Origin of the sequence: Orrella marina (assembly GCF_003058465.1) — a bacterium.
Classification (GTDB): domain Bacteria; phylum Pseudomonadota; class Gammaproteobacteria; order Burkholderiales; family Burkholderiaceae_B; genus Algicoccus; species Algicoccus marinus.
In genome coordinates this window covers 1,959,366-2,015,872 of the sequence record NZ_CP028901.1, presented here as the reverse complement: position 1 = coordinate 2,015,872, position 56,507 = coordinate 1,959,366, and the positions used below count along the sequence as shown (strand labels likewise).

Genomic DNA, 56,507 nt, shown 5'->3' with positions numbered 1-56,507 from the left:
TGGGTCTGGGCGGTGTGACGGCGATACTTAAAGGCCGCGCAAATTACGTATGCCACTATCACCTCAAGCGAGCTAATGAAGAGCCTGGGGCGTTAACTAGCCGCCAACAGGTTGTCTGGCTCAGACAGATCACTCAGTTTGCTGCGACTTCGGCAAATGGTGACAAATCGGAACTCCAGACAGTGCCAGAAGACGCTGACATCTGGCGTCTTGTTACCTCCACCCGTGAGAACTGTTTAGGACAGCAGGAGTGTCCGTTCATCTCGGATTGCTTTTTGTACAAGGCTCGCCGGGCGGCACAGCAGGCGGATCTGGTCGTAATCAATCATGCTTTGTTCATGGCTGATGCTGCGTTGCGTGATGAAGGTGTTTCGGAGCTTTTGCCTCAATCTGACCTGGTGGTGTTTGACGAGGCGCATCAGCTTCCCGATGTGGCTACGCGGTTTCTGGCACAAACGGTGTCAACTGCCCAGATACAGGATCTGGCGAGGCAGATACAGATTACGGGGCTAGCGCACGCCCGCGAGGCGGTCAAATGGGAGGCCCTTTGTTCCGGTCTTATCCAGAGCTGCAAGGAGTTGCGACTGGTCAGCGAATGGATGGCTGAGAATTCCGGGATGCGGGCTATGCAGCATCAGTTTCTAGCTGACAATGATTGTTTCGACGCCGCTCAGGAGGTGGTCAGCAGTCTAAAAGGCTTGTACAAGCCGCTTGAGACTCAGGAGCAGCGACATCCCGATATTGCTGTGCATCTGAGGACGACCAGTGCCTATCTTGATCTGCTGGATTCATGGTTATCGGGAAAGCAGCCTGTTGCTGCTGTCGCGCCTTCAAATCAGGAATCTGAAGCGCCGGTGAGCGCGACTCAGGCAGAAGCAACAGTCGCGGAGTCTGGTCGCACAGAAATGGTTAGCTGGGTTGAACTAACGCCTGCTCATGTGAGGTTCAGTTCTGCACCACTGTCCATCGCCAAGGCGTTTTCCAGAGAGCGCAAGGCACATCAGGCCTGGGTCTTTTTATCGGCGACACTCTCAGTCAAAGGGGATTTCAGGCATTTTGTTGGACGTCTCGGGCTTCAGGGAGCCGAGACCCTGCGACTTGCCTCGCCTTTCAACTATCCGGAGCAAGCGCTGCTTTGTGTTCCGAGAGGACTGCCAGCGGTCGATCATCCTGAGTTTCATGTTGAATTCGCACGATATCTCTTGCCACTGATTCAGATCAGTGAAGGTGCCTGTCTGATTCTCTGCACAACGCTGCGAGCGATCGACAAGATAGGCGATGAACTCAGCAGGCTATTCGAAGCTCACGGGTTGGACTGGCCTGTGCTCAGGCAAGGGCATCAGCCGCGTTCTGTCCTGCTGGAGCAGTTTCGTGCCCAGTCCCGCTCGGTTTTGATAGGAAGCGCGAGCTTTCGGGAGGGAGTGGATCTGGTCGGAGATCAATTGACTTTAGTGGCCATCGACAAGTTACCGTTTGCTCCACCGGATGATCCAGTGTTGCAGGCAAGGATGCGTGTCTGTCGGGAGCGTAAAGGCAATCCATTTCTCGAATTGCAGGTTCCAGAGGCCGCGATTGCGCTCAAGCAAGGAGCGGGTAGACTCATTCGTAGTGAGCGTGATTGGGGCGTACTGGTGGTTGGGGACCGCCGTCTGGTCGACAAACCATATGGGCGCCAACTGTGGCAGGGATTGCCTCCATTTCGCCGCACCCAGGAGCAAGGTGAAGCCGTTGACTTTATCAGGCAAAGAAAAGCGCCAGGCCTGATCCAGGGGCTTGAACCAGAATCGACTGGCACTGATGAGGATCCGGCCGTGTCATCTGGAACATGAGTTGTACCCCCAGAAGTCAGGCGTTTCAATCGTGACTAGATGTAGCGTAAGGGATTCCAGGGGCTGTATTGCTTGCCTGGCAGACCATTCGCTATCAACGAAGTGTCGGGGAAGTTCTGCAGCAGAACACGTTCTGAATCACCTGCTAACTCGTCCATGCCTAACGCTTTGTACGACATCATCATGATGTAGAGTGCCTGCTCGGAAGCGGGAACCCCTTCAAAATCCGTGATAACAGTCTGGGCCCGGTTGATTGCGGCAACATACGCCTTGCGTTCGAAGTAGAACTTGGCTGTGTGCAGCTGATGCTCTGCCATGGTGTTCACGAGCCAGTTCATGCGGCGGCGCGCATCATCGGCGTACCGGCTGTTCGGATAGCGTGTAATGAGTTCGTTGAATGCTTCGTATGACTGACGCAACGCATCAGGATCCCGCTCTGCAGGATCTTGCTGGGTCATGAAAGAAAGAACAGCACTGGGTGGAGTGAAGAGAATCAACCCACGCAGAAACAGCATGTAATCACTGCCGGGGTGGTTCGGGTACTGTTGCATGAACCTGTTGACAGTGGCTAATGCTGCTTCGGGTTCCCCTTCTTTCCACTGCACATACGCAAGGTTCATCAGTGATTGCTGTGCGTACGGGCCAAAAGGATAGCGTGCTTCAACGGCCATGAAGCGCTGTCCGGCAGTCGTCCAGTTTCCGGCGTTCATTTCAGTACTGCCATCCTGATAAAGCTTCTCGACGGACCATCCCGCGGTCGGATCAAATTCCTCCGTTGTGGAAGCGCAGCCGGCCACTAACAGAATCGCAGCTGAAAGACAGACGGCGCAGAGCAGCCGGGACAGGCGCAAGCCCGCAGATCCAGATAAGACAGAGTCGATGTCACAGTCGAAGTCGAAGTCACGCAGGGATCCCTAGTGTTAGCATTCGGAATGAATTATAGAACCTTAACATTCTATGCACGATAGTTCCCATCCCGAGGATTTATCCGACGAGTTTTCCATCGAGCTCGAAGTGCCCAGCGATGTCCTGGGCGTTCGGCTTGACAAACAGCTGTCCCTGCTTCTGAACGAGCATTCGCGTGCGAGACTGCAGACCTGGATTGAGTCGGGACACGTGCGTGTCAACGGCGTGGTGCAGACACGTTCCAGGTTCCCGGTATCAGGAGGGGATGTCTTGACGGTGACACCTCAGGCTTGCGAACAGGAGAGCGCCTACACACCTCAACCCGTCGAGTTTGAAGTTGTCCAGGAGCAAGAGCAATGGATAGTCGTCAACAAGCCTGCCGGGCTGGTGGTGCATCCGGGCGCAGGGAACTGGAGTCACACGTTACTTAACGGACTGCTTTTCCGGTACCCGGAACTCGCAGGTGTGGCAAGAGCAGGAATCGTGCACCGTCTGGACAAGGACACATCCGGCCTGATGGTGGTCGCCCGGACTGATATTTCGCAGACAAGCCTCGTTCGCCAGTTACAAGCCAGAACGGTGAGTCGCCAGTATCTTGCCATCACCCATGGTCATCTGATTCCTTTAACCGGCAGAGTTGATCGTCCGATTGGCAGAGATGCGAGAGTCGCGGTTCGTATGACCGTGCAACGTCCGATCGCCCCGAAGGAGGCAATCACCGATTATGCGGTCGAGCGCACCGGACAAGCCGATGGCGTTGACGTCAGTCAGGTTCAGTGCGCACTGCATACTGGGCGCACCCACCAGATCAGAGTTCATCTGGCCAGTCTCGGACACCCGCTGGTAGCCGATGTCCTGTATGGCGGTCGGGAACTTGGGACAGCCTGTCGTCAGATGCTTCATGCTCGCAAGCTGTCGTTTGAGGATCCGGTCAGCCAGCAGAAACAGAGTTTCGAGTCGCCATTGCCTGCGGATATGGAGCGTTTCCTGGGTCAGGCACACTGGAAGGCGACTTGATACGGCAGTCTTGATGTACTGAATTGCAAGCCGCGATCTGTTCATGGTCGAGCTTGTTGTATTGCCCGAAGGAGATTCATCTGAAACCTGTTCAAGCGAGCATTCAAACAACACCCCTTGCTGCATCCCTGGTGCCAGCACAAGACAACCGGATTATCTGGGCGACTGGTCTTGGGTCAGGTGTTCGTGCTTTGACGACTACCCGATTCGGCGGACACAGCCGTCCGCCATTTGACTCTCTGAATCTTGGTATTCACGTAGGTGATGATCCTGCGGCAGTTCAGTCCAATCGACTGAGCCTGGCTGGTGTGCTGCCCGCGAATCCGGTCTGGTTGAACCAGGTGCATGGGGTCGACGTGCTGCAGGCGGATCGTGTGCAGTCTGATCAGGAACCAGTGACGGCTGACGCGGCTGTTACTACACGCACTCGACAGGTGCTAGCCATCTTGACCGCCGACTGCATGCCCGTTGTCCTGGCGGACACCCGGAACCGGATCCTCGGTGTTGCTCACGCAGGGTGGCGGGGACTTGCAAGAGGTGTCCTCGCACATACTGTTCAGGAGATGGCAATGCGAACCGATGGTCAATCAAGAATCCATGCATGGATCGGTCCGGGCATTGGCCCTGATGCGTTCCAGATCGGACCAGAAGTGCGAGAAACGTTTCTCGAGATCGACGGCCGGCTTGAAAAATTTTTTCGCAGGGACAGTTCGCAACAAGGCAAGTGGCTGGCAGACCTGCCAGGCATTGCACGCTGGCAGTTGCTGCAACTGGGTGCATGCGATGTTCAATGGTGCGGTCTTTGTACGATGGGCGATCCAGATAATCGCTTCTTCAGTTACCGTCGTGATGGACAGACAGGGAGAATTGCCACGCTGGCATGGATTGAGACATGACTGTGTCATGTTCAACCCTTAATGTCACATTGGGTAAATACCGTTGACAAGATCGGGCGGATAGATCAGATTAAGGGTATCTGAATTTATGTTGCATTTTGGGGGTGCTGTGACGAACAACTTTTGCAAACTATGGGGACACGCGCCAGAGTTCGACCAACATATGCTCGGGCAGTTGCAGGCTCAGTTTATGGAGAACTGGAAAGCGCTTTCCGAGTCTGCTGCAAATGGGGCGATGCCGCAGATCAAGGACCGCCGATTCAAGTCCGACGCGTGGAAAGAGAGTCCGGCGCACCTCATGATGGCCCACATGTACCTGCTCTCCAGTGATGCCATGAAGCAGATGGTCAAGGCGGCTGCAGTACCAGAAGAGGTCAAGGAGCAGCTCGGTTTCTCTGTCAGCCAGTGGGTGGACGCAATGTCGCCAGCCAATTTTCTGGCGACCAATCCGGAAGCACAGAAGTTACTGCTGGAAACGGGCGGTCAGTCGTTGCACTCCGGTATTCAGAACTTCATGAACGACCTCGCAAAGGGTCGGATTACCCAGACCGACGAGAGCAAGTTTGCTGTCGGCGAGAATCTTGCGATCACTCCCGGATCGATTGTGTATCGCAACGAGTATTTTGAGCTGATCCAGTACAAGCCGCAAACACAGCAGGTTTATCAGCGCCCTTTGCTGATGGTGCCACCGTGCATCAACAAGTACTACATTCTCGACCTTCAACCGGGCAATTCGTTGATCGAGTACATCGTCTCGCAGGGGTTTACCGTGTTCGTGACTTCCTGGCGCAACCCGTTGCCAGAGGACACTGATGGCATCGAGAAAGCGACCTGGGATGACTACGTCGAGGATGGCGTGCTGAACGCGATTGACTTGGTGCGTGAGATCAGTGGTCAGCCAAAGATTAATGTTCTCGGGTTCTGCGTCGGTGGAACCATGTTATCAACTGCCTTGGCCGTTGCAGCCTCACGGCGTCAGAGTCGTGTCGCCTCCCTGACCTTGCTTGCCACTATGCTGGATTTTTGTGACACGGGCACGCTAGGTGTTTTTGCCAACGAGTCGCATGCCAAGATTCGCGAGTCACAGATCGGGCAGGGTGGCTTGATGACTGGCAGAGAGTTATCCACAACATTCTCGTTCCTGCGGCCGAACGAACTAGTCTGGAACTACGTGGTGTCGAACTATCTCAAGGGTGAGACACCCATGCCTTTCGACCTTCTCTACTGGAATAGCGACAGCACCAATTTACCAGGCCCATTCTTTTCCTGGTATTTCCGCCACACCTATCTGGAGAATCGCTTGCGTGAACCCAAGGCATTGACGGTGTGCGGTCAGCCGGTTGATCTTGGCAAGATCAAGGTCCCCGCCTTCGTTCAGGCCTCCAAAGAAGATCACATTGTTCCCTGGAAAACAGCCTACGTTTCTTCTCAGTTGCTCACGGGGGATGTCAGGTTCGTACTGGGTGCGTCGGGTCATATTGCGGGTGTGATCAATCCGGTGTCAAAGAACCGTCGTAGCTACTGGACAAACGATGCACACGACAACAGCGTCGAACCAGATCAATGGTTTGATTCCGCAAGCGAGCACCCTGGTAGCTGGTGGCCGGAGTATGCCAAATGGCTGGCTGAACAAAGTGGCAAGCTGGTTCCTGCCCCGGTTGAACAGGGGAGCGAATCCAGTCCGGTCCTGGAGCCTGCACCAGGTTCTTATGTCAAAGTCAGGGCAGTCTGAAGGGCCAAAACAATGAATCGCCCGGTTGGGTATGAATGAGGAGAGTGAATATGGCCAAGAAAGTGGCGTATGTGACAGGTGGTATGGGCGGAATCGGAACGGCAATCTGCCAGCGATTGGCTAAAGAAGGGATGACAGTGATTGCAGGGTGCGGCCCGAGCCGTGACTACGATCTCTGGCTTGGCGAACAGAAAGAGCTGGGTTTCACTTTCTACGCGTCGGTTGGAAACGTGGCAGATTGGGATTCGACCACTTCTGCATTCAAGAAAGTCATTGATGAGCATGGGCAGGTTGACGTACTGGTCAATAATGCCGGAATCACTCGTGATGGCGTATTCCGCAAGATGAGTCTGGAGGACTGGCGTGCTGTCATGGACACCAACCTCAACAGTCTGTTCAACGTGACCAAACAGGTGATTGACGGGATGGTCGAACGCGGGTTTGGACGAATTATCAATATCAGCTCCGTCAATGGTCAGAAGGGCCAGTTTGGCCAGACCAACTACGCAACAGCAAAAGCAGCCATTCATGGCTTCTCCATGTCTCTGGCCCAGGAGGTTGCCAATAAGGGGGTCACTGTTAACACAGTCTCGCCAGGCTACATTGGTACGGAGATGGTTCGCGCCATCCGCCCGGATGTGCTGGAGAAAATTGTGGCAACAATCCCGGTCAAGCGACTTGGAACGCCAGAGGAAATCGGCTCTATCGTTGCCTGGATTGCGTCAGAAGATGCAGGATTTGCAACTGGAGCAGATTTCTCGCTTAACGGCGGCTTGCATATGGGGTAGTCTAGAAGGGATGACTCGCTGCGGCGAGTCATCCGGCTACTCAGACACTCAGGAAGGCACCATGGCAGAAAAAGCAGTGAATCAGACGCGACTTATCAAGAAATACCCTAACCGTCGTCTTTATGATACCCAGACCAGTACTTACATTACTCTGGTCGATGTGAAGCAGCTGGTGCTCGATGATGAGGACTTCAAGGTTGTTGATGCAAAAAGTGGCGATGACCTGACCCGCAGCATCCTTCTGCAAATTATCCTGGAGGAGGAAAGTGGCGGCGTGCCCATGTTTTCATCTGCCATGTTGTCGCAGATTATCCGTTTTTACGGACACGCGATGCAGGGGATCATGGGAGCGTACCTTGAGAAGAATATTCAGGCATTCAAGGAGGTTCAGGACCGCATGAGTGAACAGACCAAAGGGTTGTACGGTCAGCAGTTTGGTCCCGAGGCCTGGGCTCAATTCATGAACATGCAGTCGCCCGTGCTGCAAAACATGATGAACAACTACGTCGAGCAGAGTAAATCCATGTTTGTCCAGATGCAGGACCAGATGCAGGATCAGACGCGAGCAATGTTCGGAACGTTTCCGTTTAACCCCGCAGCCAAACCGCAAGATGGTCAGGACGGCAAGGATAAATGATGTTCGGACCCGATAAAGGGCGCATTGAAGGCGGTTACGCCGGGAATCGGGGCTTTTTTTCTGTCATTTCATCGGTTGCTTGATCAGAGATTTCGTACTTACGATCCAGTAGCCTGATTTATCGCAAAAACAGAGCAGGGTCGACGCGGGAGTCATTCAGACTGACGTTCCAGTGAAGATGAGGTCCGGTCACCCGTCCCGTTGCCCCTACCTTGCCGATCACATCGGATCGTCTGACTTTGTCGCCAGGCAGTTTCTCTATCTCGGACAGATGGCAGAACATGCTGATCAAACCCATGCCGTGATCAACAAACACGGTCAGACCATTGAAGAAATAATCGCCAATCAGAATCACGGTGCCGTCTGCAGGTGCCCTGACGGATGTGCCCGTCGGTGCCGCTATGTCTAGTCCAGAGTGTGGGTTGCGAGGCTCCCCGTTAAAAAAACGCTGTAAGCCGAATGGGCTCGACCGTCTGCCAGGTGAGGGGGGGTCAAACAGCAGATTCGAGGGTTGATGAGGTGAGTAGGATCGATATGCATCAATCTGCATTTCAAGTTCTTGCTCGATTCGCTTCAGTGTCTGCGCTGGGGGGCTGACATACTTTCTGTCTTTGAGCTTGATATGTTGCTCAGGATACTTCTTTTGTCGAACCTGAAAGGTTTTCTGACTCGTCAATCCGTCTGCAGACGAAACCGTCACTTCGTGTGTACCGGGGGCCGTAGCAAGTGAAATCCCGACAACGGCCCACCATTGATCTGTTTGTGCGGGTTGCAAAACCAGCACAGGTTTGCCTTCGAAGAAAACTTGTGGACGTACGGAGCTTGCGCCGAGATCGATGAGGGCAACACCACCAGGGAATGTTTTGTTGCCAAGATGGGCCAAGTTTGCAGGAATGTTGCTCTTTTGATTCGCTAGTGCGTAGCCCGGGACCAGGGCAAGCGCGCCCAAACCGAGTAGCACTTGCAGACTTGAGCGTCGCGAGTTGTCTGTCTCATGGCTGACAGCGCGTGGAGAGGGGTCTGGGTAACAACTGGCCAGATTGAATGCCTTCGGATTCACAGGTTCACGCATGGTTAGAAATCAAGGTCATATACAAAAGGTCCAGGCTCAAGCAGCAGGCCGTTGCCTTCACGCACGACTGCGTTCATCCCGAAGCAGATGGCATGATCCATTCTTTCCAGTCGCCGGTAATGTGCCAGAACATCTGTAATACGGGGTTCGCGAATCGCGGTGTAGGGGTTGATCTCGGGAATCTGGCATCGAGTACATGGTTTGACCATTTCGAGAAGAATCTGACCACCAGGTCGGTCAAGCCGGATGGTCGACATTGAGTCTTCCTCGTGGGCAGGTACGCCGTCAATGACCAGATTTGGTCGAAAGTGCAGGGCTGAAACGGCTTCGAGGCCGGCCTGTTCCAGTCGCTGGTTCAAGTCGTCCAGGCTGCGCCTGGACAGAATGTTCAAGCCGAAGCCATCCGTGAACGGATGTCGACTTTGTCTTTCACCCGAACCTGTCCAGGTTTCATCGCAGATTCTAGGGTGACGTGGATCAAACTGCACCAGACGAAATTGTTTGCCCGGGACTTGAAGAAAAGCATCAAGCCATTGTGCGGCAGCATCGCCCATGTCCAGTGCGCTGACGGTGTCTCGCCAGACAGTGACTTTGCGAGTGTGAGATATTTCGTCAGCCAGGTCGATCGTGATGGCGGGTTGACTGGGTGCTCTGAGCGTCATGGACTGATCAGTCAGTTCAGGTTCGATCCATACCAGATGCGGAATCTGGCGCTGCGTCTGGAACATGCCGGTCTGGTCTACTATCACCCATCGCCTGTCTGTCTGCAGGCCAAGCTCGGTCAATTGGGCAGTCTGAACAGGCACGGCTGCGCACGATTTGATAGGATAGACAAAAATCTCGGTCAGAATGCTAGTCGGTGCGGTCACGTTGCCGATTCCTTCTTGAGTCGAACGCCTAGGTTAACTTTTTTGTATGCTGCTGTCAGGAGAAGATCATGCCGTCGTTTGATACGGTTTCGGAAGTCGATAAACACGAACTGACCAACGCGGTCGATCAGGCCAATCGTGAGCTTGCAACCCGGTTCGATTTCAAGGGCACACAGGCCAGTTTCGAGTTGAACGAGTATGTCGTCAATCTTGTTGCGTCCAGCGCGTTTCAACTCAAACAGATGATGGATGTGTTGCGCGCTCGCATGAGTGCCCGGTCAATTGATACCCGCTGCCTGGAAATTGCCGATCCCGTTGAAAACATCAGTGGGGCGCGTCAGGCGGTCACAGTCCGCCAGGGAATTGACCAGCCCAACGCAAAAAAACTGATTGCAGCGATCAAAGCGGCAAAGCTTAAGGTTGACACTCAGATCAACGGCGACAAGCTGCGTGTGACGGGCAAGAAGCGCGATGATTTGCAGTCGGCCATGGCGCTGATGAAAACAGTCGACATTGACCGGCCGCTTCAGTTCAACAATTTCCGCGACTGATTGCCTGTCTGCTCACTTTAAAAACAGGTCTGAATGACCTGCGGGAGCACCTCTCCAGTACTGGGGGGGCGCTTTTAATTTTGCACCAAGCCGGGCTGCAGCGTGCCATCCCCAGCGGGGTTCGTACAGTGCCGCGCGCGCAATGGCAATCATATCTGCCTGACCACTCACCAGTGCTTGCTCAGCCTGAAATGGATCGGTGATCAGGCCGACAGCCATCGTCGTAACCCCTGTCTTCTGGCGAATGGTGTGTGCCAGCGACAGTTGATAGCCGGGACCTAGCGGGATCTTCTGCGATGCAGACAGTCCGCCGCTTGAAACATCGATGAAATCGCAACCCAGTTGCTGGAGTCGTTCACAAAGGCTCACGCTTTCATCCAGCGACCATCCACCATCAACCCAGTCACAGGCGGAAATACGCACCCCGACTGTCATGTGAGGTGGCGCTTCGGACCGCACTTCCTTGAATACCTCAAGCACCAGGCGCATTCTGTTTTCCAGACTACCTCCATACTCATCGGTTCGCTTGTTTGATAGAGGGGAGAGAAACTGATGCAACAGATACCCATGCGCAGCATGAATCTCGACACCATCCAGGCCTAATTGGGATGCTCGTCGGGTGCTGGCCTTGAACTCTTCACATACTTGTTTGATGCTAGCGCCGTCCAGTGTCTCTGGTGCTCGGTCGGTGTCGGCAAACGGAAGATTGCTGGCAGAGACTGTCTGCCAGCCTCCCTGTTCAGGATCGAGCTGTCGTCCGGACTCCCAGGGAACTGCACACGAAGCCTTGCGACCGGCGTGTGCAAGCTGGATAAGTAGCTTGGCGTCGCTGTGCTGGCGTGCAAACTGCAACGGTCTGACCAGAGCTTGCTGGGTCTGGTCGTCCCATAGACCAAGGCATCCGGGTGTGATCCGGCCTTCAGGTGATACTGCAGTGGCCTCCAGAATGACGGTGGCAGCGCCCGACATGGCCAGATTGCCGATGTGCATCTGGTGCCAGTCGGTTGCGCGCCCGTGATCGGCAGAGTACTGGCACATGGGTGCGATGACGAGGCGATTGGAAAGTTTAAGCGGTCCGAGTGTCATGTCGGAGAAGAGCTGACTCATGCGAATAGGTCTCCTGTGAGAATGTGAGCCCACACCGTGTTGGGGCTGATCACGCTTTCTCTGCCAAGATAGCACTCGGCGGTATGTCCCGGGTGCGGAACACATCAACAGCGATGCCTGCAAACACGCATTGAAGAAGAAAGATCTGGAGTGCCGTTCATGGTTGCTGTACGCTACGAAGATAGTGCCAGTGTGGCGCTAGATAACCTGATACCGGAGTTACATAATGAAGATGGCACCCATCTTGTCGGCTGGTCTGATCGCTAGTGCAATGGCGTTCAGTTCCGCTGCGATCGCTGAGCAGAAAAAGCAGCCAGTCGCCCAGGTCTCGATCGAAGAAACGCAGTTTGGACTGATTATTGGAGGTAGCGTAGGTGGTGGAAAGTTGACCTACGAAGGTAAAGAATATCCGTTTCAGCTAGGCGGTTTGAGTCTGGGGGCCAACATTGGCGTGTCGAAAATGGCCGCGGTTGGAGAAGTATTCGATATGAAACGGGTTGAGGACTTTCCTGGCACTTACGTCAAGCTTGATGGCAACATTGCACTTGGTGGTGGGGTTGGTGGCATGACACTCAAGAACGAGAACGGAGTAATCATGAATCTCAAGGGCACAACGCAGGGTTTGCAGTTCAATATTGGTGCCAGCGGCGTGACTGTTTACTTCGATAAGAAGTAAGTAGAGAATGAGTAATCGTTACGTAGCCCACGCGTAACCGGTACAGTATGCAGCATTGATTGATTGCCTGTTTTGTGGATTCTCACTCGACAGGTTTGCGGCCAGTGTTGCTCTGGCGGCAAACCTGCCGATAAGCTGATTTTTGCGGGTGCTTTCCGTTAGCAGTCCAGTCTTATTTAGTCAGCTGCCGGGCAGGTGGCTTCTCCGCTTTCCCGAAGTTACCCCCACCTGTTGGATTTCTCCTGGCCTTACACCACACTTGCAACGGCAACACCGTCCATGTTGATGTTCACGCCCGAGATGTAGCTGGCTTTGTCTGAGGCCAGGAAGGCGACTGTATCGGCAATTTCTTCAGGTTCGGCCAGACGACCGAGCGCGATTCTTGCTGTTGCATTTTCGAGTGCAGTGTCCATGTCGATCCCTTCTAGTCGGCAGGTCGCTTCAAGACCTTCCTGTAGTCGTTCTGTGTGGGTAGGACCAGGATTGACACCAACCACACGCACACCTTCACGTCCATAGGCTGAAGCTAGTCCTGCGGTCGCAAGCATCAATGCAGCGTTGGCACTTCCACCGGCAAGGTGAACAGCTGATGCGGTTTTACCCCCCGCGCCAATCACGTTAATGATGACACCTTGTTTGCGCTTGGCCATGCGCTTGACTACCGGGTCGATCATGTTGATGTACGTGAAGAACTTGGCATCCAGTGCGTCGCGCCAGATCTGAGGCGTCAGCTCTGCTGCGGGTGTTCGCTTCGCCGCACCAGCGGAGTTGACCAGCACATCGACGGGGCCAAAGCGCGCCTCGGATTTTTCAAGCGCAGCCATCGACGATTGCGGGTCTCGCAGATCAGCTGAGAAAACTGCGACCCGGCCCTTGCTTTCCGGCATTTCGATAACCATCGCGCGTTGTACGCTCTCAAGCGTGGCAAGGTCTCGTGCGACTAGGGTGACTTGCGCAGATTCGGACAAGAAAGCTTTCGCACATGCCAGTCCGATGCCTTTGCTGCCACCTGTGATGAGGATATGCTTGTCCTTAAGTTTGAGATCCATTGTTGTCTCCTTGATCGTGATCGATTGGTAACTGCTTCACGACACCCTTTTGAATGAGCGCGTCGATTTGCTCTTGAGAGTATCCCAGCGTGCCGAGCAGACTGGCGGAGTCTTGTCCCAGCGAGGGCGGGGAAGCTCTCACTTGCAGTCTGACGCCATCAAGGACCAACGGCAACAACGGCATCCGGGTATTGATTGCCCGGTTGGTTCCGCTTGCATCGGCACCAAGATGTACATCTGCCAGGCCGCCGGTTGCATTCAGATGTGGGTCATCGAACAGATCCACTGGCCGGGTGATGGGTGCATATGGCAATCCCACTGCCTCAAAACGGCGGCTCAACTCTGCAGCGCTGACATCCTTGAAATAGTCTCGCAAAATCGGCATTAGCCAGTCCCGCGCCTGTACACGCTGATTGTTGGTTGTCAACCGGGTGTCTGCCTTGAGGTCATCAAGATGAAACTCGTGACAGAAAATTTCCCACTGCGTGTCACTGACGACCGACAGAAAAATCTGCTCGCCATCCTTGACAGTAAAAACATCGTAAATACCCCAGGCACTGATCCGGTCAGGCATGGGCTGTGGGGCCTTGCCTGTGATGGCTGCCTGCATCATGTGCTGGCCAACCAGGAAGACGTTGTTCTCGAACAACGCACTGGTGACCGAGCGTCCTCGACCTGTCTTGTGTCGTGCCTGCAACGCGGCCAGTACGCCAATTGCTCCAAACATGCCTCCCATGATGTCGTTCACGCTCGTTCCCGCCCGTAATGGCCGCCCGACTGGACCGGTCATGTACGCCAGGCCGCCCATCATCTGAACAACCTCGTCAAGCGCAGTGCGATGCTCATAGGGCCCAGGGAGAAATCCTTTATGTGAAACATAGATCAGGCCCGGGTTGATCGCCTTGAGTGACTGCTCACCAAATCCAAGCTTATCCATTGTTCCAGATTTGAAGTTCTCGCTAAAGACGTCGGCCGTCTTGATCAGGTCCAGAACGATCTCGCGTCCCTCCTGGCTCTTGACGTCGACAGCGATACTTTTCTTGTTGCGATTGAAGAACGCAAAAAATCCGGCGCCCGAACCGATAAGCTTTCGGGTGTTGTCTCCCGTGACAGGTTCAACCTTGATGACTTCTGCACCGAGGTCGGCCAGAATCATCCCGCAGGTGGGTCCCATCACCATATGTGTAAATTCGACTACCCGGATACCTTCCAGTGGGAGGGGTTCTGACATGAATCGCTCCTGTGTCAATTGCAGTAATGTAGAAATTCCGTATGGCAGTTTCACGTCCTGCTATGGACGTGGCAGGATAGGTGAAAATTTGACTGCGAGTGCTCAAGCCAAACCGGCCGTTTTGCGAGTCAATTCTGTGCACGTTTACGGGTCGAGGGCAGTCAGGCGAGTCGAATCACGTGTCGAGCAGCCAACGGCGTAAAAAAGGGTTACAACCTTCTATGATGACATGCGGCGAGCGTCAAGACGACTGTTCCCACGTTCTGACGATGTGGGCGAACAAGGATTGATTAATAAAACACTCGCTGTTTGATGATGCTTAAAGATGATGACAGGTTTGACTTCCATGATTGAAACCAGGCTCGTTAACTATCAGGATCCCGCTGACAGAGAGGCGCTCCTGCATGTTCTTGATATCTACTCTCGTGACCCGATGGGAGCAGGAGAACCGCTAGATGCAGAGGTGAAGAGTCGCCTTTGCGATGATCTGGCGAGGTTTCCCGGTGCAGTGAGTTTTCTGGCGTGGTCAGAAGATGATGCGATAGGACTAATCAACGGTTTCCTGGGCTATTCCACCTTCAAGGCCCGTCCACTGATGAATATTCACGATATTGCTGTGGTGCCAGGGTTCAGGGGATTTGGTGTTGGGCGACAGTTGTTGCAGGCCATGCAAGCTCACGCGGACAGACAGGGCTGTTGTAAATTGACGCTCGAAGTGCTGTCCGGGAACCAGCCAGCCAGACAGGCTTATCTGAAGTTCGGGTTCGAGGACTATACGCTCGATCCGACTGCCGGTACTGCCATGTTCATGCAGAAATGGCTCTGAGGAGACACTGTTTCCCCAGGCGTTGATGCCCTGTGGTTTGTGGAGGGCTTGTCGTCAGAGTCGCCTTCTGGCATATAAGATCCTGAGCCACAGCGTTTGTTCAAGAAACGCGAAACCGACTGGAACTGGTGCAGGTTAGGATAGCTGGTGGTTTTGAGAGTGGCTACGCAAGTCACGACAGGAGAAAGTGGCACGCATGAGTGATCAGGACAAGGGCCGACCTATGTCGGTGGTGATCCGGGAAAGGCTGCAAGGCGCGCGCAAGCGGTTTCACGCCAATGACAATATTTCCGACTTTATTAACCCAGGGGAGCTGGATTTGTTGCTCGACGAAGTCGAAGACAAGATGAAGGGGGTGCTTTCCAGCCTTGTCATCGACACGGACAGCGATCACAACACCCAGGACACGGCGAGAAGAGTAGCCAAAATGTACTTGAAGGAAGTGTTCGGTGGTCGTTATGTGCCACAACCGGCCACGACCGAGTTTCCAAACGTGGAACACCTGAACGAGTTGATGATTGTCGGACCGATCACGGTTCGTAGTGCCTGCAGTCATCACTTCTGCCCTGTGATCGGCTATGTCTGGATTGGCGTTATGCCGAATGAGCACACCAACGTGATCGGACTGTCAAAGTATGTGCGTCTGGCAGAGTGGATCATGAACCGCCCGCAGATTCAGGAAGAGGCCGTGGTCCAGCTTGCGGATCTGATACAGGACAAGACGCAGCCAGACGGCCTGGCCGTTGTCATGAGTGCCACTCACTACTGCATGGCATGGCGCGGAGTGCGCGATATGGGAAGCCGTATGATTAATTCAGTCATGCGTGGCTGCTTCCTTAAAGACGCGAATTTGCGGCGGGAATTTCTCTCGCTGATCCCGAAAGAGGAGCGGTGATGCTGGTTCGATTGTTATATGTCAGCCGGGCAGTAAACGGCAAGGCGACTCAGGACGATATCGAGTCGATCGTAGCGTCAGCAAGGACCTATAACGCTGAAAGCGGAATCACCGGTATTCTGTGCTACGGAGGAGGCATCTACCTTCAGGCGATTGAGGGCGGGCGTCATGAGGTCAACCAGCTTTATAGCCATATTTTGCAGGACTCCAGACACTGCGAAGTAGTGTTGCTGCACTACGAGGAGATTACTGAACGCAGGTTTGGTGGCTGGAACATGGGCAAGGTCAATCTTGCCAAGCTCAACACGTCAGTGGTTCTGAAGTACTCAGAGAAGCCGGTACTGGATCCGTACAGGGTTTCCGGTAAGGTCTCCCTGGCATTGCTGGAGGAGTTGATGCTCACGGCATCAATTGTTGGGCGAACCTGAAACAAGGGGAGGGCGAATCCATGGCAAAAGCTGACAGTGCGACAGTTGACATGAACAATGACCTGTCTACGGACTGGTCCCTGAAAGTTCGTTTACTACTCAATGCAGGGCATGCGATCGATCACATGTTTCTACTGATTTTTGCAGCTGCGGTGGGGGTCATTGCCGTGGACTTTGGCGTGCATCGATGGGAGGACTTGATGCCGTATGGCGTAGGTGCCTTCATCCTGTTCGGCCTTGGGGCCTTACCGGCCGGCAGACTTGGAGACCTGTGGGGGCGACGGCAAATGATGCTGGTGTTCTTTTTCGGGATGTCCGGTGCCACCTTGTTGACCGCCGTTGCCCAGTCACCTTGGCAGATTGCTTTTGCGCTGACGCTCGTCGGTGCGTTTGCATCCATCTACCATCCGGTGGGTATCCCGATGTTGGTACAACGTTCACCCAGGCCCGGCATGGCAATTGGAATCAACGGTCTGGCCGGAAACATGGGTGTCGCGGTTGCGGCGCTTTTCACTGGCTTTATGGTGAAGTGGTTCGGTTGGCGCGCAGCATTTGCTGTTCCGGCGATCATTTCGTTCATATGCGGGGTCCTGTTTTTGCTTGCCTGCCCGAAAGAAACAGAGCCCCCGTCCAAGCGGGTGTCCAAAGCCAAGGTGCAATTGCCCCGCAAGATGCTTGCCAGAGCGTTGCTGGTCATGACCATGGCAGCAGTCTCAGGCAATCTGCTTTACAACTTTACAACCAATGGCAACGGGCAGTTGATGGTCGAGCGGTTCCAGGGTGTAATCGAGGATCCCGCCATGCTAGGCACATTGCTGGCCATTGTTTATGCTGTGGCCGCGTTTGCCCAGGTCATTGTCGGCAGGTTGCTGGACCGGTTTGAAGTTAAACCTTTATTCCTTACGGTTGTGCTGGTTCAGATTCCATTGCTGTTGCTGGTATCAGTCTCGCAAGGCTGGACTATGTACGCAGCTTTGCTTGCCGTGATGATCTTCGTTTTTGGGGCAATTCCATTTATTGATGTCATGATCGTGCGTTACGTTGATGACAGGATACGTTCACGCGTTGCAGGCATGCGCTTTACTGTGTCACTGGGGTTGAGTGCACTGGCGGTATGGATTCTTGGGCCATTTGTTAAAAGTACTGGATTTGACACGCTTTTCATGTTCATGGCACTGATTTCGATCTGTACCGTCGCCACGGTTGCGCTCCTGCCTGGAGAACGAAAAATTCAGAAAATGAACATGGATCAAGGCCAGGTTGACGCAGCATGAATGAGTCATTGAACGGGCTGGATCGGCGCTGGAAGCTCGAGTGCAATCCCGATCGGCTGACGTGTGAGCTTCGTTTCGTATCATTTGCTGAAGCGTTTGCTTTCATGACCCAGGTTGCTTTGCTGGCAGAAAAGCTCGATCACCACCCGGACTGGCGTAATTCCTATTCGCTGGTTGTCATTTCCTTGACGACCCACGACGCTGGTGGGTTAAGTGAGCGAGATTTTGAGTTTGCACGAAACGTTGACCAGATCCTTACCAGATAGCTGAAAGCTCTGGAGGATGATCCAGCGTCCTGAGTCAGTCTGGTCGTTGCAGAATCGCTTTCGGAAATTGCCGATAAAAATACGTAAATTCGCAATCAAGATCGTTGTGTCGGGATGTATTCGTGGGTCCTAAGCTGATCGAGCGAGACATGCTCAAGAGCTCTCTCGTGGGTTGATTCCAGAATGACTGGCGGGGCAACACCGGCTTGTAGCGCCTCTTTCCAGCGCTCAACGCACAGGCACCAGCGATCCCCTGGGTTCAGTCCTCGAAATCGCATCTCGGGTCTTGGCGTCACAAGGTCATTGCCTTGCTCAACCGAAAATGCGAGAAACTCAACCGTGACGCGTGCGCAGACGACGTGAGTGCCATGGTCCTGGGCATCTGTGTTGCAGCAGCCATCTCTGAAATAACCCGCCAACGGATCGTAGGAGCAGGGAATCAGTGCCTCTCCTAAAACATTGCGTCCTTCCTGCATCGTCAAACCTCTACAGCATCATTTGTTTAGCTTCTAAAGAGTGATATTGCAACAATTTTGATGGTTTGTCGCTTCGGGAAGTTCCCGACCCTTGACACTCTTTCATATCAGTCATACACACTTCCTGGCGGTTCCGGCTCGGGTGCGCTTACATCGTTCTGAGCAGTATTTGACCTGATCCCAGTCTCTTTCCCATTTCTTTCTCCAGACAAATGGCCTGTTACAGGTCGGACAGATCTTCTTTGGAAGGTCGGACTTTTTGACGCCATGCATGGAAACTCTCTGGACATCATGAACACTTTTGTATTACCTGAACACTTGCCCACGCATTCCCCTACCTGAGTCGACTGGTTCGCGTGCGAACTTGTTAGGCCCAGGTTCAACCAGAGTTGAACGATCCGCGCGGCGGGACATACTGGAGTGTGAGTTACTTCAGTTGCCTGCGTAACGCCTCAAAGAACAAGGTTGACTGCAGGCGCTCGCTATCAACTTCTGCGCACACACGCTCGGCAATAGCAGGGTCAACTGGTGCCAGAGGATGACCGCTGGCACGAGCATGAATCTCCATCTGACAGGCTCTTTCCAGAAAATAGAGATCTTCATACGCGTAATCCATCCGACTCGAACAGACGACCACGCCATGGTTGCCTAGAAATACGATATCCGCTCCTTGCATGGCAATGGCAATTCGTTCGCCTTCGGCTGCGCCCAGAGCTAGACCGTTGTAGTCGTGGTCTGCGACAAGTCGCCCGTGAAACCGCATGGCATTCTGCGATAAGGTGGTGTCGAGCGATCTGGCCCGGGTCATGGTCAAAGCCGTCGCGTAAGGCATGTGGGTGTGCAGGACGCAGGCTTTCCCTGCGATCTGATGAATCGCCGCATGAATATGCATGGCAGTTGGTTCGACAGGATGGCGGCCAGCCAGTTTTTCTCCTGTCGAGTCGACCATTACGATGTCATCAGTATGAACCTCTTCCCAAAGGAGACCGCGCGGATTGAGCAGAAATCGCCCGCTCTGATCGGGAATTTCGACACTGAAGTGATTGCATACCCCCTCGGACAGTCCGTGATACGCCGCAGCACGCAAGGCCAGAGCGAGATCCTCGCGCAAACGTGTGATATCGGGGGACTCAAAATCCTGTTCATGCGCCGATCGGTCGATTGCCATGGGTGATTCCTCTCGTTTGAAAGATAAACCTGAGCCGGCTGGCGACCACTTCGCGATGCGAGGTGATTCGCCACGCAGATCTCTTGGATCGCTCCCATGATAACCGCCTGGACCGTCGACGTTCGAGCGATTGTGTACGAATGTTTTTGCTGGCAGAGAGCACACTGACTCAGGCTGCCGCAGGTCTGTATTCGTCAGCAGGCACCACGCCCTTTGATCTTTGCAGGGACCAACAGAAAGTGCCACTTGAAAGGTGGCACTTGTTAGCGACGTTGGTGAGAGTCACTTAGCGCAGACTGCTGGCCCTGTTTCGGTAGGCGTGGACCATTTACGAGCATTACGCAGGCCGACTACTTGGCCATGGAGCAGTGCCCCCCAATATCACCTGGCCCGAGCCCGCTGCAATGACTGGGGGCTCGTTTCGCAGATCAGGTTGAGGAGCGTACCACCAGTCCCACGCCAGGAAGCTGGCCAGCACAGTCCAGAACACGAGTTGGCGGATCTTGTGGTTTGACATGAAAGACATTCTGATCCCCTCAAAACTGATAGTGGCGGCGAATTCGTATGCCGAGCATCGTGCCGAGGAACGCCAGAGGAATCCAGATCCAGCCATGCAGGCTGCCAGTTGACACGCCGCTGAGCATCGCACCAATGTTGCATCCGAACGCCAGCCTCGAACTGTAGCCCATGATGAACCCTGCACACAGGCCGATCATCCACTGCTTGCGGGTCAGCGGATTGCTTTCCGCTCCTGTACGTGCCGAGATCCAGAGTGCACCCGCAAGGATTCCTATGTTCGTGATGGATGTCACGTCAAGAAACACGCTCTCGACAAGGCGGGTTGCGTTGCCTTCCTGCCCCAGAACATGTTGCCTGCTGGATCAAACAGGTTTGCTGCGTGGACTGCTTTGGCAGCCCACAAACCAAAGCCATATACGACCCCCACGGCTGGCCGGCAATGATCAGATTCAAAGTAGCGAGCAGGGCCAGGATAAGAGCGCCCCAGATCCACTTTCTATCGAACCACGCGCGGTCCGGTCCGACCCAGAGACGCACAGCAATCAGAGCGAGCAATAGTCCCGCCAGTGTCACCGCCAGGGCTTTCTCTGCACCGAGGATGTCAACCAGTCCGATCGGTTCTGTCTGGCCGAGTTCAAGCCAGCTGCCCAGGTGCACGGAGCCCAGAAAGCTACCGAGTGCGAACAGCGGCAGGATCCCCATATTGAGTGGAATACCCAGCCCCGCCTTGTATAGCGTTCCGGATCCGCATCCGTCTGCGATCTGCATCGAAAGCCCGAAAACGAAAGCGCCAACGAGCAGACTGACGCTGGGCGGACCAAGTGCCGCACCGAGTTCTGTGTAAGTCGAAAGTAACGGGATCGCCAGGGCGGCAGCGACGGCCAGTAGAATAATCTGACCTGTCACACCTCGAGGGTCACGCTTTTCGATGAGTTGACGCCAGCCAGTCGTGAAACCAAAGCGTGCACCGGCCAGGGCCGCACCCATGCCGATACCAATCAAGAACAGGATCGACTGGCGTACTGAGACACTTAGCAGAAGGAACAGAAAAAAGACGGCCATCAAGGCCGCCAAGGGCAAGCGCTTCATCAGATTATGCTCTCCATGAACGCTTTAAAGGGTCTCGAACCAGAGTTTGGTGTCAATCCAGAGTTGCTTGAGACGGCCGGGCGCGTTCTGGACTGGTAATGCCTGATCGGCCTGGGTCCAGTCGACCATGGAACCAGCATAAAGCTTCACGTCGTCGTCGCCCACAAGCTCAGACAGAACGAACCAGTTGGTTGCAGCCCAGTGTCCAGTGTTGCAGAAAGAGACAATCTCCTGGTCCGGTTTGTCCAGTCCGTGCTGTCTTGCCAGTGACACCGCCTGTTCCTGTGAGACAACTTCACTTGTTCCTGGTTTGAACCAAAGTGAGTGCGGAACGTTAACAGCGCCTTCAAGCGTGCCTGCGACTTTTGCTGCAGTGTGACGGGTTTCGCCATTAAAGAAGCCTTCCGGTCGGGCATCAACGAGCAGTGCCCGTACCGAACCGGGCGTGCTAGTGACATCGACAAGTTGGTCGCGAGAGGTAATCAGGGTCTGATCAATCGATGGTTCGAAGCTTGAGGTTGTGACCGAGATCGAACCGGATTGCAGCGGAAGGTTTGCACCCTGCCAGGCCTTGACGCCGCCGTTCAATATGGACAGTTCATCCAGGCCGAGTACTTTGAGTGTCCAGTACACTCGCGCAGCAGCGCCGAAATCCGTATCGTTGGCGCCACTCGAAACGATGATCGCGTGGGTGTCGGGCTCGAGGCCGATTGACTGGACGAGTTTGGTCAGGGCGGTCAATTCCGGCAGCTCGCCGGGATTGGCGGCCGGACCCCGCCATTGTCCGTATGGGGCATTGACTGCACCGGCAATATGTCCTTCATCGTATGATTTCGGATCCCGAATGTCGACAACACGGACGTTGGGTTCAGACAAACTGCTGCTGAGCTCTGCAGGAGAGAGCAGGGGTTGTGCTGCCAGAACGGTGCTGGAAATTGCGATACTTGCGATCGCGGTTAGCAGGTGTTTCATGGTGCTTCCAGAATAGGTAAAAGTAGTGATAACCCGTATTCTGAAGATCTGCTAACCAAATGTGAAATAATAAGTTATGTTTTTTAAATAACTAAAAGTAATAATAAGGCTGTCTGTTCACATAGGGCTGTGAATCTCTTCCGGTTGTGCGGATCAAGGTGCTGTGCGTACACATGACAATCCCCTGGATGCCAGACGCGACAACCAGGGGATCAGACGTGGATCATGAGCGAGACGGTCTTTCCTGCAGACCGTTACGCGCTTGCCTTGAGTTTCAGGCGCCATGCATGTAGTAGTGGCTCGGTGTACCCGCTGGGCTGCTCCAGTCCCTTGAAGACCAGGTCACACGCCGCCTGGTATGCCATCGAGGTCTCGAAGTTGCCGTACATCGGACGATAGTTCGGGTCGCCAGCATTTTGCTGGTCCACAACCTTGGACATGCGTTCAAAGGTTGCTCTTACCTGATTTTCATCTACGATCCCGTGACGCATCCAGTTCGCGACATGCTGGCTGGATATACGCAGTGTTGCGCGATCCTCCATCAGGCCGATGTCATGAATGTCGGGGACCTTGGAGCAACCGATTCCCTGGTCTACCCAGCGTACAACGTAACCCAGAATACCCTGGATGTTGTTGTCGAGTTCTTGCTGCTTGTCTTGCTCACTCCAGCGGGTATCGATTGCCACAGGAATTGTCAGCAGATCGCGAAGAATGGCGGGTTGCTCTGCGTCAGAATCAACGCACTCAAGTTCCTGCTGAACCTTGGAAACATTGACTTCATGGTAGTGCAAGGCGTGCAGGGTCGCGGCAGTCGGACTGGGTACCCACGCAGTGTTCGCACCAGCCTTGGGGTGTGCGATCTTCTGTTTGAGCATCTCAGCCATCAGATCCGGCATGGCCCACATGCCTTTGCCAATCTGGGCTTTACCTCGAAGTCCGCACGACAGGCCAGTGAGAACATTGTTACGCTCGTAGGCTGCAATCCATGATGTCGTCTTCATGTCCGCCTTGCGGATCATCGGGCCCGCAAGCATTGCTGTGTGCATCTCATCACCTGTCCGGTCAAGGAAGCCGGTGTTAATGAAGGCTACGCGGCTTGATGCAGCGGCAATGCAGGCTTTCAGGTTGACGCTGGTACGTCGCTCTTCGTCCATGATGCCGAGCTTGACCGTATCCTGCTTGAGACCGAGCATCTGTTCGACACGGCTAAACAGTTCGGCAGCGAACGCAACTTCTTCGGGACCGTGCATCTTTGGCTTGACGATGTAGATGCTTCCCTGGCGACTGTTGCGCACTTTTTCCCCCGCGTCTGTAACCCCGCCGGTCTTGAGATCGTGGATAGCAATGGCTGTGGTGACAACCGCGTCCATGATGCCTTCCGGTATCTCGCGTAACTCACCGGACGCTGCTTCGTACTGGATGGCAGGATTGGTCATCAGGTGACCGACGTTACGCAGGAACATCAAAGACCTGCCGTGCAGGACGACTTCTTGCCCATCCGGTCCGATGTAACGGCGATCCGGATTCAACGTCCGGGTGACGTTCCTGCCCCCTTTTTCGAAAGTGTCGGTCAGGGTGCCTTTGAGGATGCCCAGCCAGTTGCGATAACCGTTGACCTTGTCCTCGGCATCGACTGCGGCGACGGAGTCTTCAAGGTCGAGAATGGTCGACAGGGCGGCTTCCAGCGTCAGGTCATTGATGCCAGCCGGGTCGGTAGAGCCGATTGCTGCTGTCCGGTCGATTACGATCTCCATGTGAAGTCCGTTGTGAACCAGCAGGATTGCACTTGGTTCGTCGCAAGAACCTTGATATCCGATGAACTGTGCGGGCTCGGCGAGTCTTCCCGGTTCTGCCTGGTTGGCCAATGAGACATTGAGCTTTCCGTCAAGGACGGTATAGGACGTTGCGTCGGCGTGCGAGCCTTGATCAAGAGGGGCGTACTGGTCGAGTATGCGACGCGCGTAGGCGATGACACGGGCACCGCGCCTGGGGTTGTAGCCGCTAGTGCGTTCACAACCGTCATCCTCAGCAATGGCATCAGTGCCGTAGAGTGCGTCATAGAGCGATCCCCAGCGTGCATTCGCAGCATTCAGGGCGTATCGAGCGTTCAGAATGGGAACCACTAACTGAGGGCCTGCCTGCAGAGCGAGTTCTGAGTCTACGTTCAGGGTGGTGGCCTGACAGTTGGCCGGTGTATCGACCAGGTAACCGATCGATCTCAGAAAAGCCTGGTACGCGTCCATGTTCTGGATCGGTCCAGGGTTGGCTGTATGCCACTCATCAAGGCGTGATTGCAGTTCATCACGTTTGGCGAGCAACTGGATGTTGTCGGGAGCGAGGTCAGCCACGATTGCGTCGAATCCTGTCCAAAAGGCGTCGACAGTCACGCCTGTGCCGGGCAGGACTTCTTCATCAATGAAGGATTTTAGTTGGGGAGCGACACGAAGACGGTGCACGCTGATAGCTTGGCTCATGTATGGGACTCCTGATTGAAAACCGGTTGCCGGGTACAACATCAGTTTAGGTTGCATTGCACAAGAATAGTCTACAAATTATGCGCAAATGAGTCATTTCATTTGTGCATATTTGTATCAAATCCGGATCGAAACATCCGTACCATGCATGGCAGAATGCTGGCTGCCCGTCTAAAAGAAGGCAATGACGGGTTCAGGTCCTGGAGGTGGGACGCTTGCGCAGTGTTTTCTTGTAATGATCACACCACTGCGAAATCAGGCACACATCGCATTTGGGCTTTCTGGCGACACAGACATATCGGCCGTGCAGGATCAGCCAGTGATGCGCGTTTAGCCGAAACGCCGGCGGAACATGTTTCTCGAGTGCCTGCTCAACGGCTAGCACTGTTTTTCCAGGGCCTATCCCGGTCCGGTTAGAGACTCTGAAAATATGCGTATCGACCGCTATGGTGGGCTCACCGAATGCTGTGTTGAGCACAACATTCGCGGTCTTGCGCCCCACACCGGGCAATGCCTCCAGTGCCTCACGCGACCGAGGGACTTTTGAGCCGTGTTGCTCGACCAGAATGCGGCATGTTGCGATGACATTGCTTGCCTTGGTGCGAAACAGGCCGATCGTCCGAATGTATGCCGTGAGCCCATCGACGCCGAGCGCCAGCATTTTTTCCGGGGTTCCGTGTTCCCTGAAAAGGTCTCGTGTAGCCAGATTGACCGACTTGTCAGTGGCCTGCGCCGATAGAATGACTGCGATCAGCAGTTGAAACGAATCGGCGTACTCCAGCTCAGTTGTGGGGTTTGGATTGGCTTGGGCAAAGGTTTCAAAAATCCGGACGCGGTTCTCGCGGTTCATGACCTGGCCATCCTTCGTTCCCGTGCCTTTGCCAGTGCAGCCGCGACCACATTTTCCTTGTCCGATTGGCTAGGCCTTGCCAAACGATTTGTTCTGGCCGAGCTTTGCGCATTGGAGTCACGTTTGCGTGCAAGTCTGCTCTGGTGGCGTTCGCGTGCCTGAGCGGCTCTTCGCGGGCCCCACATTAGCGCAGGATCAGAAACAGGAGTCATGGTGATGCAATCAACAGGACAGGGAGCGACACAGAGATCACAGCCAGTGCACCAGTCTGGCAGCACAGTGTGCATACGCTTGTTCGCGCCAATAATCGCATCAACAGGACAGGCTTTGATGCAAAGCGTACAGCCAACGCAATGTTCTTCGTCAATGACAGCCACTGTCAGCGGCCCCGGTTGCCCACATGCGGGATCGATGGGCTTGGGAGCCCGACCGAGTAATGACGCAAGCGCGCGCATACCTGATTCGTCGCCGGGAGGACAGCGGTTGATGTCAGCCTCGCCTCTGGCCAGCGCTTCAGCATAGGGCATACAGCCATCGTAGCCACATTGAGTGCATTGGGTTTGGGGCAGGATGGCATCAATCGTCTGGATCAGGATCTGTTGGTCTGCGTCTGACATGTCAGTCTGGCCCTACCAGTAATTCTCGACGGCGAGATTGCCCGGATTCCCGCGACGGCCAGCCGCAAACCCGCGCTCAGCCAGTAACTTTCTCATCTCGGTCACCATCTCCGGGTTGCCGCAAAGCATGACCCGCCCGCCCTTTGGCTCAAGGCCAACACCTGCAGCAGTTGTGAGGGTGCCATCGAGCAAGGCGGCGGTGATTCGTTTGGCCTGAGCGACTGGCCCCGGCCGTCCCTCAACGGCTGGCCAAGGCTCGCGAGATGTCGCGCACAGGTAAATTAGTCTGCTTCTTGCTGGCGTGTTGATCTTGCTCGCAATCTGCAAAATCTCATCGCGGTAGGCAAGCTCCTGCTGTGTGCGTACCCCGTGAACCAGCACGACTGTTTCAAACCTGTCCCATGTCTGGCTGTCGCGAAGCATGGGAATGTAAGCAGACAAGCCTGTTCCCGTACTGATCAGCCAGAGCACCTGGCCATCCTGGAACCGGTCTAGCGTGAGAAACCCGAAAGGGTTGTTCTCGATCCAGAGAGAGTCCCCCGGTTCGAGTGCTGCCAGGAGCGGGCTGAACTGCCCGTCGGAAACCGTCACACTGAAAAACTCCAGATCAGGGTCTTCAGGGTGTGTCACCATCGAATAAGCACGCCAGAGGGAAGGTTCACCACTTTGCTTGTCTTCGGGGAGACCGATGCGGGCAAACTGTCCGGGCACAAAGTTGAAACCATCTGGGCGTGTCGTGCGGACCGAGCATAAGCCTGGCGATGCCCATCTCCGAACTTCCAGCACGGTCTGGCGTGAGTACTTACTGGTGACGTCACCTGATTGCATGCTTGCGTGAACTCCTTGCGGGACTTGCCGGGGGCGAGTCGTCTGAGTATGCCTGACCCTATCGTTCAAGATGCTTGAGCTTGTCAGGTTTGCCATTCCAGTCGTCAGCGTCTGGGAGAGGTTCCTTGGACCGGCTAATCGTTTTGTAAAGAGGGCTGAGCTCGGCGTTCAACTCAATGAAACGAACCTGGTCGGCAGGTACATCCTCTTCCGCAAAAATCGCGTCAGCGGGGCACTCCGGGATACAGACAGCACAATCAATGCATTCGTCAGGATCAATCACCAGAAAATTAGGACCTTCCTTGAAGCAATCAACAGGGCAAACATCCACACAGTCTGTGAATTTGCATTTGATGCAGTTCTCTGTAACAACGTGAGTCATAGTGATATCTGAGTAGGATTAAAGGCCGGCACCAGGCTGCCGGACTGTTCAGGTTGTCTTACGGCTGATCGTGTCCGGTGCTGGTGAACATCGTCAGGTAAAGGATCATCAGGTTTGCCCGAGCTTTCCTTGTGTCAATCCAGATTCCTGATCACGCATCCAGACCAGAGCCCCTGCATGGATAAACAACGTCATCAGAGTGGTCGATCGTATTCATTATCTGGAACGTGCCAATCCGTGCGCGCCAGCACAGACCGTAGAGTGCGCAATCTCATGTGGACTTCGGCAAGCCACACAGCAATGCAGACTGCCCGCCGTGTGCTGCCTTGGCACGACCAGCCTCATCGCGCGCAACAACAGACTGACTGAAAAACTGGATTTTAACGGATTGCGAATGGGCTCATGCGGGATCACCCTAGAGCCAGCAGTGCTGTGTTAACTTGAGGATATGGGTTTTGCCCGTTTCTCTTTGTTATGCAGGGCCTGTCCCAGTCCCGGTCCTCTGCCGAAATGAGGGGTGCGGGTCCGGCCGCAATCAGGCAGGATGACTATCGATGATTATTCGATCTTTGCTCGACACCGATCTTTACAAGTTCACCATGATGCAGGTGGTATTGCACCATTTTCCGTCAGCCCAGGTGCAGTATCGTTTCTGGTGCAGAACGCCAGACGTGGATTTTGGGCCTTTTATCGACGAGATCGAGCGTGAGATCGATGCGTTGTGCGAGGTGAGACTGCGCGAAGACGAGCTTGATTACTTGAGATCTCTGAGATTCATCAAAAGCGACTTTGTCGATTTTCTGGGACTGTTTCATCTGCCGCGCAAGAGTATTCACGTCAGTCCAGGCGACAAGCCAGGCGAGTTGTCGATCGTGGTCGAAGGGGCCTGGCTGCATACCATTCTGTTCGAGATACCTGTTCTTGCAATTGTCAACGAGGTTTACTTCAGGCACCGAATCCCGGAACCTGACCTGGAGCTCGGCAGGGCCCGCTTGATGGAGAAAGTCGAGATGGTGAAACAGGCATCGGATCTGCCTGCTTTCCGGGTGGCGGAATACGGTACGCGACGTCGCTTCTCTCACGCGTGGCACGATGAGGTGCTGCGAGCGCTCAAGGCCAGAATGGGCCCGAGTCTGGCAGGAACCAGTAACGTATACATGGCCAGGCGACATGGTTTGACCCCGATGGGAACGATGGGGCATGAGTATTTGCAGGCCTGCCAGGCGCTTGGCCCAAGGTTGCGTGACTCCCAGGTCTTTGCACTTGAGGTCTGGGCAAAGGAGTATCGTGGCGATCTCGGAATTGCTCTGTCCGACGTGTACGGACTTGAGGCCTTTCTGAGGGACTTCGACATGTACTTCTGCAAGCTGTTTGATGGTGCTCGTCACGATTCCGGCGATCCGATGGAATGGGGAGAACGGATGATTGAGCACTACCGTGCGAACCGGGTCGACCCACTCTCCAAGACCCTGGTGTTCTCGGACGGTCTGAACTTTTCCAGGGCACTGGAGCTTGCAAGACGCTTTGCCGGACGTATCCAGGTTTCGTTCGGAATAGGGACCAATCTGACGCACGATCTGGGCCATGAGCCACTTCAGGTCGTGATGAAGATGGTTCGCTGCAACGGACAGCCGGTCGCGAAAATTTCTGATGAACCGGCCAAGACCATGTGTGATGATCCGGCCTACCTGTCGTATTTGCGGCACGTGTTCGACTTGCCTTCTGTATGACGGCAAACAGCGAGTGCGCTATCCTAGCAGTTGTTTAACTGCGGTCTATCTGAAGGAAACCATTCATGCAGTCGATTCAACGTATAAATGTCGAGAAACGGCTCTCTGATGTTGCGGTTTATAACGGGGTTGCATACCTTGCTGGCCAGATTCCAGAGGATGCCAGTCTGGATATGACCGGGCAGACCGAACAGGTTCTGTCCATCATTGATCAGTTGCTTGAAGTGGCCGGGACCAACAAGTCGCGGATTCTGATGGCCCAGATCTTTATTTCCAACATGGCTGAATTTGACGCAATGAACAAGGCTTGGGATGCCTGGGTCGATCAGGGCAACGCACCACCTCGTGCGACGGTTGAGGCCAGACTGGCCAACCCGAATTTCAAAGTCGAGATTGTCGTGACAGCCGCTGTGTAAACGAGACGGGGCTCCTCGTTAGAGGCGCTCCTGATGGAGAGTATTTCATGGTCTCGTTTTCTGCTCATTGGCCTGATTCCACGCTGATGCAGGGATGGATGGCCGGATTGCCGGATTCAGCGCGCCCGGTGCTGGAGCAGGCGTGTCAGTGGGTGCGAGACCACTATCGCGAAGATGAAACGCCTGGCGGAGAGAGTTTGCTGGAGCACAGCGCAGAGCTCGTGTTGATTCTGGCTTCACTTCGCTCTGATCTCGAAACAAGGGCAGCGGCCTTGCTGCTGTGCCTGCCGGAGTACAGAGGCAGGGGTCCTGACCCTTTGCATAAGGCGTTTGGAACAGACGTAGGCAAATTGCTGCAGGGTACACATGCACTCCTGCGTCTGGGCAAGGTGGCGCGCGAGATCAACCAGAGCGGGCCGCGTGATCAGGTTGACCAGCGAGAAATGTTGCGCAAGATGCTGCTGGCGATGGCCGCGGACTTGCGCATCGTTCTGATCCGGCTTGCCTCCCGATTGCAGACACTGCGCTGGCATGCGCGCACCAAGACGCCTTGCGATCGCGATCTCGCAGCCGAGACACTCGACTTGTATGCTCCATTGGCTAATCGTCTTGGTGTCTGGCAGATCAAGTGGGAAATGGAAGACCTGGCTTTCCGGTTTCTGGAGCCAGATCGCTACAGGGAAATTGCCGGAAAGCTGGAAGAAAAGCGCGTTGAGCGCGAAGAATTCATTCGAGCCTCTGTTGACAAGCTCAGGAATCTGCTGAATCAGGCCGGAATAGAGGCCACCATTTCGGGGCGTCCCAAGCACATCTACAGCATCTGGAACAAGATGCGTAACAAAGCCATTGATTTCAGCAAGTTGTATGACTTGCGTGCCTTGCGGGTAATCGTGAGCGATGAGAGAGCCTGTTACGCGGTGCTTGGACTGGTCCACGAGCACTGGACCCCCATTGTGGAGGAGTTTGACGATTACATTGCACGGCCCAAGCCGAATGGGTACAGGTCGTTGCACACGGTTATTCAGGACGTACAAGGCAGGGCATTTGAAGTCCAGATCAGGACCAGAGCCATGCACGAGTTTGCAGAGCATGGCATGGCAGCCCACTGGCGTTACAAGGAAGCAGGACCCAAAGGAGGGCAGGTCGCAGCAGCTGATCCTTACTCCAGACAGCTTGCCTGGATGCGCCAGTTGCTGGAATGGCAGACTGAAGCGGACAGTGTCAGGACGTCGCCGGATAAAGACTCCGGGACATTATCAGACCGGATCTATGTACTGTCGCCGCAAGCTCGCGTGATTGAGTTGCCGCGAGGTGCCACGCCTGTGGACTTTGCTTACCATCTGCATACCGATCTTGGGCATCGCTGTCGCGGAGCCAAGGTCGACGGCGTGATGGTGCCTTTGCAAACGCGTCTTGAAACGGGTCAGACGGTGGAAGTTCTGACGACCAAGGCTGGAGGCCCTTCCCGGGACTGGCTCAACCCTCAGCTTGGTTATCTGGCAAGCAATCGCGCCAGGTCCAAAGTACGAGCCTGGTTCAACGCAATCGAGTTGCAGCAACGCATCGTCCAGGGGCATAGTCTGGTCGACAAGGAACTGCAGCGACTGGGCAAGACGGCCGTCAATCAGGAGCAACTCGCGCAGCAACTTGGATTTGCACGCGCTGATGATCTGTATGTTGCTGTGGCAAAGGATGACTTCAGCCTGCGCCATCTCGATGCTGTCTTCAATCCGGCTCAACCCGCCCGGACAGATCACCAGCAGATCATGTTGGCGCAGGCACTGAAGTATCAGGAGAAGGCAGAGTCCGCCGGCTCTGGAGGAACGGGAATACTGGTTGAAGGGGTCAGTTCGTTGCTGACTCAGCTTGCACGTTGCTGCAGGCCGGCCCCACCTGACGAGATCGGCGGGTTTGTGACGCGTGGTCGAGGGGTGTCGGTTCACAGGACTGTCTGTCCGAGCTTCCGGCAGTTAAGTGAGCGACATCCTGAACGGGTGATCGATGTTTCGTGGGGACAGGCAAAGGAAGCGCTGTATCCGGTGGATGTTGTGGTTCACGCTCACGATCGCTCGGCCTTGCTCAGGGATTTGTCTGAGGCGTTTTCCCGTCTCAGGCTCAACGTGATTGGTGTTAACACCCACAGCAAAGGATCTCTCGCGCACATGCAGTTTACGGTGCAGGTGGCCGATGCTGAAGATCTTGCCGGAGCAATGCGTGCACTGTCCGAGGTTCAGGGAGTGCTCGATGTACAGCGCCGATAGTGTGGATGACGGGTTGGGCTGTTAAAATCAGGGTTTTAGTCCGCCGGCATGGAGGCAGTTGCCTTGAAACCTTACGATTTTCCGGATGCAAAAGGACACTTTGGTCCTTATGGTGGCGTTTTCGTGGCGGAAACGCTCATGCATGCGCTTTCCGAGTTGCAGCAAGCTTATGAAACCTATCGTGACGAGCCCGAGTTCCTGGCCGAGTTTCATAGCGAGCTCAGACATTTCGTCGGCCGTCCGACGCCGATTTACCATGCACGGCGATGGTCTGAGGAGCTTGGCGGAGCACAGATCTGGTTCAAACGCGAAGACCTGAACCACACCGGCGCTCACAAGATCAATAACAGTCTTGGGCAGGCATTGCTGGCAAGGCGGATGGGCAAGAAGCGCATCATTGCTGAAACCGGGGCTGGACAGCATGGTGTTGCAACGGCAACAGTCTGTGCGCGGTACGGGATGGAGTGTATCGTCTACATGGGCAGTGAGGACGTCAAACGCCAGGCGCCAAATGTCTATCGAATGAAGCTGCTTGGTGCGACCGTAGTTCCGGTTGAGTCTGGCTCCAAAACACTGAAGGATGCACTGAACGAGGCGCTTCGTGACTGGGTGACAAACGTAGACACGACCTTCTACATTATCGGAACAGTGGCCGGTCCTCACCCTTATCCGATGCTGGTCCGTAATTTCCAGTCTGTGATTGGTGAGGAATCGATTGTGCAGATGGAGCAGTACGCTGGAAGGCAACCGGATTATGTTGTTGCGTGCGTTGGTGGCGGATCCAATGCAATGGGCATTTTCTATCCATACCTCAAGCACGAGGACGTCAAGCTTATCGGAGTTGAGGCGGCGGGGCACGGGGTTTCGACAGGTGAACACGCTGCGTCAATCGGCGCTGGGCAAGTCGGGGTGCTACATGGCAATCGCACCTATGTCATCCAGAACGAGCACGGACAGGTCAAGGAAACACACTCGATCTCCGCGGGCCTTGACTACCCAGGTGTGGGCCCTGAACATGCCTGGCTGAACGACTCTGCTCGGGCTTCGTATGTCGGAGTGACAGATGACGAAGCACTTGAGGCGTTTCATACCTGCTGCCGTATTGAAGGGATTATCCCCGCGCTGGAAAGCTCGCATGCGCTCGCTCATGCAGCGAAACTTGCAAAGACGCTCTCCAGGGACCGGATCGTACTGGTTAATCTGTCTGGTCGCGGTGACAAGGACATCAACACAGTTGCCCAGCGCAGCGGCATTGAAATCTGAGAGGCTTCGAGGTGACGATACAAAGAATTACGGACGCACTTGATCAAGCGAAAGCCCAGAATCGAGCGGCACTGATTCCATACATTGCCGCGGGTAATCCGTTGGCTGACTCGACTGTGAAACTTATGCATGAACTGGTCAAGGCCGGTTCAGACGTGATCGAGCTCGGAGTGCCATTTTCAGATCCGATGGCGGATGGTCCGATCATTCAGAAAGCAGCTGAGCATGCTATTGCCCAAGGCGTCGGGTTGCCACAGATTCTTGAAATGGTTGCAGCGTTCCGCAAGGATGATGTGGTTACACCGGTCGTCTTGATGGGGTATGCCAACCCGGTAGAGCGAATGGGTCAGCAGGCATTTGTTGATCGTGCGGCAGCATCAGGTGTAGATGGTGTGTTGATCGTCGACTATCCACCAGAGGAAGTTGAGCAGTTTGGTCAGATGCTGGACAAGGCACAGATCGCTCCTATCTTTTTGCTCGCGCCAACGTCCACGCAGGAACGCGTGGCAGCTGTTGGCAAGGTTGCGCGTGGTTATGTTTACTACGTGTCGCTCAGAGGAATCACGGGCGCCGCGAATATCGATACCGAGGACGTGGCTCGCCAGGTCCGACGTATTCGTGAACACGTTTCGATTCCGATCGGTGTCGGCTTTGGGATCAGCGACGAGGTTAGCGCATCCAGGGTTGCCAGGGTTGCAGACGCAGTCGTGATTGGAAGCAAATTGATCTCGGTGATGAATCAAGCATGTGAGGGGCTCGAATCTGCGAAGCAGACCGACGCTGCCGTCAAGGCGGGTCACGACTGGCTGGCAGGAATCAGGCGGGCGATCGAGCAAGTTGATAAACGGTCCGCGGAGCAAACGGCATGAGTTGGTTAGACAAAATTCTGCCTCCTCGCATTAACAAGAATGGTGATCCCGGAGGCAAGCGGGTACCTGAGGGTCTCTGGGTTAAATGTCCCTCCTGCGAGACTGTTCTCTACAACGAGGATCTGGCTGCCAACTTGCATGTGTGCCCAAAGTGTGATCATCACTTGCGGATTAATGCACGTGCACGCGTTGCAGCCTTGCTTGATCGGGAGGGGCAGGTTGAGATAGGTCAGAATACGCGCTCAGTCGATCCACTGAAGTTCAAGGACTCCAGAAAGTATCCTGAACGCTTGCAGGAAGCTGTCAAGCAGACGGGTGAGTCTGAAGCTTTGCTGACGGTAAGTGGCTCCATTCACAGCTTGCCGTGCGTGATTTCCGCTTTCGAATTTGATTTCCTGGGCGGATCGATGGGGTCTGTTGTTGGTGAGCGATTTGTACGTGGCGTCCAGCATGCAATCGAGCAGCGTACACCCTTCATTTGTGTGACTGCCTCTGGTGGTGCGCGAATGCAGGAAAGCCTCTTCTCGCTCTTTCAGATGGCTAAAACCAATGCCGCACTATCTGAACTGGCCCGGCACAGATTGCCTTATATCAGTATTCTGACTGACCCAACCATGGGAGGCGTATCAGCCAGCTTTGCCTTTGTTGGTGATGTGGTGATCGCCGAACCGAAGGCGCTGATCGGCTTTGCTGGACCACGTGTCATCGAACAGACAGTACGTGAGAAGTTGCCGGAAGGATTTCAGCGATCGGAGTTTCTGCTTCAGAAAGGTGCGATTGACATGGTTGTCGATCGACGTCAATTGCGCAACGAACTCGCCTTATTGATGGGTCTGTTGATGGACCAGACGGTCGACCTTTCTGGTTGAGATGATTGAGTGCGTGTGGGGCTTTAAATAGCTTCCTGCATAGACTTTCCTTGGCTTTCTGAGCTAAATCCCCAGAGAATCCCTGCCCAGAAATGGTGCCGGGATTTTTTATGTGCGCCCAGCATGGGCGCACACCTGCGGGTGCAAGTCCCGCTGCGAGCTGGTCACAGTGAGCAAAGTGAAGCGCAACTGCGAAAGGGTGACCGATCGTGGGGAGAGCGAAGCGAGGGGCCAAGCGTGGAGCGTAAGTCGCGAGCCGACGAACAGAAATCGCATACAAGGCACTGCCGAGCAGGGCGAGCGGGCCATAAACCGCAAAGCTCTTGTGACCAAGGTGAGGTGGTGTAGATGCGGCGGTTGTGCGACGAAGGTGTGCGTGAACCCTTATCTGGGGAGATCTCGCCTTGATCCTGAAAGTGCAACGGATGGGTCGGCGCGAGAAATCGGTTTTGCCGACTCAGACACCGGCCTCCCGAGTTCTGCCATTTAGTACGTGTTTTCGAGTTTCAACAGCTCGGTCAGCTTTTTGATCACGGCGGATTCCGATTGCATCCTCAGGGGGTGGACGAACCCGGTGCGGTCGTCACGAATCCGGACATCATGCACTTTCCACAACTCATCTCGAATTCGCCTGATCGACACACTGGTTTTGATTTCCAGATACTTCGCCATCATCAAGGCCATGAAGCAGGTGACGATGTGCGAACGAATCGCGTCCTGCGTACGATGATAAATGGGCCGTGCCTGCAAATCTGACTTGCTGATCCGGAATGCCTGTTCGACATGCCAGAGGTCGTGATAATGGCGCACCACGTCCTCATCAGACAAATCCTGTGGTGAGATATTGGTCACGTAACCCTTGATGCCAAGCAGCGTCTGCGCCTTTTCGTTGAGTTCATCGTTGAACTCGAACTGGCCCTTGCTGTTGGACTTCTTGATGAATCGAGCCCTTCTGCCTGGCTCGTCGCGATCGAGCAGTGCTCGCGCACGGCTGACCTGTTTTTCGAGCTCTCGCTTGTCTTTCTTGTAGCGTGCGTCCGAGAACTGGCACACGATACTGACGTCAACTTGAACTTTGCTATTCCTGAGTGTGTGAGAGAACCGGCGCACAGCTTTGTCAATGCGTGGCATTTTTGCGTCGATCTGATCAATGAATGCCTTGCTGTGGTTGGCCAGTCGAGCCCCTACGATGTATCGATAGCCTTGTTGCTGTAACTGGTGCATGTTCTCCGTCGAAAGCATGGCAGCATCGGCCACGATGACGGGTTTGCAAGCCGATCCGACACGTTGCTCAAAGCGCCTGAGAATGTCCAGCATCGTGTGACCTTCGAAGGTATTGCCCTCGAAGACTTCGTGCATGACGGGAAAGCCTGACGTGGTGGTGATCAGACCGATGACGATCTGAGGTTGCTGGGGTTTGTTGTCTTTGGAGAAACCGGGTCGTTGAAAGTCATATTCCTTGAACGACTCGAAGTACAGCGTCGTGACATCATAGAGAACCAGGTTCAACGGCTCCTTGAGCTCATTCTGCACCAGGGCAATGGCGGCTGACTCGATGTGCGGTTGCTGCTCAACGAGTCGAGGCAACAAGCGGTAGACGGTGCGCTCCGCATAGCGCACGTCAAAGTGTTCCTGTAGTCGTTGTAGAGTGCGCAGCTTGGAAGCTGGCTCAATGATCCGCATGAGGGCCAGATCGAGGTATAGCTCGTGCAGTTCGCTCAAACCGCAACGTTTGGCACAGACCAGCAATGCCGAACGGGCAAACTGATGGGTGACGCCGATGACACTGGCGTGACGCATGTCAACCGCTGGGGGTGGTGCCAGCTCCTCGGCAAAGAGACTGGGCTGCACGCAATGTGCCTCTGCGTAGCGATGGGCCTCGGCCAGCAGGGTTTGGAGGGTGCTGTCATCGTGCGCACTGCCCATGTGTTTGACGACCTCACAGCGCGATGCCTTGTATCGCACCACCTGAACGGCGGTCGCGCCTGATTTGGTCCGGGTCTTTCTGACGGTGAGATCTCCTCGCATGAGCGAAAAGATAGCATTTAGTACGTGTTTACGTCTTCTGGGAAATTGTAAGGAATTGAAAAATAACAACTATTTTTCAATTCTCAATTTTTCTTAATAAAGTTGGCAGAAGTCAGGACGGATGGGTCGGCGCGAGAAATCGGTTTTGCCGACTCAGACACCGGCCTTATCGGTGTCTGAGTCGGGAGTAAAACACAGGCTATGACTCCCAAGTCGGTGACTATTTGATAGTGAAAGTTGAGGATTTCACCTCACATAAGAAAAGCGCTCCGAAGACCTGTCAAGTCTTCGGAGCGCTTTTTGTGGTCCTGTCTTCACATGGGATATCAGGCGTGCTGGCGAGTTTCTACTTGCACGAGTTCCTGATTCTCTGCTTTGACAATCTGCCTTGGTTCACGCCCCAGACGGGTTGGTGAACCGGATGAGGCTTCTTTGGCTTGAGCAACCCGTTCAGGGTTACTTTCAACCCACTTCAGACCTGCGGATTCGATGATTGCGTGGAGTGTTTCACGGTCTGCATCGTTGAGTTCGCCAATATTCGAATTGCTTCTCGATCCTTTAGAGACGCTATTGCTGACACGAATTTCCTCCGTTTGTGTCGTCTCCTCGCTAGCGAGCCTGATTGGTGATTCAGACGCATCAGATTCAGCCGTATCAGCGACATGATTGACCTGAGAGTCTATCTGCCTTTCAGGTACCGTCTGTTCTACTGCCGATTCCTCTACTGATGATTCGCCTTGTGACGTCACGTCGCGAGTCTCTGCGCTGGAGGCTGCCGCGACCTGCTCAATTGGATTCGAATTGAGGGCTTCACCTTTTTCCGACTTGGCCTGAGCAGGCAGGTTCGCTGATTCTTGATCGGCGCCCCTTGTGGGCTTGTCCTCGGAAGCAGTTTGACCATCCGCGTCAACGGAAGTGAGATTCGCATCTGTAGCGTCTGTTGCAAGCAGCGTTGGTTCAACGGGCTTGTTCTCAGGCAAAGCGGACGTTATTGCGTCAGAGGCAATCTCTGAATCCTCGACGTTAGTCAATTTTGACTTTACAGGTTCGGAAACAGATTCTGACGTGGTCTGACCTGATACAGGCTTGGTGCTGGGCGCTTCTTCGGCTGAGGACTCTTTGAATGCCGGCTCCTTCTCTGGCTCTGCCACGTGAGGAGCTGATACTGCATTGGTAGCGAGATCAGTTGCCACGACAGAGGCTACGGCTGTCGCCTGGGCAGGAGCGCTGGTTCGATCAGCTTTGTCATCCACTTGTTGAGACGGAGCGTCCGGCCCGGATGAGCGATTGTCAGTGACTTGCTTATCTTCAGAAGCGGGCCCATCCTGATTCTCTACATTCTGATCGGTACTCTGACCGTTCGCTTCGCTCGGGCGGCGTGAACGGCGTCCACGGCGACTGCGGCGACGCGGACGATCGAGTTGTTCCCCGTTCTGCTGTTCATCATTGCGTGCCTGATCGACTGATGTATCTGTAGCGTCAGTGTCTTGCGTAGTGACTGGCTCAGGCGTATTTTGCTCAGCTTGCTGATCCACCATCTGCGTATTGGCGGTCTCGGAAGTTGCTGCCAGGTTCTGGGCCTTGTTGCGCGAGCGACTGCGACGACTGCGGTTGTTGCGTGAGCGGCTTGACGATTCGGACTGGGCCTGGTCTTCCTGGCCGGGGACTTCAGATACGGTTGCCGGACTTGGGCTTGACTCATCGGCCTTGCGTTCGGTGCCTTGCTGATGATCTGCTTGACGACTCTGCGGCTTGGATGGGCGGCGACCGCGGGAGCCAGAAGACTGACCGTCGGTTTGTGAAGCGTTACGACGTGAGCCGCTGTTGCGACTGCGTCCAGCGCTTTCAGACTTTGCGGTAGGTGTCTCTTCGGTCGTGGTCGCCGTTGATGCGCCGGTCAGCCATGCCATGAAACGAGAAAGCAGTCCGGGAAGGCGAATGGCATCCTCAGTTGTCTCGGCCTTTGGTTGAGCCTGACGGGTTTGACTGGCGCCTGATGTTTTTGCGGTGCTGGATTGTGGTGCAGGCTGTGAAGGCGTGATCGCTTTGACCAGTGCCTCGGGCTTGATCCGTGTGTCAGATTCTTTTGGTGCCCAGCCAGTGTCGGTGGGAGGGGCTTGAATCAGGTCGAAACTGGATTTGAGATCTTCAAGCCGCTGGTCATCATGCTTCAGACGCTCAATGATGTGATGGGGCGTTTCCAGATGCTTGTTTGGAATCAGCATCAAATTGACTTTGAGGCGAGCCTCAATCTTGGTGATGTCGCTACGCTTTTCATTAAGCAGGAACGTTGCGACCTCGACAGGAACCTGGGCATGGATGGCCGCAGTGTTTTCCTTCATCGCCTCTTCCTGGAGCAGACGCAACACATGAAGCGCACTGGACTCTGCATCACGAATTACACCTGTTCCGTTACAGCGGGGGCAGGTGATGTGCGATCCTTCACTCAGGGCTGGGCGAAGTCTCTGTCTGGATAGTTCCATCAGGCCGAAGCGGGAAATCTTGCCCATCTGAACCCGTGCCCGGTCCACATGTAGAGCTTCGCGCAGTTTCTGTTCGACAGCACGTTGGTTCTTGCTGTCTTCCATGTCGATGAAATCGATCACGATCAGACCGCCAAGGTCTCTCAAACGCAGCTGGCGCGCGGCCTCTTCCGCTGCTTCGAGGTTCGTTCGCAGCGCAGTTTCTTCAATATCAGCGCCACGCGTAGAGCGCGCCGAGTTTACGTCGATTGCGACCAGCGCCTCAGTGTGGTCGACAACGATCGATCCACCAGAAGGCAGATTGACGTGTCTGGAATAGGCTGTTTCGATCTGGTGCTCGATTTGAAACCGTGAAAACAGCGGGACGTCATCCTGATAGCGCTTGACCCGATGGACGTTGTCCGGCATCACCACGCTCATGAACGCGCTGGCCTGGTCGGCAATGTCATCCGTGTCGATCAGGATCTCACCGATGTCTGGCGAGAAGTAATCGCGGATGGCACGGATAACCAGACTGGATTCCAGATAAATGAGAATCGGGGCCGGGTTGGATTTGGCTGCGCCGTCAATCGCGTGCCAGAGTTGCATCAGATAGGAAAGATCCCATTGCAGCTCTTCAACAGATCGCCCGATACCAGCGGTGCGTGCGATGATGCTCATCCCCTGCGGGATGTCGAGCTGGTCCATGGCTTCGCGCAGTTCCTGGCGGTCCTCGCCTTCGACTCGCCTCGACACGCCACCACCGCGAGGGTTGTTCGGCATCAGGACCAGGTAGCGGCCTGCGAGCGAAACAAATGTCGTGAGGGCAGCGCCTTTATTGCCGCGCTCTTCCTTCTCGACCTGTACGATCAGCTCCTGGCCTTCCTTGAGTGCGTCCTGGATCCTGGCTGACCGGACATCGATTCCTTCCTTGAAATAGGAACGAGCAACTTCCTTAAAAGGCAGGAAGCCGTGACGCTCTTCACCGTAATTGACAAAGCAGGCCTCAAGACCTGGTTCGATCCGGGTGATGACTCCTTTGTAGATATTGCCTTTGCGCTGTTCGCGGCCGGCGGTTTCGATATCCAGGTCAATGAGCTTTTGCCCATCAACGATAGCAACGCGTAACTCTTCTTGGTGCGTTGCATTGAACAACATGCGTTTCATTCAAACTCTCCATCAGGTTGTCGCGACGTCAGTGTCGCGCAGCCCTGGAGACCGATGGTTCAAGCATCGAAACGCAGCCGCTTCACGCCGGATCAGAAGACCGGGAAGAGGCTAATCAGCAAGCAATATGGCGCTCGCGCCGGAAGGCGCATCGTTCGTACAGTCGGTCAGGTTTCAACTAAAGTCAAAGCCAGGTTAAGTGTATTGAATACCCCAGGCGATTACTGCATCAGCCTGGTGGCAGAAAATATCGACAGTTTGTTCTTGCGAAACGTTTCGTTCTTGCCGTGCCGGGGAATCCATGTTTCCGGCGGTCGGTCACCACAGGTCTGGCGAAGCTGACGGTACAATCGCCGTCAGGACGGAGACGCGCGCTTTAAGCAGCGAATCTCGACGTCGGTCGCATTCCAGACCCTTTAAGGCTAAATGGATTATATGCCTGTTTTTGATAACCGCAAAGAAGAACGCCAGATCGGCCAGCCTACGCCGGTCGTACGCATGGTGGAGGTGACTGCGGCCCATGAAGGTCAGCGCCTGGACAATTTCCTGATTCGACTTTGTAAAGGTGTCCCTAAAAGTCATCTCTACAAGGCTGTCAGATCCGGGTCTGTTCGGGTCAACCGTTCCCGTACATCTGTTGATTACCGAATTCAGATCGGTGACGTGATCCGGGTTCCCCCCTTTCGGATGGCACCAGAAAGCGAGCGCAAGGTGCCCGGCAGAGAGTTTCCGGTTGTGTTCGAGGATGACTCTATTCTGGTCATTGACAAGCCGGCCGGGACCGCCGTGCACGGAGGCAGTGGCGTGTCCTTCGGGGTGATCGAGGCAATCAGGGCGGCGCGCCCACAGGCCCGGTTTCTCGAGCTTGTGCACCGGCTTGACCGCGACACGTCGGGATTGCTGATTCTGGCCAAGCAGCGCAAGGCGTTGATCCGCCTGCACGAGATGATGCGCGACGGAGAGTTTCGCAAACACTACCTGGCGCTGGTCAAAGGGCGTGTTGCTAACGATCGTCAGCATGTACGACAGCGTCTGACCAAATGGAGTACCCCGTCTGGCGAAAGGCGAGTGCGGGTTGATGAGCAGGGGCAGCAGGCTCATACCGTTGTGACTTGTCTGAAACGGTTTGCCGGTTATTCACTGGTGGATGCCGAACTGAGAACCGGCCGGACGCACCAGATCCGGGTTCATCTCGCGTCGCTCGGCCATCCAATTGTCGGTGACGATAAATATGGTGACGAAGAAGATTCAAGATGGTTTGCATCAAGCGGATTCAAACGCATGTTTCTGCACGCGGCAAGCCTTACGTTTATTCACCCCTTGACAGGCCAGTATCTCGCACTCGAGGCTACTTTGCCCGATACCTGCGAATTTGCACTCGGTTTGGTGGAGCAGTCTGAATGAGTCAATACGAGCTGGTTATCTTTGACTGGGATGGCACCCTGATGGATTCGACCCGCGATATTACGCGGGCAATCCAGGCCGCTAGCGCTGATCTTGGACTTGCTGTGCCTGATGAGGAGCGCGCAAGCTGGGTGATCGGACTCTCCTTGCAGCAGGCACTAGAGCATGCCGTCCCAGATCTGACCGAGCGTGATCGCAAGCAGTTTCTTGAGCGCTATCGGTATCATTATCTGATGCGAGACAGTGAACTTAAACTGTTTGATGGGGTCACAGAGATGCTGGAATCACTGGTCGGCCGTGGCGTGATGCTTGCAGTTGCAACAGGAAAAAGTCGTGTCGGGCTGGATCGAGCGTTCAAGGCAAGTGGCATAGAGCGGTATTTTGCGTCGTCCAGATGTGCGGATGAAACGTTTGGCAAGCCTCATCCGGGGATGCTCCTTGAATTGATGGATGAGCTTTGTGTGGCGCCTGAGAAGGTTGTCATGATCGGTGACACATCCCATGATCTGAATATGGCGGCAAATGCCTGCGTTCACGGATTAGGTGTGACGTACGGAGCACATTCTGAACAGGAACTGCGCAGGCATCCGCATCAGGCCATCCTTTCAGGTACAGATACTGTTCACCAGTGGTTGGTCCAGCGAGTCTGAAGTTACCCTTCGGGGTGTGTGGCACCCATGGAGAATTTGAATGGCCAGTTATCGGTTCAATCAGCCAAAGCCCTCAGAGATCACACCAGAGGAAGTCTGGGTCAACCGGCGGCGGTTTATTTCGGCAGGAGTGGCTGCAGGTGCAGGTGTTGCGCTCGCGGGGCTTGCTGATGTGTCTGTCGCCAATACCAGTGCAGGTGGGCGGGACCTGCCAGCGCAAGTAAACCGGGACTACCTTCTGATGGATGCGACGACCCCGGAAAAGGATGTCACCTCCTACAACAACTTCTACGAGTTTGGTCTGGACAAGTCTGATCCCTCGCGATACGCCGGCAAGATGGTGACTGACCCATGGTCTGTGCGAGTGGAAGGTGAAGTTGGCAAGCCTGGTACCTTCGGACTTGAGGAGTTGCTGGCGCTTGAGCCTATGCAGGAGCGCGTGTATCGCTTGCGTTGCGTCGAGGGGTGGTCCATGGTCATCCCCTGGGTCGGCTACTCCCTGGCGAGCTTGCTCAAGAAAGTAGAGCCGACAGGTAACGCCAAGTACGTCGAGTTTGTTACCGATATGCAGCCTGATGTCATGCCTGGTTTGCGTTCGCGTGTCCTGGAATGGCCTTACCGGGAAGCTTTGCGAATGGACGAAGCCATGCATCCGCTGACCTTGTTGACTTTCGGCCTGTACGGCAAGGTGCTCCCGAACCAGAATGGTGCGCCGGTCAGACTCGTCGTGCCTTGGAAGTACGGTTTCAAATCAGCCAAGTCTATTGTGGCGATCCGCGTGACTGAACAGCAACCCACACCGAGCTGGGTTGCTGTCGCTCCTCAGGAGTACGGTTTTTACGCGAATGTAAACCCTGAGGTTCGCCACCCGCGCTGGAGCCAGGCAACAGAGCGCAGAATCGGAGAAGGCGGGTTCTTTACGCCACGCCGCCCGACGCTGATGTTTAACGGTTATGCCGACCAGGTTGCCAGTCTTTATTCAGGCATGGATCTGGCTAAAAACTATTGATCTCCGGTGATCTGATCGATTCTCTTTTTCCTTCTGTTTCGTCATTTTCCTTCCGGGGTGACAAGCATTCCAGGGACGCCGGACAACCATGATCCGATCAAACCGTTTGTCTGCAAATCAGGTCGATGCCTGGAAGCCCTGGCTACTGGTTGTTTGTGGCTATCCGGTCATCCGGTGGTTGTATCTCGGATGGACAGACGGCCTGACTGCCAATCCAGTCGAGTTTCTGACGCGTTCTTCGGGAACCTGGGCATTAGTGGCGCTCTTGCTGACCTTGGCCGTGACGCCGGTTCAGGTTGCGCTTGGGGAGCCAGCACTGGTCCGCTTGCGCCGGATGCTTGGTTTGACAGCGTTCTTCTACGCGACGTTGCACATGTTGTCCTGGGCGGGTTGGGAGCATGCCTTTGGCTTGTCAGGCATGTGGAATGACATTCTTGAGCGTCCGTTTGTGGCATTCGGTTCTGTCGCATTCCTGATTTTCACGATTCTGGCTGCTACTTCAAATCAGTGGGCAATGAAGCGTCTCAATAAGCGCTGGAAGTCCTTGCACCAATGGATCTATGGCGCCACTCTGGCGATCATTCTGCATTACTGGCTTCACAAAGCCGGCAAGAATGATTACGCTGACGTCATGGTTTACGGTGCCATTGCCGTGGCATTGCTCGCTTGGCGAGTCCTTCGCAAGATTCAGTATCGTCGGCGCTCTCAGGCCTGAAACAGGAACAAGGTCGGTGCCCTGGACAGGTCTGGGCATCGTATCTTTGGCCAGTTGGATATCTTCTCGGTCCTGATCCATTCGTTTGGACCAGTCAGCCCACTGGCAACGCACAGGCGGGTCTGGGGCCGCAGCGAGCTGATCAGTGTGTCGAGCATTGCCTGATTTCTGTAGGGAGTTTCGATCAGGATCTGAGTCCGATCCTCTTTCTGTGAAACTTGCTCAAGTAGGCGTAATGTCTGCTTGCGTGCGTCTGGTTTGACCGGAACGTACCCATGGAAGGAGAATCGCTGGCCTTGCAATCCACTGCCCATCAGTCCAAGCAGAATAGATGAGGGCCCGACCCACGGTTTGACGATGACGCCCATCTGGTGGGCAAGCATGACAACCCGTGCTCCGGGATCTGCGACCGCGGGGCAGCCAGCCTCGGATACCAGTCCAATGTCCTGTCCATCCATAAGTGGTGTGAGCCATTGACTGATTTGTACATCCGTTGCCCGCTGGCTCAGCGTCTCAATCTGAACGCTCTGGATAGGATGTTCCAATGGCATCTGCTTTAGGAAGGCGCGCGCAGTTTTTGCGTTCTCGGCGATATAACGAGTCAGCTTGCTCGCTACCTTCTGGACATGATCTGGCAGCCAGATGCTGGCTTGCACGTCCGCAAGGCTGACAGGTATGAGGTGTAGAGTGCCAGGCACGGCGTTATCCTTGTTTGCTCAGGCTGATGGGATCAATGCCTATATTATTAAGCAGTCGGGTGAGTGCGATCAGTGGGAGTCCGATGATCGCACTTGGATCGTCGCTGGAAAGCTCTTCCAGCAATGCAATACCCAGGCTTTCGGCCTTGGCACTACCCGCGGTGTCGTAAGGTCGATCGAAAAGCAGGTATGACTCGATCTGCGTCACACTGAGTTGTCGGAACACTGCGCGTGTGGTGGAAACGGTCACCTGCTGTGTGCGAGGGCTGATGACACTCACTGCGCTGTGAAAGTATGCAACCCGACCTGACAGAAGCCGTAATTGCCTGGTCGCTGCATCGTGGGACCCCGGTTTGCCGAGTGGCAAACCGTCCAGATCAAGTACTTGATCGGCACCGATGACAACGCTTGCGGGGCATTGTTTCGCGACCGCAAGCGCTTTTGACAGCGCCAGCCTTCTGGAAATTGATAACGGCGTTTCGTGGGAAAGCGCAACCTCGTCAATATTCGGTACAGCGGTGCGAAAGGCTAGTCCAAGTGATTGCAGCTGAGCCTGTCTGTAGCGGGAGCTTGATGCAAGAATCAGGTCAAGTGTGGTCACGTCTGGCGGAAATTCGATGATGGTTGCAGGGAAGGCCGATGTAACACGTACTCGGTCGGGCAAGGGTCGGTAAGAGTGGGGTCTTTGCGGTTACCAGTGCAGCACCGTATTCTATCTGCTGCGAATGTGGCTTTTGTGGGTCAGGCTGCGAAACAGGCAAAATAATCATGAGCGAGTTTGATCTTGGCCACCGCTGGCGAGCCGGACAGCATGTGGAACTTCTGCGCAACGGAGCTGAGTTGTTTCCGGCGATGTTTGCGGCGATTGATGCTGCCCGACATCAGATTCATCTCGAAACGTACATTTTCAATCTTGATGTGTCTGGCCTGGCTTTGCTTGATTGTCTCGAGAGCGCCTGCCGGCGCGGAGTCAAGGTGCGTGTGGTACTCGACGGCTTTGGATCAATGCGTCAGCTCCCGGTGTTGGTCAGTCGGTTGCAGAGTATGGGCGCACGGTGCCGAGTCTATCGGCCAGAGCCCGAGGGCATCGGCTGGATTCGCCTGAGTCTGAGGCGGTTACGCCGAATGCACAGAAAGACCATGGTGGTGGATCATCGTGTCGCGTTTGTGGGCGGTATCAATATTCTGGATGACTTGGTGGATGTGCCGGACCAAGGTAGTGCAGCTCGTCCGCGGTTTGATTTTGCGATAAGAATTCAAGGCCCGCTCGTGACAGATGTATCGCGAGCTCAGCGCAGACTGTGGTTGCGGATGGGCTGGCGGCGTCGGGATGACTGGGGAGGTTTCTATCGCAGGCTATTGCGCTGGCGCGACTGGGCCCGAAAGCAGAAACTTTGGCAGCAGCCAGTCTATCAGGACGGCGTGTGCGCGATTCTGCTTTTGCGCGACAACATCGGCAACCGACGCACGATTGAGGATGCTTATATCAAGGCAATCAGTGCGTCGAAAACAGAGGTTCTGATCGCCAATGCGTATTTCTTTCCTGGACTCAGATTGCGCCGCGCTTTGGCTGATGCCGCTCGCCGGGGTGTGAGGGTCAGACTACTCCTGCAGGGGCGATCGGAATACCCGTTGCAATACGAGGCATCCCGTCATCGATACCAGGCCATGTTGCGCGCGGGTCTGGAAATTTATGAGTACAAGGTCAGCTTCCTGCATGCAAAGGTTGCTGTTATCGATGATGGTGCGATGGTCGGCTCTTCCAATCTTGATCCATTTAGTCTCTTGCTTGCTCGTGAGGCAAACGTCCTGGTTAAAAGCCCATCGTTTGCGGCCGAACTCAAGCAGCAACTCGAGCAAGAGATCGCATGTCATGCTGTGCCTGTGAACGAGGCGAATCTGGTCGGCTTGTCTTGGTGGGCCCGACTGGTTGATATGGCTGCTTACAGGTTGCTAAGAGCTGGTGTTGCGTTAACCGGCAAGTCCGCTGAATATTGATCACCGCCAGGTTGGTTGCTGACGTAAAAGCCAGATCCGGGTTATGATAATAGGCTTTGCGTTGCTTGCTATGGGCAAGCCCGTCCGGGTAGATTGATTTCCAGTGATGGTACAGATGAACACTGAATGGAATAGCGCACGTGACTGGCGAGTGAGTTGTCAGTCGAACTGGGGTGTTCCCAAGACCATCGATCTATGGGATCTGGTTCGAAACCAGCGCACGCTAAAGGGCGCATTTCCTCTGGTGACGTTGTCCCGACTCGTGCAAGGTTTGCTCGATCAGGTGGTTATCAGGGATCTGGTGTCAGTCTCCGAAGACGAGCAAGGAGTCGTCTGGTTCGAGGTGACCGGGGAGTCCCGTGTTGGTGGGCGTTCAAGTATTGAGGTCGAAGTGCAGGCCAAGGTCTTGGTTACCTGTCAGCGCTGTCTGGAACCAATGGTTCAGACGCTACTCGAAAGCGTGCGGTTCGACGTCGTGACCCAGGCCCAGTTTGACGCGCTTGATAACGAGGATATCGATCCTGACGAGTCAGATGTAGTGGTCGGAAGCCGCCAGTTTGATTTGCTGGAATTGCTGGAGGACCAGTTGATTCTCGCAATTCCTTACGTGCCCAAGCATTTGAAATGTCAGCCCAAGGCGCCCCTGCATGATGTCGGTGCGGAAGATGAAGGCCTGGGCGTTGAGCAAAAGCCAAATCCGTTTGACGTGCTGGCCCGACTCAAGGGCAGGCAGTAAAGCGTCAAGGGTGCCGAGGTTGCGCAGTTTGTGCGCGATTGACGTATGTAAACTTTCTGCCGTGACCAGGAGTATGAGGCTAGCTGGTTCAGTCCGGCGGGAATGGCATGATTGCCTTGAGGCAAGATGCAAGAAAGATTGATGTGCAGGCCGTGTTGTCATGGCCGCAGTAACAGGCTCTGCAGGTTTCTGCAGGATTTAACTTTGAACTTGATACGCGCGTACAATACGCGATTCTGAAGGAGTCATCATGGCTGTTCAACAAAACAAAAAATCACCGTCCAAGCGCGGTATGCATCGTTCACACGACTTTCTGGGTACCCCGCCCACAGCAATTGAACCCACGACGGGTGAACTGCACCTGCGCCACCATATCAGTCCAACCGGCTTTTATCGTGGACGTAAAGTTCTGAAGACCAAAGCTGACGAGTAAACAGGTCAGGTGCAAGCCGGTTTTTGACCGGTTTGTGCAGCATTGGCTGTGAGTGCATCCATTTGTATCGCAATTGACTGCATGGGGGGCGATTTTGGCGCCTCCGTGACAGTGCCTGCCGCCCTCGGGTTCGCGAATCGGTATCCAGACTGTGAATTGTTGCTTGTCGGGCAACAAGAGACGGTCGAGTCTGCGCTGTCTCAATGCAAGGCAGACCCTTCGTTACTTGAGCGGGTTGAGGTGGTCCATGCTTCCGAAGTCGTCCTGATGGACGACCCGGTTGAGGTCGCTCTTCGTCGCAAGAAAGACTCTTCGATGAGGGTGGCGGCCGAGTTGGTCAAGGCGGGGCGAGCGCAAGCCTGTGTGTCTGCGGGCAACACCGGCGCCTGGATGGCGATCACACGCTACGTGCTCAAGACTCTCGAAGGAATCGATCGTCCAGCGATCGCCACGGCAATGCCAAACCAGAAAGGCGGCACGACCACTGTCCTGGATCTTGGTGCCAATGTGGACTGTACCGCTGAGCATCTGCTGCAGTTCGCCATTATGGGAACTGCGCTGGCTCAGGTGAACAAACCTGACAGTCAGCCAAGTGTCGGATTGCTGAACATTGGCGAGGAAGTCATCAAGGGCAACGATACGGTCAAGCTTGCGGCTGAGTATCTGCGCGCCAGTCATTTGAATTTCTATGGCAATGTGGAAGGCAACGACATTTTTCGAGGAACGGTCGATGTGGTTGTCTGTGATGGATTTGTCGGAAATGTCGTGTTAAAGGCAGTTGAGGGATTGGCGCGAATGCTGGGCAGCATGATTCATGAAGAGTTTCACCGTAGTCCACTCACCAAACTCGCCGGGCTGTTCGCAAGGCCGGTTCTGAACCGCTTTAAGAAGCGTGTCGATAATCGGCAATACAACGGTGCCGCCCTGCTGGGTCTTAGGGGTGTCGTGTTTAAAAGTCACGGTTCTGCAGATGTATACGCATTTGGGTGTGCGCTCGATAGGGCGTATGATGCGGTCAGTACGGGGTTGCTTGACCGCATCGCCTCCACAATTTCCGAATTGACTCGCCTGCCTGCCGGTTCCGGTGCAGATTCGCTTGATCCGCAAAAATGACAACTCATCCTGTTTACTCTCGCATCGTCGGGACTGGAAGCTTTCTGCCTTCCACCGTTGTGACTAATGATGACCTGGCCCGTCAGCTTGCTGAACGTGGAATAGAGACGTCGGATGAGTGGATCGCGAGTCGTACAGGCATCCGCCAGCGCCACATTGCAGATGACTCTCAGACGACAAGTGTTCTTGCGACGCAGGCTGCCAGGCGAGCCCTGGAAGACGCCGGTGTCCAGGCACAGGATGTTGATCTGATTATTCTCGCAACATCGACGCCTGATTACATTTTTCCGAGCACTGCGTGTCTGGTTCAAGCCAGTCTGGGCAACCGCGGGGCGGCCGCCTTTGATGTGCAGGCCGTCTGTAGCGGGTTTGTGTATGCACTGACCACGGCAGACAGTTTTATCAAGGCGGGGCGTTCGCGCTGCGCGTTGGTGATCGGTGCCGAAGTGTTTTCTCGCATCCTCGACTGGAATGATCGCGGGACCTGTGTCCTGTTTGGTGATGGTGCAGGTGCGGTCGTGCTTCAGGCGTCTGACGAACCTGGCATCGAAGCTGCTCAGTTGCATGCTGATGGTAGCCTGAGCAGTATTCTCTGTGTGCCTGGACAGGTTCATTCCGGTCATGTCACGGGAGATCCTTTTCTCAGAATGGACGGACAGGCGGTATTCAAACAGGCAGTTTCAGTACTGGAGAAGTCTGCACGAGATGCGCTGGAGCAGGCTGGGCTGAGTATTGCCGATGTTGACTGGTTGATCCCACATCAGGCGAACCTGCGTATCCTGACATTTCTGGCTAAAAAGCTGGGTTTGTCGATGGATCAGGTTATTGTGACGCTTGATCAGCATGCCAACACATCCGCAGCCAGTGTGCCGCTCGCCCTTGATCACGCACGACGTAGCGGCCAGATTCAGAACGGTCAGCGAATCGTGCTTCAAGGAGTCGGCGGAGGGTTTACCTGGGGAACAGTTGTTGCCCGCATCGGGTGAAAGGCACAAGTCAGACATCCATCGAACCATTCAATTCGCTTAATAGGTACCACCATGAAATTCGCTTTTGTGTTTCCCGGTCAAGGCTCCCAGGCTGTCGGAATGATGGATGTCTGGAAGGGTCAGGATGTCAGTATGGAGGTTCTGCACAGAGCAGGACAGGCGCTTGGTGAGGATCTGGCTGGATTGATTGCGAATGGACCCGCCGAGCAGCTTAATCTGACGACTCACACTCAGCCGGCAATGCTGGCTGCTTCGGTGGCCATGTATGAGGCATGGAAAGCCGCAGGCGGGCCACAGGCCAGCCTGATGGCTGGGCACAGTCTCGGAGAATATGCAGCATTGACGGCTGCTGGCTCGATCGAACTTGAAGATGCGGTACGTGCGGTGCGGGTTCGTGCGGATGCAATGCAAGCGGCTGTGCCCGTGGGAACCGGCGCGATGGCGGCGATTCTTGGCCTTGAAGATGACGCAGTGCTGGCAGTCTGTCAGCAAAGTGCTCAGGAAGAAGTGGTCGAGGCGGTCAACTTCAATGCCCCTTCACAAGTCGTGATTGCAGGTCATAAGGAGGCTGTCGAGCGTGCGATGAAGGCTGCAAAAGGCGCTGGCGCCAAACGAGCCGTCCTGCTGCCTGTTTCAGCCCCGTTTCACTCAAGTCTGCTTCGACCCGCTGCCGCCGTGCTGCAGGAAGTACTTAATGCGATCGATTTGAAAACGCCCGATGTGTCTGTGATTCACAACGTTGATGTACAAATCCATACGGATCCTGCGTCCATTCGCCAGGCATTGGTTGATCAGGCATGGCATCCGGTACGTTGGGCGCAAACGATCGAAGCGATGGCGCAACATGGCGTGACCCATGTGGTTGAGTGTGGCCCTGGCAAGGTGTTGACCGGACTGGTCAAGCGGATCAACCCCTCGCTGGTTGGATTGTCAGTCAACGATCCTGCAAGCATGCAGGAAGCCATTGAGACATTGCGTCAGGCGTCGTGAGGAAATGCAGATGAATTTGAGCGGAAGACTTGCACTTGTAACGGGCGCGTCAAGAGGGATTGGCAGGGCGATCGCGCTGGAACTTGCACGGCAAGGTGCGATGGTCGTTGGAACTGCGACTACGCAAAGTGGTGCGACAGCGATAACCGAGACATTGCAGGCCCAGGGTGGCTGGGGTGTGGCACTGGATGTAAATGACGTACAGGCGGTGTCCGAGCTGATGGATCGCCTGGCCAAGGAGCATGGAGGTCCCCAGATCCTTGTCAATAATGCAGGCATCACACGGGATACGCTGGCGATGCGAATGAAGGATGAAGACTGGGAGGCCGTGCTGCAGACTAACCTCAGCAGCGTCTTTCGGGTCAGCCGTGCTGCTATCCGACCCATGATGAAAGCCCGATGGGGGCGAATCATTAACGTGACGTCGGTTGTAGGCTCGAGTGGCAACGCTGGTCAGGCAAACTACGCGGCAGCCAAGGCTGGTGTGGCAGGGATGTCGCGTGCGCTAGCCCGCGAACTGGGCAGTCGTGATATCACGGTAAATTGTGTAGCGCCCGGATTTATCGATACCGATATGACCCGGGCACTGAGTGAAGAGCAAAGAGCGGCCTTGCTGAACCAGATCCCCGTTGGGAGACTGGGAAGCGCGGACGATATTGCACATGCAGTAGCCTTTCTTGCATCCTCGCAAGCAGGTTACATTACGGGTACGACGATACATGTCAATGGTGGCATGTACATGTCATGATAATCTTTATCCTGCTTGGCTATAATTCACAGGATTTTTCCCCACTGGAGATATGAATGGAAAGCATCGAACAGCGCGTCAAGAAAATCGTCGCTGAACAGCTTGGCGTAAACGAGGCCGAGATCAAGAACGAATCTTCATTTCTTGACGATCTCGGTGCGGACTCGCTTGACATGGTTGAGTTGGTGATGGCTCTGGAAGATGAGTTCGAAACCGAGATTCCCGACGAAGAGGCCGAGAAGATCACGACCGTCAAGCAGGCTGTTGATTACATCGAATCTAACTCAAAGAAATAAATCTTCGTCTGAATGGCGTGGCTTTGCCACGTGCACCCAGGCGGCCAAGGTCGGTAATGGCACACGGGTTCCTTGAACTTTCTCTTGGGTGTTGCTGATCTGACCAGACAGGCCGCCTGTATACGGATGGCTCAGGAGCAGGTCTTGAAACGACGTGTTGTCATTACAGGTCTAGGTATCGTCTCACCCGTGGGCAACGATATCAAGACCGCTTGGGATAATTTAGTCAATGGTCGCAGTGGAATCGGACGGATCACCCGTTTCGATCCTACTGACTTCAACTCGCACATCGCGGGTGAAGTGAAAGACTTTGACGTGTCTGCCTATCTGCCGGCTAAAGAAGTCAAGCAGATGGATACTTTCATTCATTACGGGATTGCAGCGGGCGTACAAGCCTGGCAGGATGCAGGTCTGGAAGTGAATGAAGAGAATGCCCCGCGGATCGGCGCGATTGTCGGCTCCGGGATCGGCGGGCTTCAGCGGATCGAGGAAACCCAGAAGGATTACCTGGAACGCGGCGCCCGTCGTATTTCTCCCTTCTTCGTGCCTGCCTCGCTCATCAATCTCGTCTCCGGGCAGTTGTCAATCCGGTTGGGACTCAAAGGGCCTTCGTACGCCGTTGTGTCAGCATGTACTACCGGACTGCATTCTATCGGGGATGCAGGTCGTTTGATCGAGTACGGTGATGCGGACGTCATGCTCGCCGGTGGAACTGAATCTACGGTTTCCCCGCTGGGTATTGGCGGATTTGCAGCCATGAGGGCATTGTCGACCCGAAATGATGATCCGACAACCGCGTCGCGCCCCTGGGACACGGATCGGGATGGTTTCGTGCTGGGCGAAGGTGCCGGTGTGCTTGTGCTCGAAGAGTATGAGCACGCTCGCAAACGTGGTGCAAGGATTTATGGCGAACTCGCCGGCTATGGTATGAGTTCTGATGCCCACCACATTACCGCCCCCGATCAGGACGGTCCGCGACGTGGTATCGAACTGGCGATGCGTAACGGTGGCATCAACCTCGACGAGGTTCAGTATGTCAACGCGCATGGTACGTCAACTCCTCTGGGCGACAAGAATGAAACAGAAGCCTTGAAGCTGGCATTTGGCGATCACGCACGCAAGCTTGTTGTCAACTCGACCAAGTCCATGACAGGGCATTTGCTTGGCGCTGCTGGTGGTATCGAGGCTGTGTTTACAACGCTTGCTGTTCATCACCAGGTTTCTCCTCCGACTATCAACATCTTCAATCAGGATCCGGAATGTGATCTGGATTACTGTGCTAACCAGGCACGGGAGATGGAGATCCAGATCGCATTATCCAATTCATTCGGATTTGGTGGAACCAATGGTTCCATGCTCGTTCGTCGAGTCTGATTCGATGGCGTCGGACCCAGGATCTGTCTGGAGGAAAGCCTGGCTGTTCGATGTTCATGCCGGAAAGCCTGACTGGGTGGGCACAAGCCTTAGTGCGGGCATCCTGCTTTGTGTAAGTGTCAGTCTGGCGCTGGCTGGTTTCTGGTGGGTCAGGCCCGATAGTCTGGTGATCGCGTTGCCAGCGGTAGCGCTAACTGCTGTGACGTTTTCAATTGCTATAGCGACCCTGCTGCTGACTTACCGTTCAACCGTGAGAGATCAAAAATGTGTGGTCGTGCGTCTTGCGCACATTGGAGCCTGCCTGGTAAAGCATGGGCAGGTTGCACTAAGGCCGCAAACGTTGCGTTTTCACCCGTGTTGCATGGTTCTTCAATTGTGCGCCCATGATTCTCACTTTCGCCTAAGAGGTCTCAGACTGGTTTTTTGGAGACATCACTATGCTCCCGAGCAGTACCGGAGGTTGACGCTTGTGCTTCGATGGCTTGCTAGATCCGGGAGGCATGCATGAGCGAAAAGCAGGCAGATGCCGATCTGGTTGCCCGTGTCCAGCAGGGGGATAAACGGGCTTTCGATCTGCTTATGCTCAAGTATCAGCGCAAGATCACCCGTCTTTTGTCCAGAATGCTGCGTGACCAGTCAGAGATCGAGGATGTCATGCAGGAAACTTTCATCAAAGCCTATCGAGCCTTGCCTCAGTTTCGGGGTGAAAGTGCCTTCTATACCTGGCTCTACAGAATTGCGATCAACACTGCTCGCAACTGGATGGCGTCGCAAGGACGTCGGCCTAGCTCCCCAAACATCAATCAGTCGGAAGATGGTGAAACTTTTGACGAAATCGATAACCTAACTGACAACAACACTCCTGAGTCGATATTGGCAAGCCAGGAAGTGGCGGCTAGTGTCAATAATACGATTCAGCAACTGCCAGATGAGTTGCGAACGGCAATTGTGTTGCGTGAGATTGAAGGCCTGAGCTACGAAGAGATAGCTCAGTCGATGAATTGTCCCATTGGGACGGTGCGATCACGAATCTTCCGGGCAAGAGAAGCGATCGCAGCCAAACTTCGACCGCTGATTGAGCAACAAGGCGATCGGCGCTGGTGATGAAGGTGAGCAATGTCTGAGAACAAGCATGGGATTCAGTCTGAAGAGACTGTCGTGATCGAACATACGGAAACCCGGGAGTTGGTTTGTGCCCTTGTGGATGGTGAGCTCGATCAGGCGGATGTGCCCCGTGCCATCGCCGGGTGTGAGTCAAGTGACTGGGCAACGTACCACTTGATCGGCGATATCATGCGCCGCTCTGAGGCTGTTGGACCTGTTTCCGAAACATTTGCTGCCCGCATGGCGGCAGCGCTAGAGCGCGAGCCTGCGCACCGTCCTGAGCCCGGGCCTCGCGCCAGTTCTCGAGCAAGAGGGGGTGAAGCGGGTGCAGAGGCCACAGGATGGCGACGATGGTTTGCATGGCCGACGGTCGCGGTCAGTGCCGCAGTTGCTTCTGTCGTCTGGGTGGCGCAGCCACTTTTCGTGGAAGAGCAGTCTCAAGTTGCCCTAACTACCCCGGTCACGGCGCCCGCAGTGAACGAGTCTGTTTTGAGTGACTACACTGAGGCGCACAGACAGTGGGCAGGGCCAATCTCGATTCAGCAAGCATCGTTCATGCCTGGGAGCACACGGTGAAGGGACAGTTTGCCCGATTGGTCGTAGCGGGACTTGTTGCCTGCCTGCTGCCGGTGGGAGCCGTGCTGGCCCGTTCAGATACTGCTTCAAACTTGCTTGAACAGATTCAGGAGGCCGCCCGCACACTGGACTACAAGGGCGTGTTTGCCTATCAGAACAATGGTCAGATGCAGGCTTACCGGATCACACACCGTTATCGGGACGGTAATGAACAGGAGCGTCTCGAGGTACTGGATAATGTGCAGAGAGAGTTTCACCGACACAACGATGTTGTTCACTGCCTGATTCCCGATCGTGAGCTGGTGCTGATCGAATCGAGAGGTAATGCCCGTTTCCCCGGTTTGCTAATGGCCAGTGGGCCGGATTTTTCTGAACATTATCAGTTGACCCGTTCGGAAAAGCCCGGCAGGATTGCTGGACGCTCATGTGTCAGAGTGGATATTGTTCCGAAGGATAACTTGCGTCCACAGTTCCGGTTGTGTGCTGACGAATCGACTGGGTTGTTGCTCAAGGCGCAGGTGCTGGAACCGGGCGGTCGTATTAGTCAGCAGGTTGCATTCACGCAGGTTGAGATCGGTGTACCGATTTCAGATGAGGAATTTGTTGCTCCGTGGGATGTATCTGGCTGGAAGAAAGTCAACCGGGAACCTGTGGCAGTCGACCTGAATGCAATGGGCTGGCGGTACGTCGTGCCGGACGGTTATCAAATTTCCCAGCAGGCTCGCCGTCTTTTCCAGGACGGGCGCGAGGTTGATCAGATCATTCTCACTGATGGATTGGCGAATATCTCGATTTTTATTGAACCTTATCAGGAAAACTTGTCTCAACACCATTCAACCGGCCCGCGTCATATCGGTTCAGTGAATTTGTATGGCAAACGTGTCGGTGATGACTGGGTAATGATTGTCGGAGAGGTTCCTGCGGCAACTGTCCAGATTGTTGCCGACTCAATCAACCGGGTGTCCGAGTAAATATTGCGGACAGGTTGTGTTCATAAGAAAATCCAGATGGAGTTGATCATGAGAAAGCTTTTCATGTCGTCGAGTCGCCCAGGCAATTCGACAGCAGTCAGGCAATCGTCGAAGTTGCTTGCACTTGCGTTTCTGACATTGGCGGTTACTTTTTTTACCGCCACAACCTCGGCACAGGTAAACAGTGCAGGTCTGCCGAATTTTGTTGATATCG

The 56,507-nt window shown here is 54.7% G+C and carries 57 protein-coding genes (2 of these 57 cut by a window edge); 36 read left to right on the top strand and 21 right to left on the bottom strand.

Features of this window, described 5'->3' with window-relative positions; genetic code table 11:
• Window positions 1–1,829, top strand: the 3' portion of a protein-coding gene (locus DBV39_RS09050; protein ID WP_108621256.1) for an ATP-dependent DNA helicase. Its footprint begins 298 nt before the window's first position; the window shows 1,829 of its 2,127 coding nt (coding positions 299–2,127); the start codon falls outside the window, past its left edge; its stop codon occupies window positions 1,827–1,829.
• A gap of 35 nt (window positions 1,830–1,864) precedes the next feature.
• On the opposite strand, the gene DBV39_RS09045 is transcribed toward DBV39_RS09050, so the two are convergent.
• Window positions 1,865–2,665 carry an outer membrane protein assembly factor BamD gene (locus tag DBV39_RS09045; RefSeq protein ID WP_108623197.1) on the bottom strand — a complete coding sequence of 267 codons (801 nt, stop codon included), beginning with the start codon at window positions 2,663–2,665 and terminating at the stop codon, window positions 1,865–1,867.
• Between the two features lie 121 nt (window positions 2,666–2,786).
• Here DBV39_RS09045 and DBV39_RS09040 point away from each other — a divergent pair, with 121 nt between their 5' ends.
• The 5 genes from DBV39_RS09040 to phaR all read left to right on the top strand — a co-directional run bounded on the left by DBV39_RS09040 (window position 2,787) and on the right by phaR (window position 7,805).
• Window positions 2,787–3,752 (top strand): RluA family pseudouridine synthase, encoded by a 966-nt coding sequence (locus DBV39_RS09040; protein WP_108621255.1) that lies wholly within the window; start codon window positions 2,787–2,789, stop codon window positions 3,750–3,752.
• Between the two features lie 131 nt (window positions 3,753–3,883).
• Window positions 3,884–4,648, top strand: a complete 765-nt coding sequence (gene pgeF / locus DBV39_RS09035) for a peptidoglycan editing factor PgeF (protein ID WP_227870876.1) — start codon at window positions 3,884–3,886, stop codon at window positions 4,646–4,648.
• 163 nt (window positions 4,649–4,811) lie between these two features.
• On the top strand, window positions 4,812–6,380 hold the full coding sequence (locus DBV39_RS09030) for a PHA/PHB synthase family protein (RefSeq protein ID WP_108623195.1): 1,569 nt from the start codon (window positions 4,812–4,814) through the stop codon (window positions 6,378–6,380).
• A gap of 50 nt (window positions 6,381–6,430) precedes the next feature.
• Entirely contained in the window at window positions 6,431–7,168 is a 738-nt protein-coding gene (phbB, locus tag DBV39_RS09025; protein WP_108621254.1) for an acetoacetyl-CoA reductase, read from the top strand.
• Window positions 7,169–7,229: 61 nt separating this feature from the next.
• Window positions 7,230–7,805: a polyhydroxyalkanoate synthesis repressor PhaR gene (phaR, locus tag DBV39_RS09020; protein WP_108621253.1), complete on the top strand. Its 576-nt coding sequence runs from the start codon at window positions 7,230–7,232 to the stop codon at window positions 7,803–7,805.
• 118 nt (window positions 7,806–7,923) lie between these two features.
• Here phaR and DBV39_RS09015 read toward each other — a convergent pair whose 3' ends face one another.
• Window positions 7,924–8,877 (bottom strand): peptidoglycan DD-metalloendopeptidase family protein, encoded by a 954-nt coding sequence (locus DBV39_RS09015; RefSeq protein WP_193853057.1) that lies wholly within the window; start codon window positions 8,875–8,877, stop codon window positions 7,924–7,926.
• Window positions 8,878–8,879: 2 nt separating this feature from the next.
• Window positions 8,880–9,746: an MOSC domain-containing protein gene (locus tag DBV39_RS09010; protein ID WP_227870875.1), complete on the bottom strand. Its 867-nt coding sequence runs from the start codon at window positions 9,744–9,746 to the stop codon at window positions 8,880–8,882.
• A gap of 68 nt (window positions 9,747–9,814) precedes the next feature.
• On the opposite strand from DBV39_RS09010, the gene DBV39_RS09005 reads away from it, so the two are divergent.
• Complete coding sequence (locus tag DBV39_RS09005) at window positions 9,815–10,297, top strand: YajQ family cyclic di-GMP-binding protein (RefSeq protein WP_108621251.1); 483 nt, start codon at window positions 9,815–9,817, stop codon at window positions 10,295–10,297.
• A gap of 12 nt (window positions 10,298–10,309) precedes the next feature.
• Here DBV39_RS09005 and DBV39_RS09000 read toward each other — a convergent pair whose 3' ends face one another.
• Window positions 10,310–11,404, bottom strand: coding sequence for an NADH:flavin oxidoreductase/NADH oxidase (locus DBV39_RS09000; RefSeq protein WP_108621250.1), 1,095 nt, complete (start codon window positions 11,402–11,404; stop codon window positions 10,310–10,312).
• A gap of 226 nt (window positions 11,405–11,630) precedes the next feature.
• On the opposite strand from DBV39_RS09000, the gene DBV39_RS08995 reads away from it, so the two are divergent.
• Window positions 11,631–12,080: a DUF1134 domain-containing protein gene (locus DBV39_RS08995; protein ID WP_108621249.1), complete on the top strand. Its 450-nt coding sequence runs from the start codon at window positions 11,631–11,633 to the stop codon at window positions 12,078–12,080.
• A 248-nt stretch (window positions 12,081–12,328) separates the two neighbouring features.
• Here DBV39_RS08995 and DBV39_RS08990 read toward each other — a convergent pair whose 3' ends face one another.
• Window positions 12,329–13,129, bottom strand: coding sequence for an SDR family oxidoreductase (locus DBV39_RS08990; RefSeq protein ID WP_108621248.1), 801 nt, complete (start codon window positions 13,127–13,129; stop codon window positions 12,329–12,331).
• Window positions 13,113–14,360 (bottom strand): CaiB/BaiF CoA transferase family protein, encoded by a 1,248-nt coding sequence (locus tag DBV39_RS08985; protein ID WP_108621247.1) that lies wholly within the window; start codon window positions 14,358–14,360, stop codon window positions 13,113–13,115. The genes DBV39_RS08990 and DBV39_RS08985 overlap by 17 nt, the downstream gene beginning before the upstream one ends.
• A gap of 325 nt (window positions 14,361–14,685) precedes the next feature.
• Between DBV39_RS08985 and DBV39_RS08980 the strand changes: the two genes are divergently transcribed.
• The 5 genes from DBV39_RS08980 to DBV39_RS08960 all read left to right on the top strand — a co-directional run bounded on the left by DBV39_RS08980 (window position 14,686) and on the right by DBV39_RS08960 (window position 18,049).
• On the top strand, window positions 14,686–15,186 hold the full coding sequence (locus tag DBV39_RS08980) for a GNAT family N-acetyltransferase (protein ID WP_227870874.1): 501 nt from the start codon (window positions 14,686–14,688) through the stop codon (window positions 15,184–15,186).
• Window positions 15,187–15,382: 196 nt separating this feature from the next.
• Complete coding sequence (gene folE, locus DBV39_RS08975; protein ID WP_108621246.1) at window positions 15,383–16,081, top strand: GTP cyclohydrolase I; 699 nt, start codon at window positions 15,383–15,385, stop codon at window positions 16,079–16,081.
• Window positions 16,081–16,509, top strand: a complete 429-nt coding sequence (locus DBV39_RS08970) for a BLUF domain-containing protein (RefSeq protein WP_108621245.1) — start codon at window positions 16,081–16,083, stop codon at window positions 16,507–16,509. Before folE ends, DBV39_RS08970 begins: the two co-directional genes overlap by 1 nt.
• Before the next feature lie 20 nt (window positions 16,510–16,529).
• Entirely contained in the window at window positions 16,530–17,783 is a 1,254-nt protein-coding gene (locus DBV39_RS08965; RefSeq protein WP_108621244.1) for an MFS transporter, read from the top strand.
• On the top strand, window positions 17,780–18,049 hold the full coding sequence (locus DBV39_RS08960; protein WP_108621243.1) for a 4a-hydroxytetrahydrobiopterin dehydratase: 270 nt from the start codon (window positions 17,780–17,782) through the stop codon (window positions 18,047–18,049). Before DBV39_RS08965 ends, DBV39_RS08960 begins: the two co-directional genes overlap by 4 nt.
• Window positions 18,050–18,144: 95 nt before the next feature.
• Here the strand turns inward: DBV39_RS08960 and DBV39_RS08955 are convergent, their stop codons facing one another.
• The 11 genes from DBV39_RS08955 to fdxA form a co-directional block, all read right to left on the bottom strand.
• On the bottom strand, window positions 18,145–18,525 hold the full coding sequence (locus tag DBV39_RS08955; RefSeq protein ID WP_108621242.1) for a DUF2237 family protein: 381 nt from the start codon (window positions 18,523–18,525) through the stop codon (window positions 18,145–18,147).
• Window positions 18,526–18,636: 111 nt separating this feature from the next.
• Complete coding sequence (locus DBV39_RS08950; RefSeq protein ID WP_108621241.1) at window positions 18,637–18,798, bottom strand: DUF2256 domain-containing protein; 162 nt, start codon at window positions 18,796–18,798, stop codon at window positions 18,637–18,639.
• A 154-nt stretch (window positions 18,799–18,952) separates the two neighbouring features.
• A complete protein-coding gene (locus DBV39_RS08945) occupies window positions 18,953–19,693 on the bottom strand; it encodes an aldolase (protein ID WP_108621240.1) in 741 nt (246 codons plus the stop codon).
• Between the two features lie 536 nt (window positions 19,694–20,229).
• Window positions 20,230–20,505, bottom strand: coding sequence for a YeeE/YedE thiosulfate transporter family protein (locus tag DBV39_RS20285; RefSeq protein WP_265416050.1), 276 nt, complete (start codon window positions 20,503–20,505; stop codon window positions 20,230–20,232).
• A 1-nt stretch (window position 20,506) separates the two neighbouring features.
• Window positions 20,507–21,301: a YeeE/YedE thiosulfate transporter family protein gene (locus DBV39_RS08935; protein ID WP_265416049.1), complete on the bottom strand. Its 795-nt coding sequence runs from the start codon at window positions 21,299–21,301 to the stop codon at window positions 20,507–20,509.
• A gap of 24 nt (window positions 21,302–21,325) precedes the next feature.
• Window positions 21,326–22,273 (bottom strand): sulfurtransferase, encoded by a 948-nt coding sequence (locus DBV39_RS08930; RefSeq protein WP_108621239.1) that lies wholly within the window; start codon window positions 22,271–22,273, stop codon window positions 21,326–21,328.
• Between the two features lie 254 nt (window positions 22,274–22,527).
• On the bottom strand, window positions 22,528–24,747 hold the full coding sequence (locus tag DBV39_RS08925) for a malate synthase G (protein ID WP_108621238.1): 2,220 nt from the start codon (window positions 24,745–24,747) through the stop codon (window positions 22,528–22,530).
• Between the two features lie 193 nt (window positions 24,748–24,940).
• Window positions 24,941–25,597, bottom strand: coding sequence for an endonuclease III (gene nth, locus DBV39_RS08920; protein ID WP_108621237.1), 657 nt, complete (start codon window positions 25,595–25,597; stop codon window positions 24,941–24,943).
• Window positions 25,594–26,214: an electron transport complex subunit RsxB gene (locus DBV39_RS08915; protein ID WP_108621236.1), complete on the bottom strand. Its 621-nt coding sequence runs from the start codon at window positions 26,212–26,214 to the stop codon at window positions 25,594–25,596. The genes nth and DBV39_RS08915 overlap by 4 nt, the downstream gene beginning before the upstream one ends.
• A 12-nt stretch (window positions 26,215–26,226) precedes the next feature.
• Window positions 26,227–27,042, bottom strand: coding sequence for a ferredoxin--NADP reductase (locus DBV39_RS08910; protein WP_108621235.1), 816 nt, complete (start codon window positions 27,040–27,042; stop codon window positions 26,227–26,229).
• A 58-nt stretch (window positions 27,043–27,100) separates the two neighbouring features.
• On the bottom strand, window positions 27,101–27,424 hold the full coding sequence (gene fdxA, locus DBV39_RS08905; RefSeq protein WP_108621234.1) for a ferredoxin FdxA: 324 nt from the start codon (window positions 27,422–27,424) through the stop codon (window positions 27,101–27,103).
• A gap of 554 nt (window positions 27,425–27,978) precedes the next feature.
• Between fdxA and pncB the strand changes: the two genes are divergently transcribed.
• The 6 genes from pncB to accD all read left to right on the top strand — a co-directional run bounded on the left by pncB (window position 27,979) and on the right by accD (window position 34,832).
• Complete coding sequence (pncB, locus tag DBV39_RS08900; RefSeq protein ID WP_108621233.1) at window positions 27,979–29,154, top strand: nicotinate phosphoribosyltransferase; 1,176 nt, start codon at window positions 27,979–27,981, stop codon at window positions 29,152–29,154.
• Between the two features lie 65 nt (window positions 29,155–29,219).
• Window positions 29,220–29,570 carry a RidA family protein gene (locus tag DBV39_RS08895; RefSeq protein ID WP_108621232.1) on the top strand — a complete coding sequence of 117 codons (351 nt, stop codon included), beginning with the start codon at window positions 29,220–29,222 and terminating at the stop codon, window positions 29,568–29,570.
• Window positions 29,571–29,617: 47 nt separating this feature from the next.
• The gene (locus DBV39_RS08890; protein WP_108621231.1) at window positions 29,618–31,831 is read left to right on the top strand and encodes a RelA/SpoT family protein; all 2,214 of its coding nucleotides are present in this window, start codon (window positions 29,618–29,620) and stop codon (window positions 31,829–31,831) included.
• A 63-nt stretch (window positions 31,832–31,894) separates the two neighbouring features.
• On the top strand, window positions 31,895–33,094 hold the full coding sequence (trpB, locus tag DBV39_RS08885; protein ID WP_108623191.1) for a tryptophan synthase subunit beta: 1,200 nt from the start codon (window positions 31,895–31,897) through the stop codon (window positions 33,092–33,094).
• 11 nt (window positions 33,095–33,105) lie between these two features.
• Window positions 33,106–33,963: a tryptophan synthase subunit alpha gene (trpA, locus tag DBV39_RS08880; RefSeq protein ID WP_108621230.1), complete on the top strand. Its 858-nt coding sequence runs from the start codon at window positions 33,106–33,108 to the stop codon at window positions 33,961–33,963.
• The gene (gene accD / locus DBV39_RS08875) at window positions 33,960–34,832 is read left to right on the top strand and encodes an acetyl-CoA carboxylase, carboxyltransferase subunit beta (protein WP_108621229.1); all 873 of its coding nucleotides are present in this window, start codon (window positions 33,960–33,962) and stop codon (window positions 34,830–34,832) included. The genes trpA and accD overlap by 4 nt, the downstream gene beginning before the upstream one ends.
• 486 nt (window positions 34,833–35,318) lie before the next feature.
• On the opposite strand, the gene DBV39_RS08865 is transcribed toward accD, so the two are convergent.
• Together DBV39_RS08865 and DBV39_RS08860 are read right to left on the bottom strand one after the other, a co-directional pair.
• Complete coding sequence (locus DBV39_RS08865) at window positions 35,319–36,860, bottom strand: IS1634 family transposase (RefSeq protein WP_227870873.1); 1,542 nt, start codon at window positions 36,858–36,860, stop codon at window positions 35,319–35,321.
• Between the two features lie 326 nt (window positions 36,861–37,186).
• The gene (locus DBV39_RS08860; protein WP_108621228.1) at window positions 37,187–40,489 is read right to left on the bottom strand and encodes an Rne/Rng family ribonuclease; all 3,303 of its coding nucleotides are present in this window, start codon (window positions 40,487–40,489) and stop codon (window positions 37,187–37,189) included.
• A 498-nt stretch (window positions 40,490–40,987) separates the two neighbouring features.
• Here DBV39_RS08860 and DBV39_RS08855 point away from each other — a divergent pair, with 498 nt between their 5' ends.
• The 4 genes from DBV39_RS08855 (at window position 40,988) to DBV39_RS08840 (ending at window position 44,267) form a co-directional block, all read left to right on the top strand.
• Window positions 40,988–41,893, top strand: coding sequence for an RluA family pseudouridine synthase (locus tag DBV39_RS08855; RefSeq protein WP_108623190.1), 906 nt, complete (start codon window positions 40,988–40,990; stop codon window positions 41,891–41,893).
• Window positions 41,890–42,543: an HAD-IA family hydrolase gene (locus DBV39_RS08850; protein ID WP_108621227.1), complete on the top strand. Its 654-nt coding sequence runs from the start codon at window positions 41,890–41,892 to the stop codon at window positions 42,541–42,543. The genes DBV39_RS08855 and DBV39_RS08850 overlap by 4 nt, the downstream gene beginning before the upstream one ends.
• Window positions 42,544–42,583: 40 nt before the next feature.
• Entirely contained in the window at window positions 42,584–43,552 is a 969-nt protein-coding gene (gene msrP / locus DBV39_RS08845; RefSeq protein WP_108621226.1) for a protein-methionine-sulfoxide reductase catalytic subunit MsrP, read from the top strand.
• 88 nt (window positions 43,553–43,640) lie between these two features.
• Window positions 43,641–44,267: a protein-methionine-sulfoxide reductase heme-binding subunit MsrQ gene (locus DBV39_RS08840; protein ID WP_108621225.1), complete on the top strand. Its 627-nt coding sequence runs from the start codon at window positions 43,641–43,643 to the stop codon at window positions 44,265–44,267.
• Here DBV39_RS08840 and DBV39_RS08835 read toward each other — a convergent pair.
• A complete protein-coding gene (locus DBV39_RS08835; protein ID WP_108621224.1) occupies window positions 44,258–44,965 on the bottom strand; it encodes an SAM-dependent methyltransferase in 708 nt (235 codons plus the stop codon). The genes DBV39_RS08840 and DBV39_RS08835 overlap by 10 nt on opposite strands.
• Before the next feature lie 4 nt (window positions 44,966–44,969).
• The gene (locus tag DBV39_RS08830; RefSeq protein ID WP_108623189.1) at window positions 44,970–45,566 is read right to left on the bottom strand and encodes a Maf family protein; all 597 of its coding nucleotides are present in this window, start codon (window positions 45,564–45,566) and stop codon (window positions 44,970–44,972) included.
• A 167-nt stretch (window positions 45,567–45,733) separates the two neighbouring features.
• Here DBV39_RS08830 and clsB point away from each other — a divergent pair, with 167 nt between their 5' ends.
• The 13 genes from clsB to DBV39_RS08765 form a co-directional block, all read left to right on the top strand.
• Complete coding sequence (gene clsB / locus DBV39_RS08825; RefSeq protein WP_108621223.1) at window positions 45,734–46,963, top strand: cardiolipin synthase ClsB; 1,230 nt, start codon at window positions 45,734–45,736, stop codon at window positions 46,961–46,963.
• 115 nt (window positions 46,964–47,078) lie between these two features.
• Window positions 47,079–47,699, top strand: coding sequence for a YceD family protein (locus DBV39_RS08820; protein ID WP_159078883.1), 621 nt, complete (start codon window positions 47,079–47,081; stop codon window positions 47,697–47,699).
• A 250-nt stretch (window positions 47,700–47,949) separates the two neighbouring features.
• Complete coding sequence (gene rpmF, locus DBV39_RS08815) at window positions 47,950–48,132, top strand: 50S ribosomal protein L32 (protein WP_108621221.1); 183 nt, start codon at window positions 47,950–47,952, stop codon at window positions 48,130–48,132.
• A gap of 81 nt (window positions 48,133–48,213) precedes the next feature.
• Window positions 48,214–49,245 (top strand): phosphate acyltransferase PlsX, encoded by a 1,032-nt coding sequence (gene plsX / locus DBV39_RS08810; RefSeq protein WP_108623188.1) that lies wholly within the window; start codon window positions 48,214–48,216, stop codon window positions 49,243–49,245.
• Window positions 49,242–50,231 (top strand): beta-ketoacyl-ACP synthase III, encoded by a 990-nt coding sequence (locus DBV39_RS08805; RefSeq protein ID WP_108621220.1) that lies wholly within the window; start codon window positions 49,242–49,244, stop codon window positions 50,229–50,231. Before plsX ends, DBV39_RS08805 begins: the two co-directional genes overlap by 4 nt.
• Before the next feature lie 54 nt (window positions 50,232–50,285).
• Complete coding sequence (fabD, locus tag DBV39_RS08800) at window positions 50,286–51,224, top strand: ACP S-malonyltransferase (RefSeq protein ID WP_108621219.1); 939 nt, start codon at window positions 50,286–50,288, stop codon at window positions 51,222–51,224.
• 4 nt (window positions 51,225–51,228) lie between these two features.
• Window positions 51,229–51,972, top strand: a complete 744-nt coding sequence (fabG, locus tag DBV39_RS08795; RefSeq protein ID WP_159078882.1) for a 3-oxoacyl-ACP reductase FabG — start codon at window positions 51,229–51,231, stop codon at window positions 51,970–51,972.
• A 56-nt stretch (window positions 51,973–52,028) separates the two neighbouring features.
• Entirely contained in the window at window positions 52,029–52,268 is a 240-nt protein-coding gene (gene acpP, locus DBV39_RS08790) for an acyl carrier protein (protein WP_108621218.1), read from the top strand.
• Window positions 52,269–52,412: 144 nt separating this feature from the next.
• Window positions 52,413–53,642 carry a beta-ketoacyl-ACP synthase II gene (gene fabF / locus DBV39_RS08785; RefSeq protein ID WP_108623186.1) on the top strand — a complete coding sequence of 410 codons (1,230 nt, stop codon included), beginning with the start codon at window positions 52,413–52,415 and terminating at the stop codon, window positions 53,640–53,642.
• A 504-nt stretch (window positions 53,643–54,146) separates the two neighbouring features.
• The gene (rpoE, locus tag DBV39_RS08780) at window positions 54,147–54,746 is read left to right on the top strand and encodes an RNA polymerase sigma factor RpoE (RefSeq protein WP_108621217.1); all 600 of its coding nucleotides are present in this window, start codon (window positions 54,147–54,149) and stop codon (window positions 54,744–54,746) included.
• A 12-nt stretch (window positions 54,747–54,758) separates the two neighbouring features.
• The gene (locus DBV39_RS08775) at window positions 54,759–55,322 is read left to right on the top strand and encodes a sigma-E factor negative regulatory protein (protein ID WP_108621216.1); all 564 of its coding nucleotides are present in this window, start codon (window positions 54,759–54,761) and stop codon (window positions 55,320–55,322) included.
• Complete coding sequence (locus DBV39_RS08770; protein ID WP_159078881.1) at window positions 55,319–56,293, top strand: MucB/RseB C-terminal domain-containing protein; 975 nt, start codon at window positions 55,319–55,321, stop codon at window positions 56,291–56,293. The genes DBV39_RS08775 and DBV39_RS08770 overlap by 4 nt, the downstream gene beginning before the upstream one ends.
• 48 nt (window positions 56,294–56,341) lie before the next feature.
• Window positions 56,342–56,507 carry the beginning of a Do family serine endopeptidase gene (locus DBV39_RS08765; protein ID WP_227870872.1) on the top strand. 1,331 nt of this gene lie beyond the right edge of the window, so 166 of the gene's 1,497 nt are visible here — the first part of the coding sequence; it begins with the start codon at window positions 56,342–56,344; its stop codon lies beyond the right edge, outside the window.

Excerpts from the sequence above, each read along its gene's own strand:
- DBV39_RS09040 (WP_108621255.1), top strand. The coding sequence starts at position 2,787 with ATGCACGATAGTTCCCATCCCGAGGATTTATCCGACGAGTTTTCCATC.
- DBV39_RS09030 (WP_108623195.1), top strand. The coding sequence starts at position 4,812 with ATGCTCGGGCAGTTGCAGGCTCAGTTTATGGAGAACTGGAAAGCGCTT.
- phbB (WP_108621254.1), top strand. The coding sequence starts at position 6,431 with ATGGCCAAGAAAGTGGCGTATGTGACAGGTGGTATGGGCGGAATCGGA.
- phaR (WP_108621253.1), top strand. The coding sequence starts at position 7,230 with ATGGCAGAAAAAGCAGTGAATCAGACGCGACTTATCAAGAAATACCCT.
- DBV39_RS09015 (WP_193853057.1), bottom strand. The coding sequence starts at position 8,877 with ATGCGTGAACCTGTGAATCCGAAGGCATTCAATCTGGCCAGTTGTTAC.
- DBV39_RS09005 (WP_108621251.1), top strand. The coding sequence starts at position 9,815 with ATGCCGTCGTTTGATACGGTTTCGGAAGTCGATAAACACGAACTGACC.
- DBV39_RS09000 (WP_108621250.1), bottom strand. The coding sequence starts at position 11,404 with ATGAGTCAGCTCTTCTCCGACATGACACTCGGACCGCTTAAACTTTCC.
- DBV39_RS08995 (WP_108621249.1), top strand. The coding sequence starts at position 11,631 with ATGAAGATGGCACCCATCTTGTCGGCTGGTCTGATCGCTAGTGCAATG.
- DBV39_RS08990 (WP_108621248.1), bottom strand. The coding sequence starts at position 13,129 with ATGGATCTCAAACTTAAGGACAAGCATATCCTCATCACAGGTGGCAGC.
- DBV39_RS08985 (WP_108621247.1), bottom strand. The coding sequence starts at position 14,360 with ATGTCAGAACCCCTCCCACTGGAAGGTATCCGGGTAGTCGAATTTACA.
- DBV39_RS08980 (WP_227870874.1), top strand. The coding sequence starts at position 14,686 with ATGATGACAGGTTTGACTTCCATGATTGAAACCAGGCTCGTTAACTAT.
- folE (WP_108621246.1), top strand. The coding sequence starts at position 15,383 with ATGAGTGATCAGGACAAGGGCCGACCTATGTCGGTGGTGATCCGGGAA.
- DBV39_RS08970 (WP_108621245.1), top strand. The coding sequence starts at position 16,081 with ATGCTGGTTCGATTGTTATATGTCAGCCGGGCAGTAAACGGCAAGGCG.
- DBV39_RS08965 (WP_108621244.1), top strand. The coding sequence starts at position 16,530 with ATGGCAAAAGCTGACAGTGCGACAGTTGACATGAACAATGACCTGTCT.
- DBV39_RS08960 (WP_108621243.1), top strand. The coding sequence starts at position 17,780 with ATGAATGAGTCATTGAACGGGCTGGATCGGCGCTGGAAGCTCGAGTGC.
- DBV39_RS08955 (WP_108621242.1), bottom strand. The coding sequence starts at position 18,525 with ATGCAGGAAGGACGCAATGTTTTAGGAGAGGCACTGATTCCCTGCTCC.
- DBV39_RS08950 (WP_108621241.1), bottom strand. The coding sequence starts at position 18,798 with ATGCATGGCGTCAAAAAGTCCGACCTTCCAAAGAAGATCTGTCCGACC.
- DBV39_RS08945 (WP_108621240.1), bottom strand. The coding sequence starts at position 19,693 with ATGGCAATCGACCGATCGGCGCATGAACAGGATTTTGAGTCCCCCGAT.
- DBV39_RS08935 (WP_265416049.1), bottom strand. The coding sequence starts at position 21,301 with ATGAAGCGCTTGCCCTTGGCGGCCTTGATGGCCGTCTTTTTTCTGTTC.
- DBV39_RS08930 (WP_108621239.1), bottom strand. The coding sequence starts at position 22,273 with ATGAAACACCTGCTAACCGCGATCGCAAGTATCGCAATTTCCAGCACC.
- DBV39_RS08925 (WP_108621238.1), bottom strand. The coding sequence starts at position 24,747 with ATGAGCCAAGCTATCAGCGTGCACCGTCTTCGTGTCGCTCCCCAACTA.
- nth (WP_108621237.1), bottom strand. The coding sequence starts at position 25,597 with ATGAACCGCGAGAACCGCGTCCGGATTTTTGAAACCTTTGCCCAAGCC.
- DBV39_RS08915 (WP_108621236.1), bottom strand. The coding sequence starts at position 26,214 with ATGTCAGACGCAGACCAACAGATCCTGATCCAGACGATTGATGCCATC.
- DBV39_RS08910 (WP_108621235.1), bottom strand. The coding sequence starts at position 27,042 with ATGCAATCAGGTGACGTCACCAGTAAGTACTCACGCCAGACCGTGCTG.
- fdxA (WP_108621234.1), bottom strand. The coding sequence starts at position 27,424 with ATGACTCACGTTGTTACAGAGAACTGCATCAAATGCAAATTCACAGAC.
- pncB (WP_108621233.1), top strand. The coding sequence starts at position 27,979 with ATGATTATTCGATCTTTGCTCGACACCGATCTTTACAAGTTCACCATG.
- DBV39_RS08895 (WP_108621232.1), top strand. The coding sequence starts at position 29,220 with ATGCAGTCGATTCAACGTATAAATGTCGAGAAACGGCTCTCTGATGTT.
- DBV39_RS08890 (WP_108621231.1), top strand. The coding sequence starts at position 29,618 with ATGGTCTCGTTTTCTGCTCATTGGCCTGATTCCACGCTGATGCAGGGA.
- accD (WP_108621229.1), top strand. The coding sequence starts at position 33,960 with ATGAGTTGGTTAGACAAAATTCTGCCTCCTCGCATTAACAAGAATGGT.
- DBV39_RS08865 (WP_227870873.1), bottom strand. The coding sequence starts at position 36,860 with ATGCGAGGAGATCTCACCGTCAGAAAGACCCGGACCAAATCAGGCGCG.
- DBV39_RS08860 (WP_108621228.1), bottom strand. The coding sequence starts at position 40,489 with ATGAAACGCATGTTGTTCAATGCAACGCACCAAGAAGAGTTACGCGTT.
- DBV39_RS08855 (WP_108623190.1), top strand. The coding sequence starts at position 40,988 with ATGGTGGAGGTGACTGCGGCCCATGAAGGTCAGCGCCTGGACAATTTC.
- DBV39_RS08850 (WP_108621227.1), top strand. The coding sequence starts at position 41,890 with ATGAGTCAATACGAGCTGGTTATCTTTGACTGGGATGGCACCCTGATG.
- msrP (WP_108621226.1), top strand. The coding sequence starts at position 42,584 with ATGGCCAGTTATCGGTTCAATCAGCCAAAGCCCTCAGAGATCACACCA.
- DBV39_RS08840 (WP_108621225.1), top strand. The coding sequence starts at position 43,641 with ATGATCCGATCAAACCGTTTGTCTGCAAATCAGGTCGATGCCTGGAAG.
- clsB (WP_108621223.1), top strand. The coding sequence starts at position 45,734 with ATGAGCGAGTTTGATCTTGGCCACCGCTGGCGAGCCGGACAGCATGTG.
- DBV39_RS08820 (WP_159078883.1), top strand. The coding sequence starts at position 47,079 with ATGAACACTGAATGGAATAGCGCACGTGACTGGCGAGTGAGTTGTCAG.
- rpmF (WP_108621221.1), top strand. The coding sequence starts at position 47,950 with ATGGCTGTTCAACAAAACAAAAAATCACCGTCCAAGCGCGGTATGCAT.
- plsX (WP_108623188.1), top strand. The coding sequence starts at position 48,214 with ATGGGGGGCGATTTTGGCGCCTCCGTGACAGTGCCTGCCGCCCTCGGG.
- DBV39_RS08805 (WP_108621220.1), top strand. The coding sequence starts at position 49,242 with ATGACAACTCATCCTGTTTACTCTCGCATCGTCGGGACTGGAAGCTTT.
- fabD (WP_108621219.1), top strand. The coding sequence starts at position 50,286 with ATGAAATTCGCTTTTGTGTTTCCCGGTCAAGGCTCCCAGGCTGTCGGA.
- fabG (WP_159078882.1), top strand. The coding sequence starts at position 51,229 with ATGCAGATGAATTTGAGCGGAAGACTTGCACTTGTAACGGGCGCGTCA.
- acpP (WP_108621218.1), top strand. The coding sequence starts at position 52,029 with ATGGAAAGCATCGAACAGCGCGTCAAGAAAATCGTCGCTGAACAGCTT.
- rpoE (WP_108621217.1), top strand. The coding sequence starts at position 54,147 with ATGAGCGAAAAGCAGGCAGATGCCGATCTGGTTGCCCGTGTCCAGCAG.
- DBV39_RS08775 (WP_108621216.1), top strand. The coding sequence starts at position 54,759 with ATGTCTGAGAACAAGCATGGGATTCAGTCTGAAGAGACTGTCGTGATC.